This is a genomic window from Litoreibacter ascidiaceicola (genome assembly GCF_900129235.1).
Taxonomy (GTDB): domain Bacteria; phylum Pseudomonadota; class Alphaproteobacteria; order Rhodobacterales; family Rhodobacteraceae; genus Litoreibacter; species Litoreibacter ascidiaceicola.
Genome location: NZ_FQUV01000008.1, coordinates 56,960 through 113,514, shown reverse-complemented (window position 1 = coordinate 113,514; position 56,555 = coordinate 56,960). Strand labels below are relative to the sequence as shown.

At 57.4% G+C, this 56,555-nt stretch carries 57 protein-coding genes (2 of these 57 running past the window's edge); 19 read left to right on the top strand and 38 right to left on the bottom strand.

The features are described from left to right. From BUB72_RS15810 to fdhF, 10 genes are all read right to left on the bottom strand, one after another. Window positions 1–528: the beginning of a phenylacetate--CoA ligase family protein gene (locus BUB72_RS15810; protein WP_073145750.1), read on the bottom strand. Its footprint begins 627 nt before the window's first position; 528 of the gene's 1,155 nt are visible here — the first part of the coding sequence; its start codon is at window positions 526–528; its stop codon lies beyond the left edge, outside the window. Window positions 529–564: 36 nt separating this feature from the next. Further along, window positions 565–1,386: an ABC transporter ATP-binding protein gene (locus BUB72_RS15805; protein ID WP_073145747.1), complete on the bottom strand. Its 822-nt coding sequence runs from the start codon at window positions 1,384–1,386 to the stop codon at window positions 565–567. Between the two features lie 122 nt (window positions 1,387–1,508). Beyond that, entirely contained in the window at window positions 1,509–2,780 is a 1,272-nt protein-coding gene (locus tag BUB72_RS15800; RefSeq protein ID WP_073145745.1) for an ABC transporter substrate-binding protein, read from the bottom strand. A 52-nt stretch (window positions 2,781–2,832) separates the two neighbouring features. After that, complete coding sequence (locus BUB72_RS15795; RefSeq protein ID WP_073145743.1) at window positions 2,833–3,909, bottom strand: branched-chain amino acid ABC transporter permease; 1,077 nt, start codon at window positions 3,907–3,909, stop codon at window positions 2,833–2,835. Continuing rightward, window positions 3,909–4,160, bottom strand: coding sequence for a hypothetical protein (locus BUB72_RS15790; RefSeq protein WP_073145740.1), 252 nt, complete (start codon window positions 4,158–4,160; stop codon window positions 3,909–3,911). The genes BUB72_RS15795 and BUB72_RS15790 overlap by 1 nt, the downstream gene beginning before the upstream one ends. A gap of 2 nt (window positions 4,161–4,162) precedes the next feature. Then, window positions 4,163–5,149: a branched-chain amino acid ABC transporter permease gene (locus tag BUB72_RS15785; RefSeq protein ID WP_073145737.1), complete on the bottom strand. Its 987-nt coding sequence runs from the start codon at window positions 5,147–5,149 to the stop codon at window positions 4,163–4,165. A 20-nt stretch (window positions 5,150–5,169) separates the two neighbouring features. Beyond that, window positions 5,170–5,685, bottom strand: coding sequence for a hypothetical protein (locus BUB72_RS15780; protein WP_139250700.1), 516 nt, complete (start codon window positions 5,683–5,685; stop codon window positions 5,170–5,172). Continuing rightward, window positions 5,678–6,499, bottom strand: coding sequence for an ABC transporter ATP-binding protein (locus BUB72_RS15775; RefSeq protein ID WP_073145733.1), 822 nt, complete (start codon window positions 6,497–6,499; stop codon window positions 5,678–5,680). The genes BUB72_RS15780 and BUB72_RS15775 overlap by 8 nt, the downstream gene beginning before the upstream one ends. A gap of 55 nt (window positions 6,500–6,554) precedes the next feature. Then, the gene (locus BUB72_RS15770; protein WP_073145731.1) at window positions 6,555–8,516 is read right to left on the bottom strand and encodes an AMP-binding protein; all 1,962 of its coding nucleotides are present in this window, start codon (window positions 8,514–8,516) and stop codon (window positions 6,555–6,557) included. Between the two features lie 266 nt (window positions 8,517–8,782). Beyond that, window positions 8,783–11,548: a formate dehydrogenase subunit alpha gene (gene fdhF, locus BUB72_RS15765; RefSeq protein ID WP_073145728.1), complete on the bottom strand. Its 2,766-nt coding sequence runs from the start codon at window positions 11,546–11,548 to the stop codon at window positions 8,783–8,785. 16 nt (window positions 11,549–11,564) lie between these two features. On the opposite strand from fdhF, the gene BUB72_RS19200 reads away from it, so the two are divergent. Further along, a complete protein-coding gene (locus BUB72_RS19200) occupies window positions 11,565–11,687 on the top strand; it encodes a hypothetical protein (protein ID WP_281250221.1) in 123 nt (40 codons plus the stop codon). 31 nt (window positions 11,688–11,718) lie between these two features. Further along, a complete protein-coding gene (locus BUB72_RS15760; protein ID WP_073145726.1) occupies window positions 11,719–12,765 on the top strand; it encodes a saccharopine dehydrogenase in 1,047 nt (348 codons plus the stop codon). Here the strand turns inward: BUB72_RS15760 and BUB72_RS15755 are convergent. The 4 genes from BUB72_RS15755 to BUB72_RS15740 all read right to left on the bottom strand — a co-directional run bounded on the left by BUB72_RS15755 (window position 12,762) and on the right by BUB72_RS15740 (window position 15,980). Next, on the bottom strand, window positions 12,762–13,076 hold the full coding sequence (locus BUB72_RS15755; protein WP_073145724.1) for a DUF3775 domain-containing protein: 315 nt from the start codon (window positions 13,074–13,076) through the stop codon (window positions 12,762–12,764). The genes BUB72_RS15760 and BUB72_RS15755 overlap by 4 nt on opposite strands. Before the next feature lie 78 nt (window positions 13,077–13,154). After that, window positions 13,155–13,886, bottom strand: a complete 732-nt coding sequence (locus tag BUB72_RS15750) for an SDR family NAD(P)-dependent oxidoreductase (protein ID WP_073145722.1) — start codon at window positions 13,884–13,886, stop codon at window positions 13,155–13,157. A gap of 43 nt (window positions 13,887–13,929) precedes the next feature. Next, a complete protein-coding gene (locus tag BUB72_RS15745; protein WP_073145719.1) occupies window positions 13,930–14,688 on the bottom strand; it encodes a DUF1365 domain-containing protein in 759 nt (252 codons plus the stop codon). Further along, window positions 14,685–15,980: an NAD(P)/FAD-dependent oxidoreductase gene (locus BUB72_RS15740; RefSeq protein WP_073145717.1), complete on the bottom strand. Its 1,296-nt coding sequence runs from the start codon at window positions 15,978–15,980 to the stop codon at window positions 14,685–14,687. Before BUB72_RS15740 ends, BUB72_RS15745 begins: the two co-directional genes overlap by 4 nt. 221 nt (window positions 15,981–16,201) lie before the next feature. Here BUB72_RS15740 and BUB72_RS15735 point away from each other — a divergent pair, with 221 nt between their 5' ends. Continuing rightward, window positions 16,202–16,744 (top strand): sigma-70 family RNA polymerase sigma factor, encoded by a 543-nt coding sequence (locus tag BUB72_RS15735; protein WP_217653866.1) that lies wholly within the window; start codon window positions 16,202–16,204, stop codon window positions 16,742–16,744. 8 nt (window positions 16,745–16,752) lie between these two features. After that, the gene (locus tag BUB72_RS15730) at window positions 16,753–17,409 is read left to right on the top strand and encodes a ChrR family anti-sigma-E factor (protein ID WP_073145714.1); all 657 of its coding nucleotides are present in this window, start codon (window positions 16,753–16,755) and stop codon (window positions 17,407–17,409) included. Here the strand turns inward: BUB72_RS15730 and BUB72_RS15725 are convergent. The 9 genes from BUB72_RS15725 to BUB72_RS15685 form a co-directional block, all read right to left on the bottom strand. Continuing rightward, the gene (locus BUB72_RS15725; protein WP_073145712.1) at window positions 17,406–18,629 is read right to left on the bottom strand and encodes a DNA recombination protein RmuC; all 1,224 of its coding nucleotides are present in this window, start codon (window positions 18,627–18,629) and stop codon (window positions 17,406–17,408) included. The two genes, BUB72_RS15730 and BUB72_RS15725, sit on opposite strands and share 4 nt — an antisense overlap. Continuing rightward, window positions 18,626–20,467, bottom strand: coding sequence for a DNA mismatch repair endonuclease MutL (mutL, locus tag BUB72_RS15720; RefSeq protein ID WP_073145710.1), 1,842 nt, complete (start codon window positions 20,465–20,467; stop codon window positions 18,626–18,628). Before mutL ends, BUB72_RS15725 begins: the two co-directional genes overlap by 4 nt. A gap of 47 nt (window positions 20,468–20,514) precedes the next feature. Then, window positions 20,515–21,822 carry a M16 family metallopeptidase gene (locus BUB72_RS15715; protein ID WP_073145708.1) on the bottom strand — a complete coding sequence of 436 codons (1,308 nt, stop codon included), beginning with the start codon at window positions 21,820–21,822 and terminating at the stop codon, window positions 20,515–20,517. After that, window positions 21,819–23,168, bottom strand: coding sequence for a M16 family metallopeptidase (locus BUB72_RS15710; RefSeq protein WP_073145706.1), 1,350 nt, complete (start codon window positions 23,166–23,168; stop codon window positions 21,819–21,821). The genes BUB72_RS15715 and BUB72_RS15710 overlap by 4 nt, the downstream gene beginning before the upstream one ends. Window positions 23,169–23,251: 83 nt before the next feature. Next, on the bottom strand, window positions 23,252–23,770 hold the full coding sequence (locus tag BUB72_RS15705) for a DUF3035 domain-containing protein (RefSeq protein ID WP_073145704.1): 519 nt from the start codon (window positions 23,768–23,770) through the stop codon (window positions 23,252–23,254). 69 nt (window positions 23,771–23,839) lie between these two features. Next, a complete protein-coding gene (gene lspA, locus BUB72_RS15700; protein WP_073145701.1) occupies window positions 23,840–24,319 on the bottom strand; it encodes a signal peptidase II in 480 nt (159 codons plus the stop codon). 2 nt (window positions 24,320–24,321) lie between these two features. Then, window positions 24,322–25,908 carry a bifunctional phosphoribosylaminoimidazolecarboxamide formyltransferase/IMP cyclohydrolase gene (gene purH, locus BUB72_RS15695; RefSeq protein WP_073145699.1) on the bottom strand — a complete coding sequence of 529 codons (1,587 nt, stop codon included), beginning with the start codon at window positions 25,906–25,908 and terminating at the stop codon, window positions 24,322–24,324. A 29-nt stretch (window positions 25,909–25,937) separates the two neighbouring features. Next, on the bottom strand, window positions 25,938–27,686 hold the full coding sequence (locus tag BUB72_RS15690; protein WP_073145697.1) for a heparinase II/III family protein: 1,749 nt from the start codon (window positions 27,684–27,686) through the stop codon (window positions 25,938–25,940). A 65-nt stretch (window positions 27,687–27,751) separates the two neighbouring features. After that, window positions 27,752–29,044 (bottom strand): RsmB/NOP family class I SAM-dependent RNA methyltransferase, encoded by a 1,293-nt coding sequence (locus BUB72_RS15685; RefSeq protein ID WP_073145695.1) that lies wholly within the window; start codon window positions 29,042–29,044, stop codon window positions 27,752–27,754. A 60-nt stretch (window positions 29,045–29,104) separates the two neighbouring features. On the opposite strand from BUB72_RS15685, the gene BUB72_RS15680 reads away from it, so the two are divergent. Further along, the gene (locus BUB72_RS15680) at window positions 29,105–29,278 is read left to right on the top strand and encodes a DUF1674 domain-containing protein (protein WP_073145693.1); all 174 of its coding nucleotides are present in this window, start codon (window positions 29,105–29,107) and stop codon (window positions 29,276–29,278) included. A gap of 109 nt (window positions 29,279–29,387) precedes the next feature. Then, the gene (locus tag BUB72_RS15675; RefSeq protein WP_073145691.1) at window positions 29,388–30,041 is read left to right on the top strand and encodes an ankyrin repeat domain-containing protein; all 654 of its coding nucleotides are present in this window, start codon (window positions 29,388–29,390) and stop codon (window positions 30,039–30,041) included. Between the two features lie 59 nt (window positions 30,042–30,100). Here the strand turns inward: BUB72_RS15675 and dapB are convergent, their stop codons facing one another. After that, window positions 30,101–30,901, bottom strand: a complete 801-nt coding sequence (gene dapB / locus BUB72_RS15670; RefSeq protein WP_073145689.1) for a 4-hydroxy-tetrahydrodipicolinate reductase — start codon at window positions 30,899–30,901, stop codon at window positions 30,101–30,103. 79 nt (window positions 30,902–30,980) lie between these two features. On the opposite strand from dapB, the gene rbfA reads away from it, so the two are divergent. The 6 genes from rbfA (at window position 30,981) to BUB72_RS15640 (ending at window position 35,277) form a co-directional block, all read left to right on the top strand. Then, the gene (gene rbfA, locus BUB72_RS15665) at window positions 30,981–31,397 is read left to right on the top strand and encodes a 30S ribosome-binding factor RbfA (protein ID WP_073145687.1); all 417 of its coding nucleotides are present in this window, start codon (window positions 30,981–30,983) and stop codon (window positions 31,395–31,397) included. Next, entirely contained in the window at window positions 31,381–32,115 is a 735-nt protein-coding gene (locus tag BUB72_RS15660; protein WP_175549183.1) for a phosphodiester glycosidase family protein, read from the top strand. The genes rbfA and BUB72_RS15660 overlap by 17 nt, the downstream gene beginning before the upstream one ends. A 60-nt stretch (window positions 32,116–32,175) precedes the next feature. Further along, window positions 32,176–33,084, top strand: a complete 909-nt coding sequence (gene truB / locus BUB72_RS15655; protein ID WP_073145685.1) for a tRNA pseudouridine(55) synthase TruB — start codon at window positions 32,176–32,178, stop codon at window positions 33,082–33,084. A 175-nt stretch (window positions 33,085–33,259) separates the two neighbouring features. After that, a complete protein-coding gene (locus BUB72_RS15650; protein ID WP_073145683.1) occupies window positions 33,260–33,745 on the top strand; it encodes a hypothetical protein in 486 nt (161 codons plus the stop codon). A gap of 32 nt (window positions 33,746–33,777) precedes the next feature. Then, on the top strand, window positions 33,778–34,284 hold the full coding sequence (locus tag BUB72_RS15645; RefSeq protein ID WP_073145680.1) for a DUF1643 domain-containing protein: 507 nt from the start codon (window positions 33,778–33,780) through the stop codon (window positions 34,282–34,284). A 78-nt stretch (window positions 34,285–34,362) separates the two neighbouring features. Beyond that, window positions 34,363–35,277 (top strand): alpha/beta fold hydrolase, encoded by a 915-nt coding sequence (locus tag BUB72_RS15640; RefSeq protein WP_073145677.1) that lies wholly within the window; start codon window positions 34,363–34,365, stop codon window positions 35,275–35,277. 11 nt (window positions 35,278–35,288) lie between these two features. Here the strand turns inward: BUB72_RS15640 and BUB72_RS15635 are convergent, their stop codons facing one another. Then, window positions 35,289–36,539, bottom strand: coding sequence for a calcium-binding protein (locus BUB72_RS15635; RefSeq protein ID WP_073145675.1), 1,251 nt, complete (start codon window positions 36,537–36,539; stop codon window positions 35,289–35,291). Window positions 36,540–36,905: 366 nt separating this feature from the next. Here BUB72_RS15635 and rpsO point away from each other — a divergent pair, with 366 nt between their 5' ends. Next, on the top strand, window positions 36,906–37,175 hold the full coding sequence (gene rpsO / locus BUB72_RS15630) for a 30S ribosomal protein S15 (RefSeq protein WP_073145673.1): 270 nt from the start codon (window positions 36,906–36,908) through the stop codon (window positions 37,173–37,175). 153 nt (window positions 37,176–37,328) lie between these two features. Here rpsO and BUB72_RS15625 read toward each other — a convergent pair whose 3' ends face one another. After that, on the bottom strand, window positions 37,329–37,931 hold the full coding sequence (locus BUB72_RS15625; protein ID WP_073145671.1) for a class I SAM-dependent methyltransferase: 603 nt from the start codon (window positions 37,929–37,931) through the stop codon (window positions 37,329–37,331). Between the two features lie 343 nt (window positions 37,932–38,274). Between BUB72_RS15625 and pnp the strand changes: the two genes are divergently transcribed. The 3 genes from pnp (at window position 38,275) to BUB72_RS15610 (ending at window position 42,115) form a co-directional block, all read left to right on the top strand. Next, window positions 38,275–40,410 (top strand): polyribonucleotide nucleotidyltransferase, encoded by a 2,136-nt coding sequence (gene pnp / locus BUB72_RS15620; protein ID WP_073145668.1) that lies wholly within the window; start codon window positions 38,275–38,277, stop codon window positions 40,408–40,410. 133 nt (window positions 40,411–40,543) lie between these two features. Then, window positions 40,544–41,431, top strand: coding sequence for a YghX family hydrolase (gene yghX, locus BUB72_RS15615; RefSeq protein ID WP_073145666.1), 888 nt, complete (start codon window positions 40,544–40,546; stop codon window positions 41,429–41,431). 123 nt (window positions 41,432–41,554) lie between these two features. Next, entirely contained in the window at window positions 41,555–42,115 is a 561-nt protein-coding gene (locus tag BUB72_RS15610; protein WP_073145664.1) for a L,D-transpeptidase, read from the top strand. 74 nt (window positions 42,116–42,189) lie between these two features. Here BUB72_RS15610 and BUB72_RS15605 read toward each other — a convergent pair whose 3' ends face one another. Further along, window positions 42,190–42,840: a peroxiredoxin gene (locus BUB72_RS15605; RefSeq protein WP_073145662.1), complete on the bottom strand. Its 651-nt coding sequence runs from the start codon at window positions 42,838–42,840 to the stop codon at window positions 42,190–42,192. Window positions 42,841–42,920: 80 nt separating this feature from the next. Here BUB72_RS15605 and BUB72_RS15600 point away from each other — a divergent pair, with 80 nt between their 5' ends. After that, window positions 42,921–44,348, top strand: a complete 1,428-nt coding sequence (locus tag BUB72_RS15600) for an aldehyde dehydrogenase family protein (protein WP_073145660.1) — start codon at window positions 42,921–42,923, stop codon at window positions 44,346–44,348. A gap of 16 nt (window positions 44,349–44,364) precedes the next feature. On the opposite strand, the gene BUB72_RS15595 is transcribed toward BUB72_RS15600, so the two are convergent. Both BUB72_RS15595 and hppD read right to left on the bottom strand, forming a co-directional pair. Then, on the bottom strand, window positions 44,365–44,733 hold the full coding sequence (locus tag BUB72_RS15595; RefSeq protein ID WP_073145658.1) for a Rieske (2Fe-2S) protein: 369 nt from the start codon (window positions 44,731–44,733) through the stop codon (window positions 44,365–44,367). Between the two features lie 8 nt (window positions 44,734–44,741). Continuing rightward, window positions 44,742–45,851: a 4-hydroxyphenylpyruvate dioxygenase gene (gene hppD, locus BUB72_RS15590; protein ID WP_073145655.1), complete on the bottom strand. Its 1,110-nt coding sequence runs from the start codon at window positions 45,849–45,851 to the stop codon at window positions 44,742–44,744. A 135-nt stretch (window positions 45,852–45,986) separates the two neighbouring features. On the opposite strand from hppD, the gene BUB72_RS15585 reads away from it, so the two are divergent. Beyond that, the gene (locus tag BUB72_RS15585) at window positions 45,987–46,457 is read left to right on the top strand and encodes an Lrp/AsnC family transcriptional regulator (protein ID WP_073145653.1); all 471 of its coding nucleotides are present in this window, start codon (window positions 45,987–45,989) and stop codon (window positions 46,455–46,457) included. Window positions 46,458–46,567: 110 nt separating this feature from the next. Beyond that, window positions 46,568–46,921 (top strand): hydroxyisourate hydrolase, encoded by a 354-nt coding sequence (uraH, locus tag BUB72_RS15580; protein ID WP_073145651.1) that lies wholly within the window; start codon window positions 46,568–46,570, stop codon window positions 46,919–46,921. 22 nt (window positions 46,922–46,943) lie between these two features. On the opposite strand, the gene BUB72_RS15575 is transcribed toward uraH, so the two are convergent. The 9 genes from BUB72_RS15575 to BUB72_RS15535 all read right to left on the bottom strand — a co-directional run. Next, on the bottom strand, window positions 46,944–47,591 hold the full coding sequence (locus BUB72_RS15575; protein ID WP_073145648.1) for an RluA family pseudouridine synthase: 648 nt from the start codon (window positions 47,589–47,591) through the stop codon (window positions 46,944–46,946). Further along, the gene (gene rarD, locus BUB72_RS15570) at window positions 47,581–48,492 is read right to left on the bottom strand and encodes an EamA family transporter RarD (RefSeq protein ID WP_425435181.1); all 912 of its coding nucleotides are present in this window, start codon (window positions 48,490–48,492) and stop codon (window positions 47,581–47,583) included. Before rarD ends, BUB72_RS15575 begins: the two co-directional genes overlap by 11 nt. Window positions 48,493–48,511: 19 nt before the next feature. Continuing rightward, window positions 48,512–50,953: a GcvT family protein gene (locus tag BUB72_RS15565; protein WP_073145646.1), complete on the bottom strand. Its 2,442-nt coding sequence runs from the start codon at window positions 50,951–50,953 to the stop codon at window positions 48,512–48,514. 13 nt (window positions 50,954–50,966) lie between these two features. After that, on the bottom strand, window positions 50,967–53,414 hold the full coding sequence (locus BUB72_RS15560; protein ID WP_073145644.1) for a GcvT family protein: 2,448 nt from the start codon (window positions 53,412–53,414) through the stop codon (window positions 50,967–50,969). Further along, window positions 53,407–53,790: a GFA family protein gene (locus BUB72_RS15555; RefSeq protein ID WP_073145642.1), complete on the bottom strand. Its 384-nt coding sequence runs from the start codon at window positions 53,788–53,790 to the stop codon at window positions 53,407–53,409. The genes BUB72_RS15560 and BUB72_RS15555 overlap by 8 nt, the downstream gene beginning before the upstream one ends. After that, window positions 53,790–54,410: a LysE family translocator gene (locus BUB72_RS15550; protein ID WP_073145640.1), complete on the bottom strand. Its 621-nt coding sequence runs from the start codon at window positions 54,408–54,410 to the stop codon at window positions 53,790–53,792. The genes BUB72_RS15555 and BUB72_RS15550 overlap by 1 nt, the downstream gene beginning before the upstream one ends. A 1-nt stretch (window position 54,411) precedes the next feature. Beyond that, window positions 54,412–54,984 carry a helix-turn-helix domain-containing protein gene (locus tag BUB72_RS15545; protein WP_073145637.1) on the bottom strand — a complete coding sequence of 191 codons (573 nt, stop codon included), beginning with the start codon at window positions 54,982–54,984 and terminating at the stop codon, window positions 54,412–54,414. A gap of 82 nt (window positions 54,985–55,066) precedes the next feature. Further along, window positions 55,067–55,522, bottom strand: coding sequence for a GAF domain-containing protein (locus BUB72_RS15540; RefSeq protein ID WP_139250699.1), 456 nt, complete (start codon window positions 55,520–55,522; stop codon window positions 55,067–55,069). Further along, window positions 55,519–56,555, bottom strand: the 3' portion of a protein-coding gene (locus tag BUB72_RS15535) for a thiolase family protein (protein ID WP_073145633.1). The gene runs 130 nt beyond the window's last position; 1,037 of the gene's 1,167 nt are visible here — the last part of the coding sequence; its start codon lies off the right edge, out of view; the stop codon is at window positions 55,519–55,521. The genes BUB72_RS15540 and BUB72_RS15535 overlap by 4 nt, the downstream gene beginning before the upstream one ends.

Genomic DNA, 56,555 nt, shown 5'->3' with positions numbered 1-56,555 from the left:
GGTGAAGCCCAAAGCTTCCCCCATCTCGTCGGCTTTCTCCAAAATCACGTTCAGGTAATCCGGCGTCCCCGCATAGGTGGTCGCACCCACATCCTTGGCCGCACGCACCTGCAGCTCGGTCTGGCCGGTTCCAGCCGGCAAAACCCGCGCCCCCACGGCCCGCGCACCGTTTTCGAACATCATCCCCGCAGGGGTCAGATGGTAGCCAAAGCAATTCTGAACCACGTCAGACGCGCCAATCCCGCAGGCATGCAAAAACCGCCCGAAGCGCCACCAATCATGGCTCACCCCGCCCGGCTCGTAAATCGGCCCGGGCGACTGGAACACATGTGCCACGTCACCCACATGCATCCCGCCAAACGGCGGCTGTGCCTTCTGTTTCGCCGACAGATCCGACTTGCGCAACACCGGCACGCCAGCCAACTCCGCCAAACTCCCCAGCTTCACCCCAAGTGCGCCCAAAGCCGCCAGATGAGCCGCTTCGCGCGCATCCGCGCTGCGGGTCTCCAGATCGTCATAGAATCCCACGTCACGTCTCCATTTGGTTAAAAATACTCGAAAAAGCTACGACAGCCACCGCTTGCGACGCCGGTAGCTGCGCACATCGCGGAACGACTTGCGCCCTTCATCCGACATGCCAAGGTAAAACTCCTTCACATCCGGATTCTCCCGCAACTCCGCGGCAGGCCCGTCCATCACCACGCGGCCGCTCTCCAGAATATACCCGTAATGCGCAAAGCGCAGCGCCACATTGGTGTTCTGCTCGGCCAGCAAGAAGGACACGCCTTCCTTTTCATTCAGCGATTTCACAATGCCGAAAATCTCTTCCACAAGTTGCGGCGCCAATCCCATCGACGGCTCGTCCAGCAGGATCGTTTCCGGCTTGGCCATCATCGCGCGGCCAATCGCAACCATCTGCTGCTCCCCGCCAGACGTATACCCCGCCTGCGACGTCCGCCGCTCCCGCAAACGCGGGAAGTACGCATAGACCTTTTCCAGATCAGCGGCCACAGCCCCGCGCCCGTCAGATCGCGTGTAGGCCCCCGTCATCAGATTCTCTTCAACCGTTAGGTGCTCAAAACAGTGACGCCCCTCCATCACCTGAATAACCCCGCGCTTCACCATATCCGCCGGATCCAGGCCCGCGATATGGTCACCGCGATAAATGATCGAGCCCTTGGTGACCTCGCCCCGCTCCGAATGCAGCAGGTTTGACACCGCTTTCAGCGTCGTCGACTTGCCCGCCCCGTTGCCGCCCAGAAGCGCGGTAATCCCGCCTTGCGCCACTTTCAGGGACACGCCCTTCAGCACCAGAATGACGTGATTATAAATCACCTCGATGTTGTTGACCTCCAAGAGGGTCTCGGTTTTGGAACCATCCAGCATTTCAACATCCCATTAAGGTTAACACGGCCCGCGTCTTCATACGGAACGTCGTGGTTTCATCTTGGCAAAAATATTCAAACTCCCCGGCCCGCCACGACAGCGGGCCGGAGATATTTTACGACTTACTTACAGCCAGCCTCGATACCGGCTTCCGCTGCAAACGCGGCGCTGTCTTCGTCGATCAGCGGCTGGATCACGTCTTGATCGGAGCCTTCATAGCCGGTGATCAGCGACCATTTCTTCGCCGCTGCATCCCATTGCGCCACAGCGCCAAGGCCGTTGCCGCCGTGATTCTGGCAGGACACCTTGAACTCCGGACCAAAGCCCGGCAGGCCGATCTCAGCCATTTTGGCTTCAGTCATCTCCAAAGCTTCCATGCCATCGCGCATCATCGCAGGGGTCAGGTTTTTCTCGCCCGACAGTTCCTGCGCGGTCTTGGCAGCCTCGGCAGCCAGCATGGCCGCGTACATGCCACGGTTATACAGCGCTGTGCCAAGCTGGTCGCCCGCACCCGCCGCTTTGCCCGCATCGACCACGTATTTGCGCAGGTCGGCGTATAGCGGATAGTCGTCGCCCAGGTTGTGGAAGGTCAGCGCTTTGTAGCCATTGGCGCGGTCACCCGCTGGCAGCACGTCGTTCTCGGAGCCGGACCACCAGATGCCGATGAAGTTCTCCATCGGGTAGCGGATGTTGGCCGCTTCCTGAATCGCAACTTGGTTCATAACGCCCCAGCCATACATGATGACATTGTCAGGCTTTTGCTGGCGGATTTGCAGCCATTGCGACTTTTGCTCCTGACCGGGGTGATCCACCGGCACCAGCATCAGCTCGAAGCCATGCTTCTTCGACAGCTCTTCCAGCGTGCGGATCGGCTCCTTGCCATAGGCAGAGTTGTGATACACCAACGCAATCTTCTTACCCGAGATGTCGCCTTGGCTCATGATGTGGTTCACAGCATGCGACGCGCCATCCCAATAGTTCGCAGGGTAGTTGAACACGTTGGAGAAAATCTCCCCGTTCTTCGCCGAGGTCCGGCCATAGCCCATCGTGTGCAGCGGGATGCCGTCAGCGGTCACTTTCGGGATCAGCTGGTAGGTGATGCCGGTCGACAGCGGTTGATAGATCAACGCGCCTTCGCCCTTGGTCGCCTCGTAGCATTCCACGCCCTTCTCGGTGTTGTAGCCGGTCTCGCATTCGATGACCTTGGCCGGAACGCCGCCGATGCCGCCGTCGCGCTCGTTAAGCAGGGTAAAGTAGTCCTCATAGCCGTCCGCGAACGGGATGCCGTTGGCCGCGTAGGGGCCGGTGCGGTAAGACAGCGACGGGAACACAAGGTCCGCCATCACCGGGCTGGCTGCCATCACGGCTGCCACTGCAAGTGTTGTTAGTTTCATCTTTAGTATCCTCCCTTGGATTTCAAAGTAGGCGGGTCTCCCCGCCACACCGCTAATGCGGAAACGGCCAGAGCCGTAGTTTCTCTTTCGCGACCCGCCAAAGCTGCGCCAGCCCGTGCGGTTCCAGAATCAGGAACACGATGATCAGGCCACCAGACACGATAAACTGCAAGTGCGCAGCCAGATCGGTGGGCCAGCCCAGCATGCCGACAAACACGTTTTTCAGGAATACCGGCAGCAGCACCATGAACGCCGCCCCCGCGAACGACCCGAAGATCGAGCCGAGCCCGCCAATAATCACCATGAATAGCACCAGAAACGATTTATCGATCCCGAAGCTCTCGCCCACTTCCGCCGCGCCCAGATAGACGCTGAAGAACAGCGCCCCAGCGATGCCGATGAAAAAGCCCGACACGGCGAACGCTGTCAGCTTGGCCATCATCGGGTTCACCCCGATGATCTCGGCGGCGATATCCATGTCGCGGATGGCCATCCACTTCCGCCCGATCGAGCCGCGCGTCAGGTTGCGCGCGATCAACGCCGCCAGCGTCACGAAGATCAGGCAGATCATGTATTTAGCCCAAGCCTCGGTGTTCGGCCCTGTCACGATAATCCCGAACACACTGCGTTCCGGTGACGAAATCTGCCCCGAGGCCGAATAGTTGTAAAACCACGGCACCTTGTTGAACAGCCACACCAGAAAGAACTGTGCGGCCAGTGTCGCCACCGCCAGATAGAACCCTTTGATGCGCAAACTTGGCAGGCCGAAGATCGTCACGACCCCCGCCGTCACCAGTCCCGCCAGCGGCACGTGGATCAGCATCGACACTTCTGGAAACGCCGTCATCAACTTGTAGACCGCATAGGCCCCGACAGCCATGAACGCCCCGGTCCCAAGGCTCACCTGCCCGCAATATCCGGTCAGGATGTTCAGCCCGATCGCCGCCGTGGCGTAGATCAGGAACGGAACGAACACCGCGTTCGCCCAGTAGTCGTTGATGAAGAACGGGATGACCAGATAGGCCACCGCCAACACCAGATAATAGCGATACCGGTCAAATTTGATCGGGAAGGTTTGGCTATCTTCGGGATAGCTGACCTTGAAGTCACCTGCTTCACGGTAGAACATTAGGTCGCTCCCTCTTCATTTTTCCGCAGGTGTTCCGGTACGCGGTTGCGCGGTTTGGCATAGCCGGAGGCCTCGGAGTGGCGCACCAGTTGCAGGTAGGTGAACAGCCCTACCCCCGCGCCCAGAACCGCCAGAACGCCCGCGACCATAATCTGCGTGGTGTTCCCGACGTCGGCGCTTAGCGCCAGATATCCGAAGGCCCAGAAGCCCGACCACGCGATGACATTCAATATCGCAATCACCTTGCTCATGCTCAAACCCTCTCGATAATCTTCTCGCCGAACAGCCCTTGCGGGCGGAACACGAGGAACAACAAGGCCAGCACATAAGCGAACCAGTTTTCAGTCGCGCCGCCGACCATCGGGCCGATCAGGAACTCGAACAGTTTCTCGCCCACGCCGATAATCAACCCGCCGACAATCGCACCGGGGATCGAGGTGAACCCGCCCAGCATCAGCACCGGCAGCGCCTTCAAGGCAATCAATGACAGCGAGAATTGCACGCCGGACTTCGCGCCCCACATGATGCCCGCAACCAAGGCGACGAAGCCTGCGATGGACCAGACCAGCACCCAGATGAAGTTCAGCGAAATCCCGACCGACAACGCCGCTTGGTGGTCATCCGCCACGGCCCGCAAGGCGCGGCCCTGCTTGGTGTATTGAGAAAAGATGATCAGCGCCGCCACCAGGAAAATCGCCACAATCGTGGCCGAGATATCAAGGTTGTCGATAAAGAACCCGTAGCCGAACGCCTCGAACGTGGTGACGTCGATCCACTCGTTGATGCCCTGCGGCAGACCCACATCCAGCTTCTTGATGTCGGAGCCCCACATCAGATCGCCCACCCCCTCAAGGAAGTACGCAAGCCCGATGGTTGCCATGAACAGGATGATCGGCTCTTGGTTGACCAGATGCCGGAAGATATATCGCTGCACCAGCCACGCAAAGACCACCATGACCCCTGCGGTCAAGATGATCGCCAGCAAGGCAGGCACGTGCCAGCCGAAATGGTGCAACTCGGTCCCGAAGGTCGCGTTGATGATGTGGCTGAACGGCACTTGCCCGTCCATGATCCCCACCAAGGTCAGCGCCGCAAACAGCGCCATGACGCCTTGGGCATAGTTGAAGATACCCGACGCTTTGAAGATCAGAACGAAGCCCAAGGCCACCAGCGCATAAAGCACACCGGCCATCAGCCCGTTCAGGATAACTTCCATCGCAAAGAGAAACTGCTCAGGCATTGGAGCCTCCATTTAGTGGTTCACGATTCAAGGTCGGTCTCCTCAACTGAAACGGCAAACGTATCGTTCCGTGTGTTAAAAAACACATTCAAGCGCGGCTCACGCCACTCAGTCGATTGAAATCCAAAATCATAGTTCTCGCCATTCATTGGCGTATAGCGCTTCGCATCGACTAGGGCGTTCATATGCTTCAATCCGCGCACGAGGATCTTATCAGTCGACTCTCCAGCGTCCGCTCCCATGCCGCACCCGACGCTCTGGTCGCCGAGCACTCCTGATACATAAAAATAGACTTCGGCCGTCAGCACGAACACATCACTTGGTGAGTCAGGATTGGGAGGTGGAACAAACTCCAGATTTGAACTGATAGGAGCTTCGACATTCTCCATCGGCACCAAACACCGCGTCTCGAATTCTTCCCAAGCGCCGGCCTGCGCGCCGGAGGTGGCCAAAAACACCACCCCTAGCGGTCCGACAACCTGCCCGACGCAAAGCCGACGCATTGCCGACGTTATGCAGACGCCGAATTTAGTCATGCGCCACACCCAGATACGCATCAATCACCTCTTGGTTGTTGCGCACTTCATCCGGTGTCCCGTCGCCGATCTTTTTGCCGTAATCCATCACGACAACACGGTCCGACAGGTCCATAACCACGCCCATATCGTGCTCGATCAACGCGATGGTCGTTCCAAATTCATCATTAACATCAAGGATAAAGCGGCTCATGTCCTCTTTTTCCTCAACGTTCATCCCGGCCATCGGCTCGTCCAGCAAAAGCAGCTTCGGCTCCGCCGCTAACGCCCGCGCCAACTCCACCCGTTTCTTCAAACCGTAAGGCAAACGGCCAACAGGTGTTTTCCGAATGGCCTGAATTTCCAGAAAATCAATAATCTTTTCAACGACTTCCCGATTTTCAGTCTCTTCCTTCTCGGCCTTGCCCTTCCAGATCATCTGGCTCAGCATCCCCGATTTCATATGCGTCAAGCGACCCGTCATGACGTTATCCAGAACGCTCATCCCCTCGAACAAGGCAATGTTCTGAAACGTCCGCGCAATCCCCTGCCGCGCCACTTGGTAGGGCCGCATCTGGGGGCGCTTTTTGCCGTGGAACCAAACCTCGCCCTCTTGCGGATTATAGAACCCAGAGATCACGTTCAGCATCGACGATTTTCCGGCCCCGTTCGGCCCGATAATAGCGCGAATTTCGCCCTCGTTGATGTCGAAAGAGATGTCCTTGATAGCCACCACCCCGCCAAAGCGCAGAGTGATATTTTTCATTTCCATCATGGTGTTACCGATCTTGCGGCCGTCCGCAGTCGTGTAATTTCCACCTGTCAAAGCGTTCATAGGGCTACCTCACGGGATGGCGGGCGGGGCGATGATGAAATCGAGCGTCGCACCGTCATTCCGCCGCAACTTTCCGGATTTCAAATACTCGGGCATCGCGCACCTCAAGTGTCGCTTTGATCGACCCTTTACGCCCGTCTTCATAGGTCACTTCCGTCTCGGTCGATATGTTCGAGGACCCGTCATAGAGCGCTTCAAGAATATCTGCGAACTTCTCTTCGATGATCCGACGCCGGACCTTCAACGTCCGCGTCAACTCCCCGTCATCCGCATCTAACTGCTTGTGAAGAACAACAAATCTATGCACCTGACACCCCGACAACATCGGGTCTTCCGCGACGCTCGCGTTCACCTCTTCCACGTGGGACTGCATGGTCGCCAGCACCTCGGGGTGACCGGCCAGCTCCTGATAGCTGGAATAAGCAATGTTGTTGCGTTCCGCCCAGTTCCCGACGGCTGTCAGGTCAATGTTCAAAAACGCGGTGCAGTAGTCTTTGCCACTGCCGAACACAACAGCTTCCAGCACGTTGGGATAGAATTTCAGTTTATTTTCAACGTATTTAGGTGCAAACAAAGACCCGTCAGCCATTTTTCCGACGTCCTTGGCGCGGTCGATAATCCGTAGATGACCGCTCCCTTCTTCGATAAATCCGGCGTCGCCTGTCGCGACCCAACCCTCCGCGTCCTTGGTCGAAGCTGTGCTTTCGTCATTTTTGAAGTAGCGCACAAATACGCCCGGCGAGCGGTAGAATACCTCACCATTGTCGGCGATTTTCAGCTCTACGCCGGGGCTAGGGACACCCACCGTATCGGACCGCACTTCCCCGTCAGGTTGTTGCGTGATGAACACCGAGGCTTCTGTCTGGCCATAGAGCTGCTTCAGGTTGATCCCCAGCGAGCGGTAGAAGTCAAAGATCTCCGGCCCAATCGCCTCACCCGCCGTATAGCCAACGCGTACCCGCGAAAACCCGAGTGTGTTCTTCAAAGGCCCGTAAACCATCAGCTCACCAAGCTGGTACTTCAGCTTGTCCCCGAACCCGACCGGCTTTCCATCCAACAAGTCTGGGCCCACCTTCTTGGCATGTGCCATGAAATGGTGGAACAGCCACTTTTTGAAGCGACTTGCATCCTCCATCCGGATCATCACATCTGTCAGTTGGGTCTCGAAAACCCTCGGTGGTGCAAAGTAATATGTCGGCCCGATTTCGCGCAGATCGCTGTGCATCGTGGCCGGACTTTCGGGGCAGTTCACACAGAAGCCGGTCCAGAAAGCTTGCCCAATGGAGAAGATGAAATCGCCAACCCATGCCATCGGGAGATAGGCGAGAATTTCGTCCTCGGCCCGCAGGTCATCAAACTCGGAAGATGCCTTGGACGTCTCGATAATGTTCCGGTTCGACAGAACCACACCTTTCGGCTTACCCGTTGTGCCAGAGGTATAAAGCATGACGCATGTATCGTCGTAGGTCGGCTTGTCGCGACGGCGGTTAAGCTCGGCACGGTCTCCATCAGCACGGCCTTTTTCTTGCAAGACCTGATATTTCGTCAGCGCGCTGTGGTCGTATTTGCGCATGCCGCGAGGATCCAGATAAACCATGTGCTCGATGCCCGGAAGCTGATCATGCACTTCAAAAACTTTATCAACCTGTTCTTGATCTTGCGCGATCACAAACCGTGCGCCGCAGTGATCCAAAACATAGGCCAACTCCTCCGCGACCGCGTCTTGGTAAAGCGGAACAGGAATAGCGCCGACCATTTCGGCAGCCACGAAGCTCCAATAAAGGTAGGGGCGGTTCCGGCCGATAATCGCGATATGATCGCCTTCGTTTACACCAAGTGTAAGAAGGCCCAGCGCCAAGGCTTCGATCTCTTCCGCAACTTCAGCCCAAGTCCAAGTTTGCCAGATGCCGAACTCTTTTTCACGATACGCTGGCTTGTCGCCATACTTGGCAACATTGCGCGCCAGAAGACGAGGTATAGTATCCAGACCAGCCGAAGCAGTTGTTGCGTGAACCAAAATTTCCTCCCAATGCCGGAATGACCGACGGTGAAGCTAAGCGCTTCCTATTGGGGGAATACTGGTCGGCAGGCGCTGCAACGTCAAATGTTTTTTTGAACACTTGTTCAGATAGCGCTATCAACCGTCTGAATTCGGCGGACAACAACTTATATTTAAGAGATTTTGCGCCATTAGTGGCGAAAGGGCGCCCCCCTGCCTCCGCCGTAATAAGGGCCGAGGCAGGGGTGATATTCGAAAATCAGAATCAGTCGTTCTGCGGCTGTCTATTCTGCGGGAACAGGTTGATCCGCGTTCTCGACACGAACCGCCGCAAACTTGAATTCCGGAATCTTACCGTAAGGATCGACTGCGGGGTTGGTCAGAATGTTGGCCGCGGCTTCAACATAAGCAAAAGGCAGGAACACCATGTCAGGTGCGACCGCACGGTCAGACCGCGCCATGACATTGATCGACCCGCGCCGCGTTGTCAGCCGCAACATGCCACCGGGCTCCACCCCCAGCTTGCGCAACGTCGACGGGTGCAGCGAGCAGTTGGCCTCTGGCTGCAATGCGTCCAACACCGAAGCGCGACGGGTCATAGACCCTGTATGCCAGTGCTCCAGTTGTCGGCCAGTCGTCAGAATCATCGGATACTCGGCATCAGGGACCTCATCCGGCGCAATGACGTTCGCGGGGGTAAATTTCGCGCGGCCATCAGCACGCGGGAATCCATCGCCAAACACAATCGGTTGCCCGGGGTCTGTGGGGGAAAGTGACGGATAGGTCACCACGCTTTCCATCGCTAAGCGGTCCCACGTGATGTTGTCTAGCGAGCCCATGTTCTTTTTCATCTCCGCAAAGACGTCAGCCGGACCACTATAGCTCCAGTCCAAACCTAAGCGCTTGGCCAGCTCAACCTCGATCCACCAGTCCTCTTTCGCGTCACCAGGTGGCGGCAAAGCAGGGCGGCCCATTTGCACCTGACGATTGGTGTTGGTCACAGTGCCGGACTTCTCGGCAAAGGCTGAGGCAGGTAAAATCACATCGGCAAAGTTCGCGGTTTCGGTCAGGAAGATGTCTTGGACGACCAAGTGATCCAGCTTCGCTAACGCATCGCGGGCGTGTTCCACATCAGGGTCCGACATCGCCGGATTTTCACCTAGAATGTACATCGACTTGATGTCGCCCGCGTGGACCGCATCCAGGATTTCGGTCACAGTCAGGCCCTTCTCGTTCGAGAAGTCATCCGAGCCCCAAACTTCGGTGAAGGCAGAACGAACACCGTCATCCATCACGCTTTGATAGTCCGGCAAGAACATCGGCACGAGCCCCGCATCCGACGCGCCTTGCACGTTGTTCTGACCGCGCAGCGGGTGAAGACCGGAACCGGGCCGGCCCACTTGACCCGTCATCAACGCAAGGCTGATCAGGCAGCGGGAATTGTCGGTGCCGTGAATGTGTTGCGAGACCCCCATGCCCCAGAAAATCATAGCCGCTTTGGCACCAGCAAAGGTACGGGCCACATCGCGCAACATCTCAGGAGCGATACCGCAAATCTCACTCATCTTCTCAGGTGTAAATCCCGCAAGGTGGGCCTTCTCGGCCTCCCAATTCTCGGTGTAGGCGTCGATATATTGTTGGTCGTAGAGGCCTTCCTCCACGATCACATGCATGATCGCATTCAGCATCGACACATCTGCACCAGGGCGGAATTGCAGCATGTGGCTAGAATGGCGTTTCAACGCTTGTCCGCGCGGGTCCATGACGATCAGCTTGCCGCCACGCTTAGCGAACTGCTTGAAATAGGTCGCCGCAACGGGATGGTTTTCCGTCGGGTTCGCACCAATGACAATCGCAACGTCTGCGTTTTCAATCTCGTTAAACGTCGCGGTCACAGCACCGGACCCCACGTTCTCCATCAGCGCCGCGACTGACGACGCATGGCAAAGCCGCGTGCAGTGATCGACGTTGTTGTGACCAAAGCCTTGGCGGATAATTTTCTGGAACAGGTAGGCCTCTTCGTTGGTGCATTTAGCCGACCCGAAACCCGCGACCTCACGGCCCCGACCCTTCATGCCGCCCGCAGCCATATCCAGCGCCTCGTCCCACGTCGCCTCGCGGAAGAACTCCTGCCAATTGCCAGGGTCGACATTCAGCCCCTTAGCAGGTGCGTCGTCACGGCGGATCAACGGCTTGGTCAGGCGGTGGTCATGGTGAATGTAGTCGAAGCCAAAGCGGCCTTTGACACACAGGCGGCCTTCGTTGGCGGGGCCGTTGATCCCGTCCACATATTTCACCTTGCCGTCTTTGACCTTCAGCGAAATCTGGCACCCGACACCGCAGAACGGGCAAACGCTTTCCACTTCACTGTCAAAATCCTTGCTGTCACCAATTTGGTTCTCGTCCGTCACGGTTGCAGGCATCAACGCACCGGTCGGGCAGGCTTGAACGCATTCACCACAAGCCACGCAGGTGCTGTCGCCCATCGGGTCGGCGAAATCGAAGGTCGGATAGGAGTCGTGACCACGGCCCGACATGCCGATCACGTCGTTCACCTGAACCTCTCGACAGGCGCGTACGCACAGGCCGCATTGAATGCACGCATCCAAGTTCACCGACATCGCCACGTGGCTGTCATCCAGCAACGGGATGCGGCCTTCCTCCAGCTTCGGGAACCGGCTTTCCGACACGCCCTGCATCGCCGCCATGTCCCAAAGGTGGGAAGATTTATCATGCGCCTCGTCAGGCGCGGGCTGATCCGCGACCAGCATCTCCACGACCATTTTTCGCGCGGTTTCCGCGCGATTGGAGTTGCTGGTGACGACCATCCCTTCAGCTGGTTCGCGAATGCACGACGCGGCCAAAACCCGCTCGCCCTCGATCTCGACCATACACGCACGGCAGTTGCCGTCGGGGCGATATCCGGGTGCCGGTTTGTGACACAGATGCGGGATCACAAGGCCACGGCCATTGGCCACTTCCCAGATGGTTTCGCCCGCTTGGGCCTCTACCTGCTCACCGTTGAGCGTGAATTTGATCGTGTCGGTCATTGGCGTGTCTCCCTGCGTGCGCCAAGTTAAAGCATCGGGCGGGCAATTCCAGAGCATCATGCGCGACCTCAAACACCGTATTTGCGTCAGCCTGTTTCCCATGGGCGCAGGGGTGGCGCGTATTGGCGGCCTCGCGTAAGTCTTAGGGTAACACTTAAAGGGAAACTGACATGACACATCTTTGGGTTCGATCCGAAAGCCGAGACCATGAGCAACGGGTCGGCGTGACGCCTGAAGGGGTCAAAGCGCTTATGAATGCAGGGATCAAAGTCACCGTTGAGGAGAGCTCCTCACGCGCAATTGGTATCGATGGCTATAGTGCGACGGGCTGCGAAATTGCGCTCGAAGGCAGCTGGACCGACGCCCCTCGCGAAGCAATCATTTTCGGCCTCAAAGAGCTGCCCGAAGACGGCACACCTCTGCCACACCGCCACATTATGTTCGGTCACGCCTTCAAGGGGCAACCCTCGGGCCGCGTGTTGCTGGACCGCTTCAAGGCGGGCGGAGGTGCCATATATGACTTGGAATATCTTGTGGGCGAAGACGGCCGCCGCGTTGCTGCGTTCGGGTATTGGGCGGGCTACGCGGGGGCAGCAGTCAGCCTGATGTGCTGGATTGCCCAACAGAACGGAAGCATTGTGGAGCCAGTTGGGGTCTACGCATCGTCAAAAGCAATGCAAGATGACCTGAACGAACGCATGGCGGCCTTTAGTGATAAGCGACCTTCGGCCCTCATTATCGGCGCCTTGGGCCGCGTGGGAACGGGTGGTGCAGACCTTTGCACGTCCATGGGGGTACCCGTAACCAAATGGGACATGGCAGAAACCGCCAGCGGGGGGCCGTTCCCCGAGGTGTTGGACCACGACATTTTCCTGAATTGTATTCTTGCGCGCCCCGGAACGCCGGTATTTGTTCCGGCATCGGCAAAAACGACAGAGCGCAAACTCTCGGTGATTGGTGACATCGCCTGCGATCCTGACAGCGACTTTTCCCCGATCAAGGTCTATGATCGTGTCACGACGTGGGACGCGCCAGCCCTACGGGTTCACGACGACCCCGTGTTGGATGTGACAGCCATCGACAATCTGCCTTCCATGCTGCCCACCGAAGCTTCCGAAGATTTTTCCAGCCAGTTGTTACCAAGCCTCCTCACGCTCGACGCGCTGGACGCAGGCGTTTGGGGTCGCGCGAAGGCGACGTTCGACGAACATCTCTAAAGAAGCTCTTCTTCCGCATCCGACAGGTCAAAGCCCATCATTTCAGAGCCGTTTTCAAGATGGTCTGCAAGATGAGGGATTCCCAAAAGGTAATCCTCGGTAGGGCTCACCTTCTCTTGCCGCGCCGTGAGCAATGCCTCGTCCCATTCGCTCGCATCAAAGCTGCCGCGTCCGATCCATGTCAACGCGACAAGCTCGGCCTGCTCGTCCTCGTTCAATCCATCGATGAACGCGCGAAGTTCGCCCTCTGCGCGGTCGATTTCGTGTGCAAACAAGACAACTTGCGCAACCTTGTGTAGGGAAATGTCCATCGACAATGCTCCTCCGTGTTGATGATCCACTGTAGGCGGCAGCATAGCCTTCTCCAATGATATGGATCAAACAGGAACTCAGGAGAAAATGCGGTAATACAGCCAGTCCGGCAGGAATTGGCTGCCTCTGAAAACAAGACTGAACAGAGTCGGAAAGCTGCGTTTGAAACCACCGGACTTCATATGGTCGAACACGATCTGCGCGGCCTCTTCCGGCTCCATAATGAACGGCATGTTGAAGTCGTTCTTGTCGGTTAGTTGGGTCTTGATAAACCCCGGATTCACCACCTGAATATCCACGCCTGTTTCGCGCAAATCAGCATACATGCATTCGGCCAAACTCATAGTGGCCGCCTTGCTCGCTGTATACCCGATAGAGCCAGGGAGGCCTCTAAATCCGGTCAGGCTGGACGTGATGACGATATGTCCGCCGTCTCGTTGAACCATGTTCGGAACGACCTGCCCTAAGACACGCGCCAAACCGGTGAAATTGATATCGCACATGGCGTTCACCTGATCGGCGTCCCACTCTTTCGCGCCTTGCGGCCAATAAACACCCGCCAGATGCACATAGCCGTCGACCTCACCGACTTCTGTAGCCGCGCGGATCACGTCGTCATTTTCGGACACATCAACGGTTACGTAGGACGCTTTCGTGCCGATTTCGGACACCGCCTGTTTCAGCCCATCTTCGCCGCGAGCAGAGATCACCACTTCGGCGCCGGCCTCCACCAGCTTATCGGCCAAAGCACGGCCCAGCCCAGCGGAGGCACCAACCAACCAATATCGCTTCCCGTTAAAATCTCTCATCCGGCAGCTCTCGTTAATGTTGTTTCATCGGTTTCAGCGGCACTCATCTCGATACCTTTTTGGATGGCGGTTCGGGGTGTGCACGAAATTTTGCGCCCTTCCACCACAGTTTTAGGGCCTGCCAATGGATTAGACTCAAAACGCGACGCGATCCTAACGGGCGGCGTAAACACGCCCTCAATATCGACCAGTTGGTCAGCGGCGCACGCTTGCCAGTTAGAGTCGCCAGCAAGCCGTTGTTCCCGCAAGTGTAGTCGATCCAAACGCCCACCTTGTCGTCTGTGAAGTCAAAGCGGAATGTGTATTCACCTGCGACCGGCTGGAACGGCGAGACGTAGAATATCTTTCGTGCAGTCAGTCGGTCAGTCGGCAAGATAGCGCGGTGGTCATCATGGAAACAAAGGTAGCAATGCCGATCTCCATAGGTGTTCGAGACCTCGGGTATAACTGCGCACAAGCTACCCTCAGCATCAAAGCCAAGCCAGAAGCTCACCGGATTGAATACATGTCCCAAGACACGCGGCTGGGCGAGCAGTTCAATCCGGTCGACGACAGTCATCAAGCCTTCGGCCTCAAAGACCCCGCGCGCCCAAGATGCGCCCGCACCTTGCTTCGGATCGCCCCCGTGGTCGCTGTCGTGCAGAGATACCAGATTGGCGCTGTTGCGTGAAAACAAAGCCGGAGATGTTACCTCCGAGGTGGGGTCCAACAAGACGTAGTCCACGCCATATCGGAAGGCGTTTTCGATCGCCCCTTTGCGCCCGTGAAAGGTCACGCCTGCGATATGACTGATTCCGCTCACGCAGCCTCGGACGTTTCTAGTTTCGAGGCGAAGCCCTGAGCCACATCAACCGCACTAGACAGGCCGTCCTCGTGGAAGCCGTTTTTCATCCAAGCCCCGCAGAACCATGTCCGGTTTGTCCCGTTCATGGCCGAAATTTTGTCCTGTGCTTTCAAAGCGGCGACATCATAAACCGGATGATGGAATGTCTTCGTATCATAAATCAGATCCTCACAAATCTCGCGGGTCGAGTTCAGGGTTACAAAGAGCGGATCATCATGCGGGATCGGCTGAAGGGAGTTCATCCAGTAGGTCAGATCAATTCTGTCTGAAGACTTGTGCTTGTCTTCGCAATATACCCAGCTGGCCCAGACCTTGCGCCGCTTCGGCATCATTGACGGGTCGGCATGTAGCACGGCTTCGTTGGGTTGGTATTTCACCGCCCCTAAGGCTGCACGCTCTGCAAGGGACGCATCGGTCAGCATGGCCAAGCTTTGATCGGCATGGGAGGCGAATACAACTTCATCAAAACGCTCAAGCACCCCTCCGACAGGCGTAATCTCGACATGGGTTTGAGCACGCTCAACCGACTTGATGGGTGTTCCCACGCGGATGCTTACGCCTTGGTTCCTCAATCGCTCTTCCAGTTTGCAGACATATTGCGTTGAGCCCCCTTGCACGGTGCGCCATTGGTGCTGGCCCGAATATCCCAGCAGGGCGTGATTTTGCATGAAGCGTATCATCGCTTGCGCTGGAAAGGCCTCCATCCGCTCTATTGGTGTAGACCAAATCGCGCCGGTAAACGGCAACAGGTATTTGTCGCGGAACCATGAACCGGTGCCGAGCTGCCCCAAAAGCTCCGAAATGGAAATGTCAGGGTCGTTCGCAACATCCACCGCGCGGGCGTTGAAGCGAACGATATCGCGGATCATCCGAAGGAAACGTGGGTCCATGGCGTTGCGACGTTGCGCAAAGATCGCGTCAATGCTGTGCAGACCGTATTCCAACTTCCCGCCCCCGATCGAGGCACCGAAGCTCATATTGCTTTTGACCGTTTCGACCCCGAGGTCGGCAAACAGATTTACCAGATGAGGGTAGTTGGTTTCATTGAACACGATGAACCCAGTGTCCACAGGCTGGTCACCGCGCTTTCCAGCAATGATGGTACGCGCATGGCCGCCCAAGCGGGGTTCCGCCTCGAATAATGTCACCTGATGCGATTTCGACAGCATATGTGCGGCACCCATGCCGGAAATTCCCGCCCCGATTACGGCAATACGCTTCGGGGCTATAGTCATGGGTTCAAACGGCATTTTACGCTCCAGCACGGAAAAATTTCTTCTAAGGGTTTTACGTCTGCGCGGTCGATATGGATCAATGAAGGCGAAGTGATCCGAAATAGATTTCTGGCCGTAGAAGGTACATGTTGACGGCAGACACATCTTTTGACGACTCTGGGCTTGTAATGCAGCCTGTATGCAAACCGGTGCGCCGCGAGGGTGGCGTCAGAAAGGGTCGTGAGAAGATTGTGTCCATGAAGGAACAAGAAAACCTGCGATTTGTAGAATGCGTTCTGTTGATCCGCGATGCTCAGGATAAGGCGGCATTCGCAGAACTGTTCAAGCATTTCGCCCCGCGCGTGAAAGGGTTCCTGATCAAATCTGGAACTGACGCTTCGATGGCGGAGGAATGCGCTCAGGACGTCATGGCAACGCTGTGGCACAAGGCGCATCTGTTCGACCCGACGCGGGCCAGCGTGAGCACTTGGGTGTTCACTATCGCACGGAACCGGCGGATCGACATGTTGCGAAAGCAGCGGCGGCCCGAGCCGGACGAATTGACATGGGGCCCAGAACCTGAGCCGGATGCGGCCGATGTTATGGAGCTTCAACAAGAAAGTACCCGATTGGTTCAGGCATTAGCTGAACTGCCGGACAAACAGAGGGATTTGATTCAGAAAGCCTATTTTGGCGATCTGTCGCATAGCGAAATCGCTGATGAGACAGGGCTGCCACTGGGAACGATCAAGTCAAGAATTAGACTGGCGCTTGAAAAGCTGCGCCACGTAATGAAGTGAAACGGACTATGGAAAACATCAAACACCATATCAACGATGGGTTGTTGATTAGCTACGCAGCAGGCACATTATCCGAGGCATTCAGCCTCGTGGTCGCGACGCATGTGAGCATGTGCGACGCTTGTCGCGTGCGCCTTGAAGCGTTTGAAGCCGTGGGCGGTGCGATTCTATCGGACACGTCAGAGAGCGATAGTACTCGTGACGTGGATGTGGATTTGATCGCAACTTTGGCTCTTATTGACGCCGGTGAGAAAGCCCCTATTCGCATCCATCACACCAAGCCCGGGCTGTTTCCATCGGCATTGCAAAGCTATGTCGGGGGGGATCTGGATTCCGTAAAATGGCGTTCGGTCGGAATGGGCGTCCGGCAAGCAATTCTACCGACGTCGAAAGATGCCTCCGTCCGTTTGCTCCATATCCCCGCCGGGTGTGCCGTGCCTGACCATGGTCACCGTGGGACTGAATTGACTCTGGTTCTTCAAGGCGCCTTCCGCGACGAGTTTGATCGTTTCGGACCGGGTGATCTGGAAATTGCCACGGAAGAAGACGAACACACACCTGTGGCAGAAGCAGGTGTAGATTGTATCTGCCTTGCAGCTACCGACGCGCCGCTGAGATTCCGTGGCCTTGTGCAACGCATCGCGCAGCCGTTCTTGCGGATTTAATCCGGAGACTTGCCGAGTGGCACAACGTTGGTCTCCTCGGGCACCAGTTCCTCGAAATCGAAGTTGTCCAAGCGGTCCGCCCGTTTACCCGCACGCGTAGCGGCGGTCAGCACGCCCGACACATCATCGCCTGCTTGCCGCAGGTGCGTTTCCAGCTTGCCTGCCTTCTCGCCGATAATCTCGACATCGCGGTGAAGCTGGCGCAGAGCTTTGCGAATTTCGCCTGTTTGCTCGCGCATCCGCGAGTCCTTCAGGATCGAGCGCATCGTGTGCAGCGTCGCCATACATGTCGTGGGCGAGACAATCCATACCCGTGCAGCGAAGCCCTCACGGATGATGTTGGGCAAACGGGAATGAAGCTCCGCATAGACCGCCTCGGAGGGTAGGAACATCAGTGCCCCATCAGCGGTTTCACCTTCGATCTGGTAGCTCTCGGAGATTTTCTTGATATGCACCCGGACCGCCTGCCCCAAAGCAGTCAACGCGCGCGCTTGTTGCTCCTTGGTTTCGGCGGCGACAAGCGCTTCGTAGGCCTCCAACGGGAACTTCGCATCGATCACGATCGGCCCAGGAGGGTTGGGTAGCTTGATCAGGCAGTCCGCCCGCTTGCCGTTCGACAAGGTGCACTGAAACGAGTAGCTGTCAGCAGGCAAAGCCTTGGACACGATATCGTTCAGCTGGATTTCCCCGAACGCCCCGCGTGTTTGCTTGTTCGACAAGATATCCTGCAAGGACAACACATCGCCCGACAGCTTTTCGATATTGGTCTGCGCCTTGTCGATGGTCGCCAATCGTTCTTGTAACTGCGTTAGTGATTTGGTGGTTTTCTCGGAGGAGCCATGCAGCGTGTCGTTCATCCGCTCCTGCAAATCCGACAGGGACCGCGCCGACTTCATCGCGTTCTCGTGCAACCGCTCTGCCATCTTTTGCTGCACTTCAGCCAGCCGGACTTCCATGGTCTGGATCGTCATGCTCTGACTCTTCGACAGGCTCTCCAGCCCGCCTGACAACTGCGCCTGACCTGTTCCAAGGCTTTGCACGGTTTGGTTCAACTGCCCCATCTGCATCATCATCGGCTGCGCCATTTGTGCGGCCCGTCCTGCAGACCGAACTACTGTGATCAGCAAAACGATCATCAAAAGCAGAACAGCGGCACCCACGAGGCCCGCAATAACCAGCGGGTCATCCCACTGCAAAATCGTATCGCCAAACTGGATCATGTGCGTCCGAACAATCGTTCAATATCGGCCAGCTTCAGCTCCACATAGGTGGGGCGGCCGTGGTTGCATTGGCCCGAGTGAGGCGTCGCCTCCATCTCGCGCAGCAGGGCGTTCATCTCGTCCGCCCGCATCCAACGACCCGACCGGATAGAGCCGTGACAGGCGACGCGGCTTAACACCGCCTCTATCTTGTCGGTAACCAGTTGCGTGTCGCCAAGGTCGTCGAGTTCATCAAGGATATCTCTCACCATTGCTTCCGCGTTAACCTCGCCCAGAATCGCAGGGGTCTCGCGCACAGCGATTGCGCCTGCGCCAAACGGCTCAAGCGTTAGCCCAAGTTTGGACAGCGCGTCAGCATGGCTCAACAGTGTTTCGGCATCCGCACCGGACATTTCCACGATCTCGGGGATTAGTAATGCCTGCGCCGCAACACCGTTCTCGGCCATCTGCTTCTTTAGTTTCTCATAAACCAACCGCTCATGTGCGGCGTGTTGGTCGACGATCACCATACCGTTTTTGGTTTGCGCGATGATGTAGTTCTCATGCACCTGCCCGCGTGCCGCTCCCAAGGGCTGGTCCACCGGTTCTGCGGCAACAGGCTCGACCACGTCAACGCGGCTATAGACTGCCTGCGTTTCGGCAAATCCGGGTGCTTGGGCCTGATAAGACGCCCGCATGGCCCCCAGCGATGGGCGGTCCATTTGATACACGGGGCGTTCCACCCGCTCTGGCTGGAACGCGCCCAACGTCGCGCCCGCCACAGTCGTCGAGGCACGATGCCCCGCATCCGCCAGCGCGTGCTTCAGCGCTGAAACGATCAATCCCCGTGCCATTCTCGGATCGCGGAACCGGACTTCCGCCTTGGCCGGGTGGACGTTTACGTCCACTTTGGTCGGTTCCAATTCCAGAAACAACGCCACTACGGGATGTCTGTCGCGGCTCAGGAAGTCCGAATACGCGCCACGTAGCGCGCCGACCAACAGCTTGTCTCGCACGGGACGTCCATTCACGAACAGGAACTGCGAAATACTGTTACCGCGTGAATAAGTCGGTAACGCCGCGTAGCCGGTCAGGGTGATCCCCTCGCGTTCCGCATCAATGGCCAAGGCATTGTCCGCGAATTCCGCGCCAAGGATCGAGCGCAACCGCCCGCCAAGCGCATCGAACATATCGCCCGACTGCGGGTCTGCACGGAACGTCACGCGCCCTGTATCATCACGCGACAGATCGCGGATTGTGAAGCCGACGTAAGGCTCCGCCATCGCCAGCTTCTTGACCACGTCGGAGATCGCGCCCATCTCGGCGCGGTCGGTGCGCAGGAATTTCAGCCGTGCGGGTGTCGCATAAAACAGGTTGCGCAACTCGACCACTGTGCCTTTCGACAGGGCCGCAGGAGTGACCTTCCCCATCGCGCCGCCATCCACGACGATCTGCGCTGCGTCCTCGCCTGCGACGCGCGACGTGATCGTCATGCGACCGACTGCGGCCATCGACGGCAGCGCCTCGCCACGGAAGCCGAAGGTGTGGATGTTCAGCAGGTCAGTCCCGTCGATCTTCGATGTGGCGTGCCGCGACAAGGCCAGCGGCAAATCCCGCGCGGGGATCCCATGCCCGTCATCGGTCACGCGGATCAGGGTCTTGCCGCCGTCCTTGACGCAAAGCTCAATGCGGGTCGCGCCTGCGTCCAGCGCGTTCTCGATCAACTCCTTAACCGCCGAGGCGGGTCGTTCGACCACTTCGCCAGCCGCGATCCGGTTGACGGCCACTTCATCCAATTGCTTGATCTGAGGCCGTTTTGCGGGCTGACTATCGCCTATGTTGGGGGTCTGAGCGTTCATACCCCAATTTGTAGCACGCCCAATCCCGATTCGGCCATTGGGCTTGGCTAGTTCGACGCATCCAATCCGGTCGGCTTTCCGACGACGACAAAATGCAGGTTTTCAGGCTTCAGAAGTCGTTTAGAGACGCGCTTGATATCTTCTAGCGTCACCGCTTCAACCTGCGAATTACGGCTGTCGATGTAATCGATCGGCAAATCATCGAACTGCATTGAAGCAAGAATGTTGGCAATACGTGCGTTGCCGTCGAAGCGTAGCGGATAGGCACCGGTCAAATAGGTCTTGGCCGTCTCCAGCTCTTCCTCAGTCACGCCCTCGTCAGCCATCTTCGCCCATTCGTCACGGATGACCGAGATCGCTTCCGCCACGCTGTCATTCGACGAAGACACCTGACCCATCACCAAGTTCACATGCTCCCGAAGAACCAGATATGAATATACCCCATAGGTGAGCCCGCGCTTTTCACGCACCTCGTCCATGAGGCGGGAGCCGAACCCGCCGGAACCCAGAACTTGATTCATAACATAGGCTGCAAAAAAATCGGGATCAGTTCTTTCGATACCTGCATGACCGAAAATGGCGACAGATTGCGGCGTGTTATAGGGAACCACAGTCTCGCCGCCGGACAGCAGGAATGGCGCGGGACCGGGCAAATCTGGGCCAGTTTCTGGCAATGCACCCAACAGTTCATCCAGAATGACACCCAGTTCTTCAGCGGAGATATCGCCCACCGCACCAACGTAAACGCGGTCGCGGGTGAGGAGTGATTTATGCGATGCAATCAGATCATCGCGTGTCAGCATCGTGACGGATTCCGCCGTGCCTTCAAGCTTGGTTGCATATGGGTGGTCACCGTAAGCAAGCGACGCAAAGGTCTTGCCTGCGATGTCGTTTGGATCTTCTGAGTCAGAGGCGATAATCGACAGCACCTGCGCACGTACACGATCCACCGCATCTTGATCAAACCGCGGCTCGTTCAGCGCTTTGCGCAGCAATTCGAGGGAGGCGTCACGGTTTTCCGTCAGAAACTGAGCAGACACTGAAAAACTATCAGAAGACGCGTCAAAATCGTACTTGAATGCGAGTTCTTCAGCGGCCAGAGCGAATTCAGTCGAGGTCAGATCACCCGCGCCCTCGTCCAGCAGGCCGGACATCAAATAGGCGGCGCCACGCTTTCCCTCAGCGTCCAGCGACGCACCGCCTTTGAAGCGGATTTCCAGAGCGGTGAATGGTATCGAGGTTTCTTCGACCAGCCACGCTTTGATACCACCCGGAGAGGTCACCTCTTTAATGTCAATAGCGGCAGCAGGGAAGGTAATGAGGGCCAAGCAGGTGGCCAGAACAACACGGATCATTGGGAAACCTCCTCCGCTGACGGCTTGCGGAACCAACCGGTTACCGCCTTTTTACGGTCAAGCACCAAGCGTGCCGCTTGCATTATATCTTCCTCGGTGACGGCATCTAGAACGGCGGGCCATTGCTGCACGTCTTCGACCGTCAAACCGGAGGTCAGAGCCGCACCATATTCACGACCCAGAGAGGCAACATCGTCCTGTCCGTAGATCAAGGATGCCCGAATTTGCGACTTCACTCGCGCCAGATGCTCCGCGTCGACGCCATCCTCAAGGAATTTTGCGATCACTGCATCCATCTCGTCCTCGCCTTGCTGCAAACTCAGACCCGGCGCTGGAACGATGAACACTCCGAAAGTCGTGTCGTCGTAGTTCATGCCTGAATAGAACGCCGATGTGTAGACCGCTTTGTTGCTCTCGAATTGCAATGCACGACCAAGCACGGACGTCTGCCCGGGTCCACCAAGAATTTTGGCAAGCAAAGTCAGTGCAGCGGCCGTTTTCTGGTCTCCGGCATCCCGTTCCGGAGCCATATACGAGCGGATCACATAAGGCTGCGCAGCTTGCGGGTCTTCATAGACAATTCGGCGCTCGGCACGCTGCGGTGGCTCTTCGGGGCGAACGCGCGCTTCCAACCCAACGGTGGGTTCCAACGGGCCGTAGTGCTTCTTGGCCAGCGCTTCCACTTCGGCAGGGTCCACGTCGCCCGCAACAATCAGCACGGCCGCGTTCGGCGCGTAGTATTTTCGATAAAAGCCAAGTGCATCTTCGCGGCTTAGTTTGGCCGCCTCATGACGCCAGCCGATAATCGGGCGACCATAGGGGTGGTTCAAATATTGAGCTGCATTTCGTTGCTCACCGAACAAAGCACCCGGATCGCTATCTGTGCGCTGTGCCCGTTCTTCCAGGATAACTTTACGCTCGGTCTCCACATCCTCCGCGGTCAGGCGAATATTGCGCATCCGGTCCGCTTCCATACCCATCATCAGATCGAGGCGATCCGCCGCGATCCGCTGGTAGTAGGCCGTATAGTCCCAAGAGGTGAACGCGTTGTCCGACCCGCCATTCGCCTCGACCACAGCCGAGAACTCACCAGCCTCCAGCTTGTCAGTGGCCTTGAATAGGAGGTGTTCAAGAAAATGCGCGATGCCAGAAACCCCCGGTGCTTCGTCCGCAGCGCCCGCTTTGTACCAAAGCATATGCACCACGACCGGCGCACGATGATCTTCGAGCACGACTGCCTCGAGACCGTTATCCAAGGTAAATGTGGTGATCTTTTCGGCGCCAAGGGCCGGAAAGACCAGAACAACCGGAGCAATCAGACAAGCAATTAGACGGCGCATAAGCATCCCTTCAGATAATCACGTTATTAGAAAACATGGCAGGAGTTGCCGAGAATTCAACCTGAGCCACGGCCTTGTGACTGGCCTGACTATTCGTAGCCTTCGGGCGGCGCGGAATTGGTGCGCACACCAAGCCGGCGCAAGCGCTCAAGCTCGGCGTACTGATCAAGAGATTGCTTGCGGTAAGCCTTGAAGTAGACATTCACATTAAAGACGCGTTCAAGCAGGCGGCCATCGTTCTTGCGGCGGAATTCCAGATCTTCGGTTGCAAGAGCGCCCCGGATATCGGGAGAAACGCCATAGCGCGACGCGTAGTTTACCAACCCGCCATCACTGATACCACCGTTTGGATTGCCCCCGAGCGCCACCACGGCATCGGCCAGTGGCGTCACATCGGTCCGGTTGGTCCCGCCCTTCGTTGGCGCAGGCAAGGCCTTGTAGTCATCGGGAAGCGTCAAAGGCTTGTTTGGCAGGATCGCGAACTCGTCTGGCCCGCCTTCCTGATTGGATTTCACGTTGAGCAACTGGGGCTGTTTATTCCGGTCACATGCCGACAGCGCCAGTACGGCACAGACCATCCCGCCAAGGATCATCGCTTTACGTTGCATGAAAGGCCACTCCTGCTCTTCTTTTGATGGTGTTTTAACGTAATCCGACGCGGTCGTCACGAGGGTTCTTTATCCTGACTTATGCTCGCCCTTGGTGTCATCAAATGCAACCAAGGCGAAAGCGCCTGCAAATATGCCGATGTCGGCGATATTGAAGGTGTAGGGATTGCTGATACCGCAGCAGGACATGTTCAAAAAATCGGCAACGGCCCCGTAAAGTACGCGATCCAGCGCATTTGCAAGCGCACCACCGATGATTGCCCCCGCCCCCATCTGCGTGATTGTCCGGCCAAGATTGCGATTGCCCCACCACAACAGGAAGCAAGACACCACGATGGCCAGCGCGACCAGCACGTAGCGCATGATCTCTGGGCTGTCCGAGAATAGGCCGAAATTGATGCCCGTGTTCCAGCCCATGCGGAAATTCAACAGGGGTGGCAGCACGTCGACGGAAAGCCGCTCGATCAGGTTCATCTTATGGACGACAGCCCATTTGGAAAACTGGTCGATCCCGAAAACGGCCAGTGCAGAGAGAAGTATAACCCTCATGATCAGTGCCGGAAATGACGCATGCCGGTGAAGACCATCGCAAGGCCAAGCTCGTCAGCAGCTGCGATCACTTCATCATCCCGCATGGAACCGCCGGGCTGGATTAGCGCGGTCGCCCCTGCTTCGGCTGCGGTTTGCAAACCATCCGCGAAAGGAAAGAACGCGTCGGAGGCCACTGCGGACCCGATTGTGCGTGGTTCAGGCAGTTTCAACAACTCCGCCACGTCTTGCGCCTTGCGCGCCGCGATGCGGGAGCTATCCACGCGGCTCATTTGCCCTGCGCCGATACCCACGGTCGCGCCATCCTTGACGTAGACGATCGCGTTGGACTTCACATGTTTCGCCACGCGCCATGCGAACAGCATGTCGGCAAGTTCCTGCTCGGAAGGTGCGCGTTTGGTCACAACCTTCAGGTCGCCCGCCAGAATGCGGCCGTTGTCTTTGTCTTGCACCAACAATCCGCCGGACACTTGGCGCACGGTCAGCGCTGCGGCGACTGGATCAGGCAAACCGTCCGTCGTCAGCAAACGCAGGTTCTTCTTCTTGGCGAAAATCGCACGTGCATCATCATCCGCGCCGGGGGCAATCACCACCTCGGTAAAGATGCCGCTAATCGCTTCGGCAGTCGCCCCGTCAAGCGGCTGGTTCACTGCAATGATACCACCAAAGGCCGACGTCTGATCGCATTCGAAGGCCTTGTTGTAGGCTTCCGCGACAGTCGCGCCGCGGGCCACGCCACATGGGTTGGCGTGTTTGATAATGGCAACCGCAGGGCCGTCCTTGGGGTCGAACTCGGCGACCAGCTCAAACGCGGCGTCAGTATCGTTGATGTTGTTGTAGGAAAGCTCTTTGCCCTGATGCTGCTGCGCGGTCGCAACGCCGGGGCGGGCAGAACCATCCGTGTAGAACGCCGCCTGCTGATGCGGGTTTTCGCCATATCGCAGGGTTTGAGCCAGAGTGCCTGCAAAGGACTTGCGGCGCGGTGTTTCACCCAACGCGCCCGCCATCCAGCCGGACACCGCCGTGTCATAGGCCGCCGTGCGCGAATACGCGGTGAGCGCCAGACGCTGGCGGAAGGCGTAGGAGGTGGCGCCGTCTTGCGCCATCATCTCGGCCAGAACCGCTTCGTAATCCTGCACATCCGTCACGACGTTCACAAACTGGTGGTTCTTCGCGGCAGAGCGCAGCATCGCTGGTCCGCCAATGTCGATATTCTCGATGCAGGTCGCATAATCGGCGCCCTTGGCGACGGTTTCTTCGAACGGATACAGATTCACCACAAGCAGGTCGATTGCACCGATGCCATGCTCCGTCATCGAGCCGACATGACCTTCGTTATCGCGCAATGCCAGCAAACCACCATGAACAATCGGATGCAGAGTTTTCACGCGACCATCCATCATCTCGGGGAATCCGGTCACTTCGGACACGTCTTTCACATCCAGCCCCGCGTCACGGATCGCGGCGGCAGTGCCGCCCGTTGAAAGCAACTCAACACCGTGGCCCGCCAAGGCACGGGCGAAATCAATCAGGCCGGATTTATCGGATACAGAAAGCAGCGCGCGGCGCACGGGTACGAGATCGGTCATAGCAGTCCTTAAGGCTCAAGCAGCAGAGGTCATTTCAACGCCAGCTCAAGGTCCTCGTCCACGTCGCGCAAGTAAGACGGAGTGTCCTGCGCTTTAGCCAAAGACCAACTGACCTGGCTCGCATACTCCATCACGCGGGAGGATAAAACGATCTGTTTGGACGCACGTGGCTTTAATCGCCCTTTTTCCAGATAAACGCTGGGTTCAATCGTCATTTTCGCCGCGAATGACGGCCTGAACACCCAAACTTCACCACTTTTCAGTGCCAGTGAGATAGCCGTCCCTCCCATATCCAGAGAGGCATCTACCTCCGGATGTAAATGGAACCGGACCGAATACGGCACGCCCTGCAGTGAAATTTTGTCCATATGCGCTTCGAACCGGACCCGATCAGGGTCGGTCAAAGCCGCCAGAGTATCCTCACCTGTAACCCGGCGCCCATCCAGACTGACTTCCATTTTCCGGACATGGGTCAAACCATATTCCACGCAATAGCTGTTATGGCTCGCGATGATTTCGGTGGCATCGCTTCCAACATTGCGTTGCTCGGTGACTTTCGTCGGGCCGGATGTCAGAAATTCACCTTGTGGCTCTGCAATCAACTTGGCCGATGACACGCCGTCTATAGATAAGGTCGAATGAGAAGGTGTGGCGCGACCAGCCCTGCGCCATTCCGCACCGAACGGCGCACCGGACCCGCAATTCACAATCAATGCACGACGGCCAGACGTCAGCTCGAACGCCAAGGTGCTGGCATGTGCGACCCGTGACGCATTTCGTGCCGGTGGCGCGCTGACATCGGCAATCACTGTCGTGCGCCCACCTGACAGGCGCGCGTAGCCCATGGCAAGCCCATCCAATTGGGCCGCCTTAACGCCGGAGTAGGCCAAGGCATGGTCTAAACGCCCCTCCAAACCCCGACCGCCACCATGAAAACGCGCCAAGCCGCCATCAGCGTGGCGCAATGCCCGAAGCGTCGGGGCCATGCGCTTGATAGCGGCCAAATGCGCAGGTAGTGGCATCCGGCCTGCTTCTGTCAATGCGGCGGCGGCCCATGTCAGGAGAGTGAAAACCTCCAAAAGTTCTTCGGGATTTCGCGTTGGGATACCGCCTTCGGCGTCAATCTGATCGGCACATTCGCGCGCCAGCGCATTGGTTGACGGCGTCGCATACCGTTCCATCCCGCCGAGGCTAAGGGATGCGTATAACAGGCCGGTCAAAGCCTCAAAGCGCGGCAACCCGCGCGAGGCAACCGACCAACGTCGTCCTAAATAGGCTGTCTGATGCGCCAGTGATTTGTAATATCGGTCGTTGGCTTCGGGTGTCTGGCCATTCATCAAGAACAGCGCGTGGTTGATCCATCGGATCAGACGGCGCCCTGTAAGATCCGGCGACCAGCCCAAGCCGCGCCCGCGACCGAAGCGTTCGATCCACTCGTGCACCCACGCCTGCGCCAAAAGCCGCGAGTCCCGATCCCCGACCGAGGCCAGGTCGTCGAGCCAGGTGAAGCCGTTGAGCTCTGCTTCGTACATGGCATCTGGAGGCGTTATTTCCCAAAGGGACCGCCCTTCTGCCTGTACCAAATGACCACCAAACTGGAAATTTCCGGCGGCGAGCTGTTTGCCTTTGGCAAATGATCCAATCGTGCGCGGCTCAGGTTGCGAGACAAAGCCCGTCGCCTGCGCCCGCATGGCGCTCAGCCGTGCATGCACCTTGTCCATAAACGTAATGCTGCGTTCCACCCCGATGGATGGCGCGACTTTGGCCTCAATGCTCATATCACCGACTTTTCGCCTGCTTCTTTTGCCGCGATTCTACGCGGGCAAGGCGGGCCTGTCACCGATTATTCAGGTTTGCGCAGCGCAATCATGAAAAAGCCGTCCATTCCGCCACGGTCCGCCCAATAGCTGGGCGACAGTCGCAAGCCGCCGACACGGCTGCGCCATTCCGGCTCAATGCCCTTCAAGTCCGGCTCGATTTCGGTCAAACCATGCCGTGCCATCGCGGTTTTGGCCTGACGCTCGCCCTCGTCAAACAGCAAGGAGCAGGTGCAAAAGACCAAACGCCCACCGGGTTTCAACAGGCTCACTGCCGTGTCGATCATATCGGATTGCAGCGCGAACAGCTCGTTCAGTTGCGTGCCGTCCTTGGCATAGGGCAAATCAGGATGACGGCGGATGGTGCCAGTGGCCGAGCAAGGCGCGTCCAAAAGGATCGCGTCGTAAAGCACATCGTCAGGCGCGTTCAGCGCGTCTTCAATCACCAGCTTGGCGGTCAGTCCAGTGCGTTGAAGGTTTTCTTCCACCCACGCCATCCGCTCGGGCGAAATATCCAGCGCGGTCACGTCCGCACCGGTCGCCGCCAGTTGCATCGTCTTGCCACCGGGTGCGGCACACATGTCCAGCACAACCTCGCCCTTTTGGGCATTCAGCATACGTGCAGCAATGGCCGCTGCGGCATCCTGAATCCACCATGCGCCCTCTGCGAAGCCCGGAAGCTCGGTCACTTGGACCGAGCGGTCGATGCGCAAAGACCTGGTCGGCAGCAGCTCGGCACCCAACTGCTCGGCCCAATGCTCGGCCTTATCCTCGTCGCGCAGGGTAATATCCAAGGGCGCCCCAGCGAGATGGGCGGCTTCAATGGCCTGCGCCGTCGCTTCATCGAACAAATGGACTACGCGTGGGCGCAGCCATTTGGGCATGCGCGAAGGCGGAATATCCGGCCACATCTGTGGCCCTTCGGTCGCGACTTTGCGCAACACTGCGTTCGCCAGTCCCGCCATGCGCGGCGAACGGCCGGAGCGTTTCATCAAGTTCACCGCACTGTCCACGACACCGTGCGGTGCTTCGCCCTCGACACATAGCTCCACCACCGCGAGGCGCAGGATGTTCAGCGCCACTTCGGGCGGCATCTTCTCGACGAACTGCGAGATCACCACATCGGCCCGCCCCAACTCCCGTAAGGTCGTCGTCGCCAGACGCTGAGCGCGCGCGCGATCGGCGGGTTCCAACCGGTCCAACACACCACTGCCCAGCAGAACGGAAAGCTGTTCTTTTTCCTCCAGCACGCCCCGAAGCAGTTGTACCGCTGCACGGCGGGCATGAAGTCCAGAAGGTTGGGTGTGGTCTTGCGTCATACTTGTCTCCTTGCCCATGGGCCGTATATCAAGTGCAGGACCGGAACAAGGACGCGGGACATGACAGATAAACAAGACCTGCCCCCAGAGGCCCTTCGCGCATTGGAAGAGGCCGCTGCGCGCAAGAAGGCCAAAGGTGATCTGGAGCTACCCAACGAGCTGGGTGGTCGCGACGGGCCAGAGCCTGTGCGCTACGGCGATTGGGAACGTAAGGGGATTGCGGTCGATTTCTGAGGAGACCATTTTGAGTCCTAAGTAACTGTAAATGATTGCAGTCGTCGCCCTAAGCGCCCTAACCTCAAGAGCCTGATGGCACTGACGAAAAACTCGTAGCAGGACACTGATGACCTATACTCATTCCCAGCTCTATGAATTTGCCAAGAAGGGCGATTTGCCAAGATTCTTTAAGCACTTCCTTAAGCCGGATGAGGAGGGATGGATAGCTGTACACTATGCTGCGATGCATGGCGATTTACATGCCTTAGAGAGGTTAAGTGCTTGGGGTTTAGACGCACTATTTTTAGCACCTGATAGGTTAGACGCTTTCGAAATTGCATTAGATCATGGGCACTTCGCAGTTTGCGACTGGCTGCTAAGTATTGGTGCCAGCTTGGAACCTCGCCCTAATGATTACAGCGCACTAGACTACGCTGCGATGCAAGGAAATTTGGAAGCCGTCAGTTATCTTCTTTCAAAGGGGGCTCTGATTGATGGCGTCGTGGGAAATCGACCACCAATCGTCTGGGCCGCGCAGGAGCGACAGCTTGAAGTTTTTGAGGCATTGCTGAAACAAGGGGCTTCCGCTTCGAAATCAGGCGGCGATTTAGATCATATGACGGCCCTGCTCATGTCTGCGTCAGAGGGAAAAATGGAGTTTCTAGAGGCAATCTTCCGAATTGGGCCAACAATTGAGGTGAGTCATTTGATCGCGGCTGCGGAACTGGCAGAGGCATTTGGAGAGCTCAATGCGGAACGCCTAATTCGCTCAAAGGTTTGAGGCTTTCGAAAAATTCACGTCTGCCGCGAAGGCTAACTTTGTCCCGTAAAGCGGCCTCTCTAAAGCCCCAGCACGTCCAGCATATCGTATTCACCCGGACCTTTGCCCTGCCCCCAGAGTGCGGCCTTCAGCGCGCCGCGTGCGAAGACCGCGCGGTCGGTGGCGAGGTGGCGCAGCACGATGCGTTCGCCGTCGGCTGCGAAGATCACGTCGTGCTCTCCCACAACGTCTCCACCGCGGATCGCAGCAAAGCCGATGTCACCGCGTTTGCGCGCGCCGGTGATGCCGTCGCGGCCGCTGTCTTTGACGTCAGCCAGTTCAACACCGCGCCCCTCGGCGGCGGCCTCGCCCAGCATCAGGGCGGTGCCAGACGGCGCGTCGACCTTGTAGCGGTGATGGGCCTCGACGACTTCGATGTCGTAATCCTCGTCCAACGCCGCCGCGACCTTTTTGGTCAGCTGCACCAACAGGTTCACCCCAAGACTCATGTTGCCAGCGCGCACAATCGGCGCGTGGCGGGCGGCGGCTTTGATCTTGGCGAGGTCATCGTCGCTAAGTCCGGTAGTCCCAATCACATGCACCGCGCGGGCCTGTGCGGCTAGTTCGGCCATAGCAACGGTCGCAGCGGGCGTGGTGAAATCGATGATGGCTTGTGCGTCTTTGACAACCTCGATGGCATCGGACACCACGGGCACGCCCATCTTGGCCTGCCCCATCGCCAAGCCCAAATCCTGGCCGACCCAAGGGTGGCCTTCACGTTCGGTTACACCAACAAGATGCGCATGCTCCGAGACCTTTACGGTCTCGATCAGCATTTGCCCCATGCGGCCGGATGCTCCGGTAATCACGATGCCTGTCATAGTGTAACCCTCATATACTATAGCCCGAAGGGTGTAGGACCTGTTGCAAGGGACTGGCAAGGGGCTTAAGTGCGGGACCATGGCTAAGAAATCAAAATTCGCGGGCGCGGGTCCATCGCAACGTCAACTTCGTGTGGGCGAGCTTATTCGGCGTACACTGTCGGAAGTTCTGAACCGTGGGGAAATCCACGATCCGGACCTGAACCGCATGTCGATCACAGTCAGCGAAGTGCGCGTCACACCTGACCTGCGCATCGCCACGGCCTTTGTTTTACCGCTAGGTGGCAAGGACAAGGAGGAAGCATTGCAAGCGCTTGCCCGCAACAAGGGTGAAATCCGCCATGTCATTACCAAGCAAATGTCCGTAAAGCACTCGCCCGACATTCGCTTCATGCTTGATGACACGTTTGACCGCATCGAAGAAACCAACCGCCTGTTCGCCAGCGAGGCCGTTCGTCGCGATCTGGCTAAAGACGACGATGCTGGCGAAGATTAAATACGCCACTCTGGTCTGCCTCTTGGCATCCCCCGCGCTGGCCGATGGCTGTCGCGATTTAACGCATCTAGGCGACAGCTATACGGTCTGCACCGTTGATAACCCCACCACGTTGGAGCTTTGGCTGAAAGACAATAATGACCTCGTCATCGGAGAGTTCTTCAGCCTGCAAGAGCTTCTGGGCGAGCAAGGCAAGACACTGACTTTCGCCATGAACGGCGGCATGTTCCACGAGGATCGCCGTGCAGTGGGGTTGTTTATTTCCGACTACAAGGAACAGGCCCGTTTGGTGACACGCGAAGGTCCAGGCAATTTCGGACTGCTGCCGAACGGGGTATTTTGTGTCGAAGGGCAAACGGCGAAGGTGATCGAAAGCCGCGCTTACGCAGAGAACACGCCGACTTGTCGTATCGCCACGCAGTCTGGTCCAATGTTCGTGATCGACGGCAAGCTGCATCCCAAGTTCACCACCGACAGCACCTCCAAGAAGCGCCGTAACGGGGTGGGCGTCGACACGCAGGGGCGGTCGCATTTTGTTATTTCCAACGGGTTCGTGCGGTTTCACGACATGGCTACGTTGTTCCGAGATGAACTCGACAGCCCCAATGCGCTGTTTCTGGACGGCTCGGTGTCGCGCTTGTTCTCGGCAGAGCTTGGCCGTTCTGACGCGGGGCCTCTGATGGGCCCGATCATCGGACAGGCCTTGCCGTCGCAATAGACATTGACGCCCGCCGTCACCCGCAATAGCACCCGACCCTTCACTACGCAGGAGCGCACCATGGGACGCCGCAAAAAAGGCCGCGATATTTCCGGATGGGTCGTCATCGACAAACCCGCAGGGATCACCTCCACCTCGGTGGTGAACAAGGTGCGCTGGGCGTTCGACGCCAAAAAGGCGGGCCACGCAGGCACGCTGGACCCTGATGCGACTGGTGTACTGGCTGTGGCTCTGGGCGAAGCCACCAAAACGGTGCCTTTTGTAACCGACGCCATGAAAGCTTATCGCTTTACGGTGCGTTTGGGGCAATCGACCAATACCGACGACGCGGAAGGCGAGGTCTTGTCAGAAAGTGAAACAAGACCATCCGATGAAGAAATCGAAGCTGCCTTGCCTGCTTTAACAGGTGACATCATGCAGGTCCCGCCAAAGTTTTCAGCCGTTAAAATTGACGGGCAGCGCGCCTACAAGCTTGCCCGAGACGGCGAGGAAGTCGAGCTCACCGCCCGCCCTCTTTTTGTCGAAAGCCTTGTGCTTGTGGAGCGTTCGGACCCTGACCATGTCACGCTAGAAATGGTCTGCGGCAAGGGCGGCTACGTACGTTCCATTGCGCGGGACTTGGGCGAAGCGCTTGGCTGCTTCGGCCATGTTCGCGAGTTGCGCCGCACATGGTCTGGCCCGTTTGACGTTGAGGATGGCGTCACTCTGGAAGAACTCGACGCTGTTGCCAAAACCGACGCGATTATGGAGTTTCTCGGCCCGATTGAAATCGGCCTTGTAGACCTGCCAGAACTGCCCACCACCGAAAGTGGTGCTGTGAAGCTGCGCAACGGCAACCCCGGCATGGTGATCGGCACAGGTGTGCAATACGGCGACGAGGCGTGGGCCTCGCTGAACGGTCAAGCCGTCGCCGTGGGGCGCTTCAAGGCGGGTGAATTGCATCCCTCGCGGGTATTCAACACCAACTGATTGTAACAATTGCCCTGCCGCTCACGCGGATGTGGGGCATTGTTTCGGATAATTTGCCGGAACTGTAACAAAACTCACGACCCGTCCGCGCAGATTGCGCGATTTCGTGAGGTATCTGTTCACAGACGCACAAATCGCTCAGAAACACTGCAACACAGCATTTCTGGAGCATCCGATGATCACTCAAACCCATCTTTCCCGCCAAGTCTGGACCGTCCTTTTGGCAGGAGGCCTTGCCACCGTCGCGTTCGATCTGTTTGGCCAAGGCCTGTCACCCGCCTTCGGTTTCGCCAAACTCGCGCCGGTGGGCCTCGCCACCGCGACACTCAAAACCATCTTCGGGGACATACCGAAAGGTGCCGGCGACATCATGCACATCCTGACCGGTATGTTTGTCTACACCCTTGGCTACCTGCTGGTCGCCCGCCCGATCCAGCGCAAGGTCATTCCGAACCTGCATTGGGCCATTACCGCCACTGCCTACGGCATCGGCTTGTGGGTCTTCGCGTTGTATTTCGTCGCGCATCTTATCGCGGGCAACCCGCCGTTCCTGGGCTTTACCGGCATCACATGGGTCGCGTTCTGGGGTCATATCGTCTACGCGCTCGTCGCCGTCTATGTGATTGAGCGCGGACCTTTCAGCCAACAGCACGAGGCTTGAACCGAAGCCCATGGGCTGGCACAAGCTGGCCCATGATTACCCGTACACATTTGAAAGGCGATGCGGCCTCGACGGCGGTTTATTCCGATTGCGAACGATACCGCTACGCCCTGACCCGCATCTGGGACAATGGAGGCCGTAAAGTTTCCTTCGTCATGCTCAACCCGTCCACCGCGACCGAGGTCCAGAACGACCCTACAGTCGAGCGCTGCGAGCGCCGCGCGAGGGCGTTGGGCTTCGGTGCCTTTCGTGTTTGCAACATTTTCGCATGGCGTGACACCGACCCGTTCAAAATGCGCAAAGCCAAGGAACCTATCGGCGCTGCAAATGATGAGGCCATCAATGACGCGTGCCAGTGGGCGGATACAGTCGTCGCCGCGTGGGGCACGCATGGGGCACATTTGGATCGCGGCCCGACAGTCGAGGCGCTGATGCGGGCAACTGGAAGCTCGTTGTATCACCTTGGCCTGAGCAAGGCAGGGCACCCCAAGCACCCGCTCTACATCGCCTATGCCAAGCAGCCCGAGTTGTGGGATTGAATACCGTCAATTCGTAGCCAGCCCTTGATCGTGCCGCCGCTTGGCCTCCTTATGAAGTCGTTACATCTGGAGCGCGCAATGACCAAGCTAGAAACCAAATCAAAACTCCCGGGGTTTACCCGCCACGACGTTGACGTGGGTGGTGTGGTCTTGTCAGTTCACGTGGCAGGCAGCGGACCGGCGCTTTTGCTGCTCCATGGTTATCCTCAAAACCATATGTGCTGGCTCAATATCGCCCCGCATTTCGCAGAAAAGTTCACCTGCATCGTTCCCGATCTGCGTGGCTATGGCGACAGCGACGCGCCTAAAGACACAAGTGTGGATCACGCGACCTATTCCAAGCGTCAGATGGCTCAGGATATGGTTGGTGTGCTCGACCACTTTGGCCACGACCGTGCGCATGTACTTGGCCATGATCGCGGCGGGCGCGTTGCCTACCGCTTTGCGCTGGACCACCCCGAACGGCTTGATCGTCTTGGTATCATAGAGATCGTTCCCACTGGCGATTTCTGGCAGGCGTGGAATGCGGAGCTTGCGTATAAGGCCTATCACTGGACCTTTCTCGCCCAGCCTTACCCGCTTCCGGAGAACATGATAAATGCTAACCCCGAAGCATATGTCGATCACACACTAAAGAGCTGGGTCAACGCGAAGTCGCTGGATATTTTCCCTAAACCGGCGTTGGAAAGCTACCGTGCGCAGGCAAGGGACCCCGCCCGTATCCACGCGATGTGTGCGGATTATAGGGCTGGTGCGACGTTCGACAGAAAACTCGATGAGGCGGACAAAGCCCTTGGTCGGAAAATCGCAGCGCCCTTGCGCTTCCTTTGGGCAGAGGGCGGATTTCCGGGGCAAACTGGCAATCCCGAAGATCTATGGAGCAGCTGGGCCGATCAGGTCAGTTCCCAATCGTGCATCAGCGGTCACTTTGTAATGGAAGAAAACCCAGAAGCAGTGCTTGACTGCTTCTGGGCATTTTTTGAATCGAAATGAAGACGTAGGGGTTAAGCCGCAGCGGCTTCTTCAGCTGGGGTGGCAACCACAACAGGTGTAGCTTCCGCGGCTTCTTCCTCAGTAGCAACTTCTTCTTCGGCAGCAGGTTCTTCATCTGCCACCGCTGGAGCGGACCCCGGGCCGACACTGATCGTCGGGGTGACCTGAAGACTATCAACCAGTGTGATGTCCTCAACGGCGAGATCGCCAGGCGTGGTAACCTTGAGCACGACAACACCGCCAAGGGTGATATCCGCAGACCCGTCTGCATTGGAAACAATTCCAACTTCAGGCGCGTCACCCTCGGTGCCATCATAGCGAAGTTCGATGACATCTTCCTCGGAGTTGAAGTCTTTCACCGTACCTGCAGTTTCAGCGTTGATGAAGGTGCCGGTCGCAAAGGTGTCAGCACCGATCCCACCAGTGGCAACATCGCCGTTGCCAATGTAGAGGAAGTCGTCACCTTCATTGCCAAACAGCTGGTCACCTTCGTCGATTTCTTCGCCCGTTTCGAGCGAGAAGAAGGTACCGAAGACATAATCATTGCCTTGGCCACCACGCAAAATATCAGCGCCTAGGCCACCTCCTAGTTCGTCATCGCCAAGGCCACCGCCAACGATGTCGTTCCCGTCGCCACCAAAGACGAGATCATTACCAGCACCGCCGGCGAGCGTATCGTCACCTGCGTCACCCGAGATCGAGTCATTATCTGCTTCGCCTTCGATCACGTCATCGCCTGCGCCACCGCTCAGACGATCATCGCCGTTTCCGCCACCAATCGTGTCGTTGCCGTCACCACCACCGATCAGGTCGTTCCCGCCGCTACCGCGAATGGCGTCAGCACCTGCGCCACCCAAAATAACGTCATTGCCGCCAGCACCGATAATCGCATCGTCGCCGTCACCGCCGTCGATTCTGTCGTTACCGTCGCCACCGTTGATCTGATCGTCACCCGCATCGCCAAAAATCGTGTCGTCGCCAAAGCTTCCCCGCAGGTCGTCGTTTCCGTCACCGCCAAACACGGTGTCATCACCGCGCCCCGCTGCAATGGTGTCGTCACCTTCAAGGCCGGAGATCACATCATCGCCCGCATGGCCTTCCATAATGTCGATATCCATCGTGCCCGTCAGCTCGTCGTCACCATTGGTGCCAACAAGGTCGCCGGGCTCTACGGGGTCTACAGGCGCGGCATCATCACTATCAGAATCAAAAACAGTACTCAGCAAACCAACCAGCGCTAAAAGACCTATTACTCCGACCATCGTATTTACTCCCCAGGGATTTTTACAAAACAAACTTTGTTAATCATATGTTAAGGATTGGCTGACGGGCCAGTTAAATCGCCACATTTTGGACAAACTTTTGCCACACCGCTTCCATTGTTTCCGTTTGAGGAACAGAGACGCCAAGTGCGTGATTTTATGCGATGTAATCGTGCTAACCGGTACGGCATCTGCCTGACCTCGCCCGAAATATCACCTTTCAACGGTGTAAAGATTCGGGCTTCCCATTCATGCCAAAACGACCTATACGCGCCCATCCGCTAGCAACAGCGGTGCACTCCACGGGCCTTGCTGGACGACATCCCGGCCTGCGCCATTCACACTAACCTTTAAAAGGAGACCCCGATGTCGATTACTGCTGAAGAAAAAGCACGCCTGATGAAAGAATTCGCGACCAAAGAGGGCGACACCGGTTCGCCTGAAGTTCAGGTCGCTATCCTCACTTCGCGCATCACCACGCTGACCGAGCACTTCAAAACCCACAAAAAAGACAACCACGGTCGTCGTGGCCTTTTGAAGATGGTTGCTCTGCGTCGTAAGCTGCTGGATTACACCAAAGGCAAAGACGAAGCGCGCTACCAAGACCTGATCAAACGCCTCGGCATTCGTCGCTAGGCCATTTTGCACCACGCTTAATGGTCGGTTTCCTAGGAAACTTGCGTACCGCTACAGGTTGAAATCAATAGAACGCCCGCCCTACTTGGCGGGCGATTTTACATCTTGGGCACTGTATCCAGTCGAATTGGCCATAACGAAGTGCCCCGCCTGTCAGCCAGTCATAAAAACATCGTAGCGCGTTGATTTCCCCAGTATTTGATGGGAACACGCCCGTATCCCCTCGATTGGGTCGGCCTTCGCTGGCCATTTTAAAACCACTCGATTGCGTGCATTCTTAAGTGCCACACGCACAAGATCGGCGGCATCATCATCCGTTCCAACAATTTCGCGGACTTGGCGTAGCTCACGCTTCACCAGAGCAGAATTTTTGCGCGGCGGATGCATCGGGTCGATCAGAATTGCTTCGCAAGACAGGTCTGGCAGCACGTCTTTCGCATCACCTTTCAACAGTGTCATGCGGCTTACGATATCACGAAACTCGCCCCCTTCTTTGAGGGCGCGGTCCATGCCCTGCGCCAACAACGCATGCATGTGCTCCGACCGCTCGATCAAAGTGACCTGCGCCCCTAGAGACGCCAACAAGAATGCGTCGCGGCCCAAACCGGCCGTTGCATCGACAATCGCAGGCGTCTTGCCCGCGCGTAGCCCCATGGCTTTTGCCAGCGCTTGCCCGCGCCCCCCTCCGAACCGAAGGCGATGCGCGACAGCCCCGCTAACAAAATCAACGCGCAACTCTGCTGCGCCTTTTGTCATGCTCGGTTCACCGCATATTCCCGCATTCGTGTCAAAATCCCATTCCTAGGCTAGTAGCCGATTTTCTTCGGCTGTCATATGCTCCGAATGCCAATTTTGAAGATCAAACTCGTGGTAAGCCTGAGAAGCTTCGCGATGCAAATTGATATTGTTAGGCGGCATTGGCGCTCTGCCCAAGCTCCCCACTTCCCAAACGCCTCAAACCCCTATATAGCCCGCACATCTGAGACTGTGCGCCCTGACCCTAGGCGTATGCATAAAGGATAGGGGTCGGCGGCAATGGGGCCGCCATTTACACGGGAGACCCGGAACGCCGGGAGTGCTCCCATATAGGAAACGACACATGTTTAACGTGACTAAAAAATCCATCGAGTGGGGCGAAGAAACGCTGACACTCGAAACCGGCAAGATTGCCCGTCAAGCTGACGGCTGCGTGATTGCCACCTACGGCGAGACCTCCGTGATGGCCGCCGTGACTTTTGCGAAAACGCAAAAGCCGGGTCAGGACTTCTTCCCGCTGACCGTTCACTACAACGAGAAATACTACGCCGCGGGTAAAATCCCCGGCGGCTTCTTCAAGCGTGAGGCCCGCCCCACCGAAAAAGAAACACTGACATCGCGCCTGATCGACCGTCCGATCCGCCCGTTGTTCGTCCCCGGCTTCAAAAACGAAGTTCTGGTGATCTGTACTGTTTTGTCCCACGATCTGGTTAACGACCCAGATATGGTCGCAATGATCGCGGCCTCTGCTGCGCTGACCATTTCCGGCGCGCCGTTCATGGGTCCGATTGCGGCCTGCCGCGTGGGCTTTGAGGATGGCGACTACATCCTGAACCCAGAACTCGATGACATGCACAACCTGCGCTATAACCCAGAGCAGCGCTTGGACCTTGTCGTTGCAGGCACCAAAGACGCCGTGATGATGGTTGAATCGGAAGCCTACGAGCTGTCCGAGGAAGAAATGCTTGGCGCCGTGGAGTTTGCTCACGAGCAAATCCAACCTGCGATCGACTTGATCATCGACTTTGCTGGCGAATGCGCCAAAGAGCCGTTTGACTTCACACCTCCTGACTACTCCGACCTGTACAAGGCCGTTGCCAAGTCTGGTGAAAAAGCCATGCGTGCCGCTTACGCGATCACTGACAAGCAGGAGCGCACCGCTGCTGTTTCGGCTGCTAAAGAGACCGCCAAAGAAGGCCTGTCCGAAGAGCAACTGGCTGACGAGAACCTTGGTTCTGCGCTGAAAAAGCTCGAATCCACTGTCCTTCGTGGCGACGTGGTGAAGAACAAGAAGCGCATTGACGGTCGTAACCTCGACGAGATCCGCGACATTGTGAGCGAAGTTGGCTTGCTGCCACGGACCCACGGTTCCGCCCTGTTCACACGTGGCGAGACTCAAGGTCTGGTTGTGACCACGTTGGGCACCGGCGATGACGAGCAGATGATCGACAGCCTGCAAGGCATGTATAAGTCGAACTTCCTGCTGCACTATAACTTCCCTCCCTACTCGGTTGGTGAAGTTGGTCGTTTCGGCCCTCCCGGTCGTCGTGAAATCGGTCACGGTAAACTTGCATGGCGCGCCCTTCAGGCCGTACTGCCTGCCCCGACCGACTTCCCGTACACGATCCGTCTGGTCTCCGAGATCACCGAATCCAACGGCTCGTCCTCCATGGCGTCCGTTTGTGGTGGCTCCTTGTCCATGATGGACGCTGGTGTGCCATTGAAAGCACCGGTTGCCGGTGTGGCCATGGGTCTGATCCTTGAAGACGACGGCTCTTACGCGGTGCTGTCTGACATCTTGGGTGACGAAGATCACCTTGGTGACATGGACTTCAAAGTGGCTGGTACCGAGAACGGCATCACCTCGCTGCAAATGGACATCAAGGTTGCAGGCATTACGCCAGCCATCATGAAAACCGCTCTGGCGCAGGCCAAAGAGGGCCGGATGCACATTCTGGGCGAGATGAACAAAGCGCTGTCTTCGGCTGGCGACTTCTCGGTTCACGCACCACGCATTGAGACCATGCAGATCCCAACGGATAAGATCCGTGAAGTGATTGGCTCTGGCGGCAAAGTCATCCGTGAAATCGTGGAAGTATCCGGCGCAAAAGTGGACATCAATGACGAAGGCATCATCAAGATTGCGTCTCCAAACGGCGAAGCCATCAAGAAAGCCTACGACATGATCCACTCGATCGTGGCAGAGCCTGAAGAAGGTGCCGTATATACCGGTACTGTCGTGAAAATCGTCGACTTCGGCGCTTTCGTGAACTTCTTCGGCAAGCGCGACGGTCTGGTCCATGTGTCCCAAATCGAAAACCGCCGTTTGAACCACCCTTCCGACGTCCTGAAAGAAGGCCAGGAAGTGAAGGTCAAACTGCTGGGCTTTGACGACCGCGGCAAGGTTCGCCTGTCAATGAAAGTCGTCGATCAGGAAACTGGCGAAGAAGTCAAAAAAGAGGAAGCGGCAGAGGAGTAAATCCCAGCCCGATCCTGAAATCAGCAGCCCCGGTGGAAACGCCGGGGCTTTTTTTATGATTGCATGACAGATTGCCGAACGCTGCAGCGGTGCTACAATTTGAGTCCCCCGTTACCCAACAGGAGATACTCCAATGCAACGCAAGAAAGCCTCCGACTTCGACCCTCGCCTACTGGAACTCTATGACGGCTATGTCCACGGCAAGATGACCAAGCGCGCCTTCATGACAAATGCGACTAAATATGTGGCGGCCGGTGTCACCGCCGCAGTGGTTCTGGAAAGCTTGCAACCGAACTATGCCTTGGCCCAGCAAGTTGCCCCGGACGACCCCGAGATCGAAACCATGACTGTCGAATATGAAAGCCCCGAAGGTCACGGCACCATCAAGGGCCTTATGGCGAAGCCAGCCGGGGCCACCGGAAAACTCCCTGCCGTACTGGTGATCCACGAAAACCGCGGGCTGAACCCCTATATCGAAGATGTTGTGCGACGGGCGGCCAAGGCGGGATATCTGGCCTTTGGACCTGACGGGCTGACACCTCTCGGTGGCTACCCGGGCAACGACGACGACGGTCGCGCCATGCAAAAGGAACTCGACAGCACAAAGCTGATGGAAGACTTCTTCGCTGCGTTCGAGTTTCTTGCTAGCCACGAAGGATCAACTGGCAAAGTTGGCGCAGTCGGCTTTTGCTATGGTGGTGGCGTCTGCAACGCTTTGGCGGTGGCTTATCCGAACTTAGCCGCCTCAGTACCTTTCTACGGACGCCAGCCCAATGCCGAGGACGTGCCTGCGATCAAAGCGCCACTTCTGATCCATTACGGTGGGTTGGATGAGCGCATCAACGCCGGATGGCCTGCCTATGAGGCTGCGTTGAAAGAAAATGGCAAGTCGTACGAGGCACATATTTACGAGAACGCAAACCATGGCTTCCACAACGACACAACGCCCCGCTACGATGAAGCAGCTGCGAAATTGGCCTGGGACCGAACACTGGCGCATTTTGCTGCTAACCTAAGCTAAGTTCGTAAATTGATGCGGAAGGGGTAATCACGTGGCTGTTATTGCCCCTTTCGGCAATTCTCCGCTACAATGCGCGAGTAATGCCACCTCTCGGACGTTAGGGAGGATAGTAAGGGACATAGAATGATTGACCGTCGCACACTTCTCACCACATCCATTGCTGCCGCAGCAATCGGCACACCCGCGCTGGCGCAACGCAAGCCGTGGGTTATGCCGGAAGAATACAAACCTCGTATTGTCACCCTGCAAGGCGACCTGCCTGCTGGTGAGGTGCATGTCGACCCACGCGCTTTTGCGCTTTACTGGACACTGCCAGAGGGCAAGGCCATCCGCTACACATGCGGTATCGGCCGCGCAGGCCTGTACGAGTCCGGCACGTTCACCGTTGGCGCCAAGAAAGAATGGCCTGCCTGGACACCGACGCAAGATATGATCGAACGCAATCCTGCGGCTTATAAGAAGTGGGAAGATGGCCAGCCCGGCGGACCCGACAACCCGCTTGGCTCACGCGCGCTCTATCTATTTGTTCCGCGCAAGGGAGATACCTTCCTACGCATCCACGGAACGTCTGCACCCTGGACGATTGCATCCGCAATTTCCAACGGGTGTGTGAGGCTTACAAACGCCCATATCGCGCATCTGTATCAACAGGTGCCCAAGGGCGCGAAAGTCGTTTTACACTAAAAATGCCGACATTAGACACGAAGAAGGCCGACCCGTTGGGGTCGGCCTTCGCATTTTTGGTATTAACAATTGGCTTACGCGGGCGCTTTGACAGTGCGCAGATACGGCAACACCTCTGTTACTTCGCCAAATTTCGCCGCCGCGTCTTCGGCGTTAACCGAGGTCGGGACGATCACGTCCTGACCCAACTGCCAGTTGGCTGGTGTCGCGACACCCTTAGCCGCCATCTGCAGGCCGTCCAGCGCGCGTAGGATTTCAGCAAAGTTACGGCCGACTGTCATCGGATAGGTCATGGACAGCTTCAACTGCTTGTCCGGCCCCACGATAAACACCGAGCGTACGGTGGCACTGTCGGCAGGCGTACGGCCATCTGGCAGATAAGCTTCAGCGGGCAGCATGTCGAAGGCTTTCGCCATTTTCAGGTCTTCGTCGGCCACAATCGCGAACTCGGCCTTGGCTTTCGCCACCTTTTCAATGTCGCGCTTCCATTTGACGTGATCTTCAACCCCATCCACAGACACGCCCAGAACTTTCGTGCCTCGCTTGGCCCACTCGTCCGCAAGTTGGGCAACCGCACCGAATTCAGTTGTGCAAACTGGTGTGAAGTCTTTCGGGTGCGAGAAGATAACGGCCCAGTTGTCCCCGACGAAATCGTGCAGGCTGATATCGCCTTGGTCGGTCGTTACCGTGATGTTTGGAATTGTGTCGTTAATGCGCAGGCCCATGGCGGTCCCCTTCCATTTATGGTTTCTGTTCCCAATATAATACCGGCAATTGCCATACACACCCCCGAACGGAGCATCCCATGTCCAATCTCAAGAATTTCTACATTAACGGTCAATGGGTCGCACCCTCCGCGGCGAATGACTTTGATGTCATCAACCCGTCCAACGAAGAAGTCTGCGCTACGATTTCACTGGGTGGAGAAGCCGACACCAACGCAGCCGTAGCCGCCGCGCGCGCTGCTTTTGAGAGCTGGGCCTTCACGCCAAAGGCGGAGAAGCTTGCCCTGCTCCGTAAGTTGCTCGAAATCTACAAAGCACGCTCCGAGGAAATGGCTCAAGCGATGTCCATGGAAATGGGCGCCCCGATGAAGTTGTCGCGTGCGCAGCAAGTCGGTGCGGGTTCTTGGCACCTTGAAGGCTTCATCAACGCGTTCGAGACCTTTGAGTTCGATACGCCCTACACTGCCACCGAGATGACGCTGCGCGAGCCTATCGGCGTCTGTGCACTCATCACGCCGTGGAACTGGCCGATGAACCAAATTGTGCTGAAGGTTGTGCCTGCGATCGCCGCCGGCTGTACCGTGGTGCTGAAGCCGTCCGAAGTTGCACCACTGTCCGGCATTCTGTTCTCCGAATTCATGGACGAAGCGGGCTTTCCGGCCGGCGTATATAACATGGTCAATGGCGATGGGCCTGGTGTGGGTTCGCAACTGTCTGCACATCCTGATGTTGACATGGTGTCCTTCACCGGGTCCTCGCGTGCGGGTAAACTGATTTCGAAGTCAGCCGCCGACACATTGAAGCGCGTCTCGCTGGAACTTGGCGGTAAGGGTGCCAACATCATCTTTGCTGACGCCCGCGCAGATGCCGTGACAGACGGTGCCGTCCGCTGTTTCCGCAACACAGGTCAAAGCTGTAACGCCCCGACCCGTATGTTCGTTGAACGCTCTCGTTTTGACGAGGCCGTGGTCCAAGCCAAGGAGGCTGCGGAAGCCACGAAGGTTGCGCCCGCATCGGAGGATGGCGGCCATATCGGCCCGCTTGTGTCCGAGATGCAGTTCGACAAAGTGCAGGGCTTGATCGAAGTTGGGATCAAAGAGGGTGCGACGCTGCTCGCTGGGGGTCCCGGGCGTCCGGACGGGCTGAACCGTGGTTACTACGCGCGCCCGACGATCTTTACCGACGTCACGCCTGATATGACGATCTACAAAGAAGAGATCTTTGGTCCTGTCCTTTGCTTGATGCCGTTTGATAGCGAGGCTGAAGTTATCGAAATGGCGAATGACACACCCTACGGCCTGACAAACTACATCCAGACCGAGGACACCGAGAAACGCCGCCGTGTGGCACGTCGTCTGCGGTCCGGCATGGTTGAAACCAATGGCTCTGGCTTTGCCCAAGGATCCCCGTTTGGCGGATACAAGCAATCCGGCAATGGCCGCGAAGGCGGTGTGTTCGGGATCGAGGAGTTCCTTGAGGTGAAAGCTGTTTCCGGCTGGAACGACTAAGCATTTGGCTGTTGCGTTACTCGGTGGCGCAACAGCCTCCAACCACGATCATGCCGTCGCGGATTTCGAGCGGAACCGCATCAAGACCGCACTCTGCACCCTCAATGACATCGCCGGTTTCTGCCATAAAGCTGGCACCGTGCGCCGTACACATCAGTTTTGCGCCATCCGACGACAGCAGTTGGCTTCCACGATAGTCCAGCGGTAAATATTGATGCGGACACGCATTTACATATCCCTTCACGTCCGACCCGACTTTCACCAACAGGATGGGGAACTCCCCTTTCGCCGTGGTGACGGTCAAGGTCATTGCGCCCGATACGTCTGCAACTGGGCAGACAGGCGTCCCGTAGTCAGGAGCCGACGAGAAATCCGTCCAAGCCATCTGAAAGCTTAAGTTGGGTTTTCTTGCAGCACGCCGCGCTGGATTTGATCTTCTTCGATCGACTCGAACAGGGCGCGGAAGTTGCCCTCCCCGAACCCGTCATCCCCTTTGCGCTGGATGAACTCGAAGAAGATCGGCCCTATCACTGTCTTCGAAAATATCTGCAACAGGATGCGCGTCTGGCCACCACCGACGACGCCCTCGCCATCAATCAAAATGCCGCGTTTCGCCATGAGTTCGAGCGGCTCTCCATGGTCTTTGACACGCTTGCTCGACATTTCATAGTAGATTGCTGGGGGCCCCGGCATGAACTCCATTCCGGCATCGGCAACTTTGTCCGTCGACGCATAGATGTCTTCTGAAGCGACAGCAATGTGCTGAATGCCTTCACCCTTATACTGCTCCAGATACTCCGCAATTTGCGACTTATCATCGGAGGATTCGTTTATAGGTATCCGAATTTTCCCATCCGGCGACGTTAAAGCCCGCGACACGAGACCCGTTTGCTTGCCTTTGATGTCGAAGAACCTGATCTCTTTGAAATTGAAGGTCTCGGCGTAGAATTTGTACCAAGTGTCCATGTTCCCGCGGATCACGTTGTGGGTGAGGTGATCGAGGTAGTAAAAACCAAAGCCTTTCGGTTTTGGGTCTTCTTTGCCGAGCCAATCGTACTCGCCTGAATAACACGACCCTTTGTCCCCGTAGGTATCAACGAAATAGAGCAGCGAGCCGCCAATGCCGATCACGGCAGGCACATCCAACGACTTCCCATCACCGGTATATTCCGTAGCCCCCAGATCGACAGCGCGCTTTAACGCCACCTGAGCATCCACGACGCGCCACGCCATTGCAGGGGCGCACGGGCCGTGTTCAGTGACAAATTGCGCCGCCTGACTGTCTAGCTCCGCGTTCAGCAAATAGGTCACATCACCCTGCCGATAGAGCGTGATGTTCTTCGATTTGTGCTTTGCCACAGGGGTGAAACCCATCTGTCTGAAGATCACATCCAGCGCTGCAGGCTCTGGATGTGCAAATTCGACGAACTCGAACCCGTCTGTACCGGCAGGATTTTCATCGCTGATTTGCGCTTTGGGAGCGTCATGTGGGAAAGGGCCCATGCTAATATCTCTCAATTCTAGGTGTTTCCCAGACTATGCGACAACCGCCTTGCAAAGAGGTTGCAAAGACGCGTTGAAATCGATCTGATATGCACATCTTCATTCACGATTTCTCAAAAGGCGCACGAAACACGCATGGATACCTTTGATCGAGCCATTCTTGACGCATTGCAACGTGACGGGTCTTTGACCAATTCGGCGTTAGCGCAAATCGTCAATCTGTCAGCCTCACAATGCTCGCGGCGGCGGGCTTCACTGGAAGAGGTGGGGCTTATTGAGGGCTACGCGGCGCGACTAAATACGGGCAAACTGGGGTTCGGCCTTCGGGCCATGGTGCGCGTGAACTTGCGAAGTCATGGACAAAGCCGCGACGACGACTTCGCACGCTTTATCGAAAGGCAATCCGAAGTCCGCGCCGCGTTCTCGGTGTCAGGCGATGCCGACTACGTTCTGGACATTCACGTCAAAGATCTGGCGGCCTTTGCCTCGTTTATTCATGAGGTCTTGCTCCCTCACCCCCAAGTTTCCCAGGTCCGGTCTGAAATCGTCTTAAAGACCCTGAAAGACCAGATGGGTGTTGATTTGATGTCCCTGACCACCGACTAAATCGACCAACGCGTCGGTCTTCAAAAAATACGCGAAAGTGCCTTAACGCTGACGGGGTTTGCTTTCGGCCTCACCAGTTGAGACACTGATAAAAATGTTAGGAGCTTTTCATGTCCGGATACCTCACAACTCACGTCCTAGACACCGCCCGTGGCTGCCCGGCCGAGGGTATTTCAATCGACCTATACCGCATTACAGGCGAAGAGCGTGTTCACCTGAAGACGGTTGTGACCAATGATGACGGGCGGACCGATGCTCAGATCCTGCCCACCGAGGAGTTTGAGTTGGGAACCTATGAGCTGGTATTTCACGCTGGTGACTATCTAGACCGCACTGGAACGCCACCAGAGGAGCCCAGATTTCTCAATGTGATCCCGCTTCGCTTCGGCATGTCTGAAGCGCAACATTATCACGTCCCGTTACTGCTGAGCCCATTCGGCTATTCAACCTATCGCGGCAGCTAACAATCCAAGGCTTGGCTTACCGCTAAAACGGGGGCTTGGCTTTGAACTCGACCGGCTTTCCGCCTTGCGGATGGCGCAGCTTCAAGCTCTCGGCGTGAAGCATCATGCGTGGATATTCGCCTGCGTTTTCTGAATAGAACGGGTCGCCCAAAATCGGATGGCCCAACGCCTGCATATGCACCCTAAGTTGATGCGAGCGACCGGTGTGCGGATATAATCGCATTCGGGTGGTGCCATCTTTCACAGCGCCACGGCGCCATTGTGTAACGGCCTGTTTTCCCCGCTCGAAATTCACATGCTGAAGCGGCCGGTTTGGCCAATCGACAACCATTGGCAAATGGATTTCTCCTGTCTTGCCCTCAACCTCACCAGCAACAATCGCGACATAGGTCTTCTTGGTGTGGCGTCTCTCGAACTGAAGTCCCAAATGACGCTGCGCCGATTTGGTCAAAGCAAAAACCATGACGCCGGATGTGTCGCGATCAAGACGATGCACCAGCAGCGCGGTCGGAAACACTTGTTGCACACGCGCCAGTAGGCAATCCGACAAGTGCTCACCCTTGCCTGGCACCGAGAGAAGTCCGCAGGGCTTGTCGACCAGCAGTAGCTCCGCATCTTCATGGATCACGTTCAACGGGTCACTTGGAGGATTGTAGTCGCTACTTGTCACGGTTTCTCACCATCGAATACGTATACAATACCAGGGCGGCCCAGATCATCGGAAACGCAATCCCTCGCGCTGTCCCGAATGGCTCCCCGAAGACGAAAACCGCCACGAGGAAGATCATCGTCGGTGCGATATATTGAAGGATAGCAATCGTTGTCAGGCGCAGCCGCTTCGCACCATTTGCGTACAGCATCAATGGCACCGACGTCACGATACCGCAGCCAAGCAGCAACCACATATCGGTTGTGAAATGGCTGTTTCCGCTTCCACCCAAATAGGCCCAGTAGGCCAATGCGGGGATCGATAGAATAAGAACTTCCAACAGAAATCCTTGGTTTGGACCGATTGGTAGGGACTTTTTAAAGAACGCATAGAACCCCCAAGATACGGTCAGACCAAGCGCCGCAAGCGGCAGGCGTCCCGCGTCAATTGTCAAAACGACAACCGCTGCTGCCGCCAACGCGATTGCACCCCACTGCAATCGCGTCAGTCGTTCTTTTAGCAAGGCAAACCCCAGGAACACCGAGAAGATCGGGTTGATGTAATACCCAAGCGCGGCGTCCAAAGCGTGACCGGAGTTGATCGCCCAAACATAGATACCCCAATTCACCGAGATAAGCGCAGCTGTGACGCACCCCATAGCGAGCATTTTAGGCGATGTTAGAGCCTCTCTAATGTCCTTTGTGCGCCCTAATACGATCAACACCAGGCCTGCAATCGGGATGGACCAAATGACACGATGCGTCACGACTTCCGCCGCGGGAACATGCGCCAGCATCCTCATGTAAAGTGGAAGGAACCCCCATAGAAAATACGCGGACACAGCGAAGCTCAACCCGGACAGGCTGTCTTCGGACTTTGCGGGGATATCATTGAAACGGGCCATGGCTTCATTCATCACCATGGCCCATAAGTTGCAAGAGTTAGACTTTCACGCGCTCGGATTTTGGATCATAGAACGGTTTTGACGACACTTCCGCTTTGACGCGGGTGCCTGCGACATCGATCTCGTAGCTTGAGGCGAGAACATCCGCCAGCGCCTCACCGTGACAGGGGATGTAGCCCATGCCCATTGCCGCGCCTAGATGGTGACCGTAAGAGCCGGAGGTCAGGTAACTGACGATCTCTCCGTCGCGCAGAACCGGCTCTGCATGATAAAGCAGTGGTTCGGCATCGGTGAGCTTGAACTGCAAAAGTCGCATATTGAGACCCTTTTCTGCCTTGTCCAGTACAGCTTCGCGCCCGATGAAATTCGGCTTGTCCTTTTTGACTGCGAACCCCAGCCCGGCCTCCAAAACGTGGTCCTCGGAGGTAATATCGTGACTGAAATGGCGGAAGCCCTTCTCCATGCGACAGCTGTCCATCATGTGCATGCCACACAGCTTCAGGTCCATATCGCGGCCCGCCTCGTGCAGCGTTTCGAACACATGTCCGGCTTGATCAGCGCTGACATAGACCTCCCAGCCCAGCTCACCAACATAAGTGACGCGATGGACCCGCGCGAGGCCCATGCCGATCTCGATCTCTTGCGCGGTGCCGAAGGGGTTTGCGGCGTTTGAGAAATCGGCAGGTGACACCTTTTCGAGCAGCTTTCGCGCATTTGGCCCCATCACGGCCAGCACACCTTCGGCGGCTGTGACATCTGTGATCACAATGTTGAAATTCCCGGCATTCCGGCGCATCCACGTCTCGTCTGCCAGCCGTGTCGCAGCGGGGGTGACGACCAGATAGGCTGTTTCAGACAGGCGAGTAACGGTGACATCGGCCTCGATACCCGCGCGGGCGTTTAGAAATTGCGTGTAAACGATCTTGCCCACGGGGACGGAGTAGTCACCGCCGCCGACATAGTTCATGAATGCCTCGGCATCACTTCCTTCGACCCTAATCTTGCCGAAAGTGGACATATCGTACATGCCAACGTTGCTGCGCACGGCGTGGTGCTCGCGAGCGACGTTGGCGAAGAAGTTCTGCCGCTTCCACGAATATTTGTATTCGCGATCCTGCCCATCGTCCGCAAACCAGTTCGCGCGTTCCCATCCAGCTAGCTCCCCCATCACCGCACCGCGTTCCAGTAGGTGCGCATGAAACGGCGTTCGGCGGACACCCCGCGCCGTTTTCTTTTGAAGATAGGGAAAGTGGTCGGCATAGAGCAGGCCAAGCGTTTCCTTGGACCGCTCGAACAGATAGGTTTTGTTGCCTTGGAACGGCTGCATCCGGCTTATGTCGACATCGCCCAGATCGAACGGCTTTTGTCCCTCGTCCATCCACTGCGCCAACGCTGAGCCTGCGCCGCCCGCGGACTGAATCCCGATCGAGTTGAACCCGGCAGCGACCCAGAAGTTGTCCAACTCCGGCGCAAGGCCAAGGTGGTAGGCGTCATCAGGCGTGAACGACTCGGGACCGTTGAAGAACGTGTGAATTCCCGCCTCCGCCAGCATCGGTAGCCGCTCCACGGCGGCCTCCAGAATAGGCTCGAAGTGGTCGAAATCCTCGGGCAACTGGTCGAACTCGAAATCCTTGGGAATATCGAGCGTCCACGGCTTCGACACCGGCTCGAACGCACCCAGCAGCATCTTGCCTGCGTCTTCCTTGTAGTAGGCGCATTCGTCGGGAACACGCAGAACCGGCATCTGCGTCAGGCCGGGGATGGCTTCGGTGACGATGTAGAAGTGCTCGCAGGAATGAAGCGGCACGTTGACGCCCGCCATTCTGCCGATCTGATGGCCCCACATCCCGCCGCAATTAACGACATGTTCTGCCTGAATAGAGCCTGTTTGGCCATCCTTGCCTTCCCAAGTCACACCCGTAACCCGACGGCCTCCCTTGTGGATGTCTGTGACCAGATACCCCTCTTTCACCAAAGCGCCATTCTGACGCGCACCCTTGGCTAGTGCGTGCGCGATGTTGGCCGGATCGCCCTGCCCGTCCAGCGGCAGGTAGACCCCGCCAGTTACACCGTCGATATTCAGATGTTCGTAGCGCTGCTTCACCTCTTGCGGCGAAATAGGCTCTGCCTCGACGCCGAAAGACCGCGCCATAGCGGCTTGGCGGTTAATCTCCTCCAGTCGCTCGTCGGTCAGGGCAACCGTGATCGACCCACAACGCTTGAAGCCGGTCGCAACGCCCGTCTCGGCCTCCAGATCGCCGTAAAGCTCCTGACTGTATTTCGCCAGTTTCGTCATGTTCTTGGTCGCGCGCAGCTGCGCGATAAGGCCAGCCGCGTGCCATGTGGTGCCGGACGTCAGTTGCTTGCGCTCCAAAAGCACCACATCTTTCCAGCCCAGCTTGGCGAGGTGATACGCGACGGAGCAACCAATAACGCCGCCACCGATGATAACGACGCGAGCATGTGTGGGAAGGGTCATTTCAGCTATCCTCTCACGCGCGGATGCGCTTGTTTTCAGGATCCCAAAGAGGCTGATCCTCCTGCACCCTGGCGGGCCGCCGCTCACCGAAGATTTCGACCTCCAACTCCGTGCCGGGCCGCGCCAGATCGGCTCTGATCATGCCTAATGCGATGGATTTGTTGATCCGGTAGCCCCAATCGCCCGACGTGGTTTCCCCCACCACTTCGTCGCCGTGCCAGATCGTCGACATGTAGGGCGCGTCGGCGTCACCTGCGTCCACTATCAGTGTCACAAACGCCTTTTTAGAGCCTTTCTGCTTCTCCGACAGTAACGCCGCCTTGCCGGGGAAGTCCTGCGGTTTGTCAAAGCGGATGAAGCGGTCCAACCCGCCTTCCAGCAACGTGTAATCGGTGGACAAATCGCCCTTCCACGCGCGATAGCCTTTTTCCATGCGCATGGAATTCAGCGCGAACATCCCGAAAGGTTTTGCACCCGCGCCAAGCACTGCGTCGTAAAGCGTTGGCATGGTGGCGTTGTCGGCGTGGATTTCCCACCCAAGTTCCCCCGCAAACGAGACCCGCGCCAAGGCGCAGTCCTGCCCCGCGACCTTGGCCGCTTGAATGGTCAACCACGGGGCAGACAAGTCGGCCTCGGTGCCCAGCGCCTCGAACAACTCCCGCGATTTGGGGCCGGTCACGATCAGGGTCGAGTACTCGGTGCTGTGGTCAGTCAAGGTCAAGCCATCCGGCAGGTCAAGCGCCAGCAAGTCGCGGTCGTGCCACTGGGCGCTTGCCGCGGTGATCAAGGTAAAGAAATCCTCGTCGTGCCGCAGGATCGACATCTCGGTAAGAATACGACCGCGACTGTCAGGAAAATAGGCGAGGTTCATTCGGCCGATCTTAGGCAAAGCCCCGGCGATCTTGCCGCGCAGGTGTTCCGCAGCACCCTCGCCCGACAGGTTGAACCGCGAAAACCCTGGCAGATCCAGAACCCCGACACCGTCGCGGACCGCTTCGACCTCCTCTTTCACGCGAGCTACCCACGAGCCGTTGCGGTCCCATGTTTGGGTGCTCTCCTCGGAGGTATCGTCGCCCGGTTTTGCAAACCAGTTTGCGCGCTCCCAACCGTTATAGGCCCCCATCACAGCGCCCAATTCCCGCAGTTTAGGGTCTACTGTCGACAGTTTCTTGTCGCGTCCCGCGGGCCAGGTGTGGTGCGGAAAGTGCATGGCGTATTCGTGGCCATAGGTTTCCACCGCCTTGGCGTGGCAATAGTCCTGATCGGTGTAATCGGTGTAGCGGCGCGGGTCGACTGCCCACATATCCCATTCGGTTTCGCCATGGATGATCCACTCCGCAGCAACTTTGCCGGCCCCACCGCCTTGGGTAATGCCGAAGGTGAACACACAGGCTTCATAAGCGTTCTTGACGCCCGGCATGGGACCAACGAGAGGCAATCCATCTGGGGCATAGGGGATCGGGCCATTGATAACACGGTTAACGCCTTGCGAGCCAAGCAGCGGCACCCGCGCCATCGCGTCCTCGATATACCATTCCAGACGCTCCAGATCGTCGGGGTAAAGCTGGAAGCTGAAATCCTCCGGCATAGGGTCTTCCGGCGTGACCCAATGCGCCTTACAATTGCGCTCGTAAGGGCCAAGATTCAGGCCGTTCTTGTCCTGACGCAAGTAGTAGGAACTGTCGACGTCGCGCAGCAGCGGCACCTTGCGGCCGTTCTCGGCGGTCCAGGCGGCGATTTCGGGGATCTCGTCGGTCAGGAAGTACTGGTGGGACATGGTCACCATCGGCACGGTGCGCCCGCCATAGGGCTTGAACCACTCCCCCACGCGCTGCGCATAGTAACCCGCCGTGTTCACCACCTTCTCGCAGCGGATGTCGCCCTTGTCGGTGTGGACGATCCATTCGTCCCCGTCCTTCGATACACCCGTCGCGGGGCAAAACCGCTCGATCCGCGCGCCCATTTGGCGTGCGCCCTTCGCAAGCGCCTGTGTCAGCTGCGCAGGGTCGATATCGCCGTCATCAGGGTCCCAAAGGCCGCCTGCCAGATCGTGGGTTTCAATGAACGGATAGCGGTCCTTGATGTCGTTCAGGTCCATCATTTCGAGATCGAGACCCTGATAGCGCCCCATGCCCCGCGCGCGCTCGAATTCCTGCATCCGCTCGCGCGTGTGACCCAGCCGAACAGACCCTGTTACGTGGTAATTCATCGGATAATCGACCTCGTCCGCCAGCCCCTTGTAGAGCGACAGCGAGTAGCGCTGCATGTTCATGATTGCCCAAGACGTGCTGAACGACGGGCAGTTGCCCGCCGCGTGCCATGTTGACCCGGCCGTCAGCTCGTTCTTTTCCAGCAACACGCAATCGGTCCAACCTTCCTTGGCAAGGTGGTATAGGGTCGATGTGCCGACCACACCGCCGCCGATGATGACCACGCGGGCTGTTGTTGGGAAATCACTCATCTTCTTGCTCCTCTTGCCGGACGTTATCCGTGATCTCGTAGTAGTCACCCTTGTCGGAGGTGAATATGTGCCGGTTCAGGGTCAGTCCCGTCGGGCCGTCCATCGCGCCCAGGGACACGCCCGTGTCGGTATCGGCGTCGGATTTCCAGAACAGGAACGCGCCGCAGGTCGGGCAGAATCCGCGTCGGGCAGAAGGGCTGGATTGATACCATTTCACCTCTCCTTCGATGCGCAGTTGGTCATCGTCGATCTGCACCGCAGCCCAATAATGCCCCGATTGCTTGCGGCATTGAGAACAGTGGCACGCGGCAGGATCGCGGGCCGCCCCGTCGGCCTCGAAACGCACAGATCCGCAGTTACAACTTCCCCTCAGCATCACGCCCTCCCCGGTGTGGACGCGCTGCCAAGCAGCACGCCGTAGACGATGAAACACAGCGCCATGACGCGGCGCACCCAGACGTTCAGAACCGCGCCGATCGCCGCCCGGCCAAGGCCCGCGCCGATAGCAGTGAAGCCCGTGTAGCTGAGCGTCGTGATGACCAGCGCAGTGGGCATGATGACCCACATCTGCGACCAGACCGGAATGTCGGGCTGCACGAACTGGGTGAAGGCGGCGAAGTAGCCCGCGACCGACTTGATGTTGATCGTCGCGATCAGGAACGCCCGCCCGTAGATCGAGTGCGCACTGACGTGGCGCGGCTTGACCGGCTTGGCGGCGTTGAGCCAGCCGCGCACCCCAAGAAACACCAGAAACGCGGCGCCGATGAGCTTGCCCCAGAAGAACGCCTCCGGCGCTTGGGCCAGTAGCGCCGTGACGCCAGCCGCCGAAAGCAGCAGGAACAGGGTCGCTTGCGTCAGGATGCCCAGCACGCCCCATAAGGCCCGCCGGAACCCGTGGGTCATGCCGTTCTGGATGCAGTTCACCGCGTTCGGGCCGGGTGTGGTCACGAAAACCACCCAGAACAGCGCGAATATGATCCATCCCTCCCAAGACATCTCAATACACCGGCGGGGCGATGACCCAGATCACCACAGCGGGTTTCGGGTAGGGGTTCATCCAGCGGAACGGTTCGCCGCGAATGCGAAAACTGTCGCCGGCATTCAAGGTAAACGTCTGCCCCGCGATCCACAGGTCCAGCCTGCCGGAAACGACATAGCCCACTTCTTGCGTAGGGCGGGTGACAGGGTCGGCGATTTCGCTGGACGGCTCGAAGGTGGAGTGGACCACCTCGAAATCATCGGTCAAATCGGGGGAAAGAAGCTCTTCGGTAAGACCAGCTTCATGCGAGCCGATAGGGCGGCGGGACGCAGCCCTGACGATGAACCCCTGCTCTTCAGCGGCTGATGCAGCTTGGCGAAACAAGCTTGACACCGATACGTTCAATGCTTTCGCCATATGGCGCAGGTCGGTGATGGATGGCTCGGATAGGTCACGCTCCACCTGACTAAGCCACCCGACCGAGCGGCCCAGTGTTTCTGACAAGTCAGCCAGCTTCAAACCACGTGCTTTGCGCAACGCTCTCAGGTCTGCGCCCAAAGTCATTGTCTTGCTGGGTTGGGCGTGTTTCATCCGACTTTCGTGAAATTTTGATCCATTTTTTCACCAAAGTACATATCGCATGAGTCGTGCAAGACAAATTTGACCGCCACAATCAAATTTGACCAAAAACATCCTCGAGAATATGGGCAAGGTGATCCACATCTTCTTGGGTAAAGGCATCTGGCAGATCGCTATCAATGTCGAAAACTGCGATCAGCTGACCCGACTTGTTCCATACCGGTAGCACCAGTTCGGATCGGGTAGACGATGCGCAGGCAATGTGACCCGGGAAAGCGTCGACATCGGGTACCAACTGGGTTTTCTCCAAGCGGGCCGCCGCGCCGCACACTCCGCGCGCGAAGGGAATGACAAGGCAGCCGTGACCACCTTGGTACGGGCCAATCTTCAGCAATTCAGGCGCGACCACGCGATAAAATCCTGTCCAATGGAAACGCGCATCGGCGTGATGCACCTCACAGGCAACAGTCGCCATCAGCGACACCACGTCGTCTTCGCCATCTACTAACGCTGCGACCGTTTTGCGCAGCGTATTATAGTCCACCATCAAACCCGCTCGATCGCGATAGCGGTACCCTCGCCTCCACCAATGCAAATCGCCGCCACACCACGTTTGAGCCCGCGGGTTTCCAGCGCATTGAGCAAAGTCACGATGATACGTGCACCAGATGCACCAATCGGGTGGCCCAATGCACAGGCACCCCCATTGACGTTTACAATGTCGCGCTCCAACCCCATCTCGTGCATGAATGCCATCGGGACCACTGCGAAGGCTTCATTCACCTCCCAGAGGTCGACATCCGAGACATTCCAGCCGATGCGATCCAGCAGCTTGCGGGCGGCCGGCACGGGCGCGGTTGTAAACAGGCCCGGTGCCTGCGCGTGGTTTGCATGCCCAACCAAGCGTGCCCGTGGCGTTAATCCCTGCGCTTTCATGCCCGCTTCGGAAGCCATAACGAGCGCGGCCGCGCCGTCGGAGATGGACGACGAGTTGGCTGCCGTAACCGTGCCGCCATCACGGAAGGCGGGTTTGAGTTGCGGGATTTTTTCAGGACGCGCATTGGCAGGCTGCTCATCCTCCGACACGGTGAACGGCTTGCGGCCTTGAACCTCCACCGCGGCAATTTCTGCTGCGAAGGACTTGCTCTTCTGCGCAGCAAGAGCGTTGGAAAGGGAACGCAACGCATATTCGTCCTGCGCCTCGCGGGTGAATTGAAACGCCTCCGCACAATCCTCGGCAAAGGTGCCCATCAGACGGCCCTTGTCATAAGCATCCTCCAACCCGTCGAGGAACATCGAATCCTGAACGGTTTGATGACCAATCCGAGCTCCGCCTCGCATTTTGGGCAGGAGATAGGGCGCGTTTGTCATGCTCTCCATCCCGCCAGCAACCATTGTGTGAGTGTGACCAAGCGCAAGTTGGTCAAATGCCATCATCGCGGCCTGCATCCCAGAGCCGCACATCTTATTCAGTGTCGTTGCCGGAACCTCCTCGCCGAGTCCGGCCGCGAATCCCGCCTGACGTGCGGGTGCTTGACCCTGACCCGCGGGCAGCACGCATCCCATCAACAACTCATCAACAG

Excerpts from the sequence above, each read along its gene's own strand:
- BUB72_RS15600 (WP_073145660.1), top strand. The coding sequence starts at position 42,921 with ATGTCCAATCTCAAGAATTTCTACATTAACGGTCAATGGGTCGCACCC.
- BUB72_RS15725 (WP_073145712.1), bottom strand. The coding sequence starts at position 18,629 with ATGATCCAGTTTGGCGATACGATTTTGCAGTGGGATGACCCGCTGGTT.
- BUB72_RS15755 (WP_073145724.1), bottom strand. The coding sequence starts at position 13,076 with ATGGACATTTCCCTACACAAGGTTGCGCAAGTTGTCTTGTTTGCACAC.
- rarD (WP_425435181.1), bottom strand. The coding sequence starts at position 48,492 with ATGGTGATGAATGAAGCCATGGCCCGTTTCAATGATATCCCCGCAAAG.
- BUB72_RS15645 (WP_073145680.1), top strand. The coding sequence starts at position 33,778 with ATGATTACCCGTACACATTTGAAAGGCGATGCGGCCTCGACGGCGGTT.
- rpsO (WP_073145673.1), top strand. The coding sequence starts at position 36,906 with ATGTCGATTACTGCTGAAGAAAAAGCACGCCTGATGAAAGAATTCGCG.
- mutL (WP_073145710.1), bottom strand. The coding sequence starts at position 20,467 with ATGAACGCTCAGACCCCCAACATAGGCGATAGTCAGCCCGCAAAACGG.
- purH (WP_073145699.1), bottom strand. The coding sequence starts at position 25,908 with ATGACCGATCTCGTACCCGTGCGCCGCGCGCTGCTTTCTGTATCCGAT.
- BUB72_RS15675 (WP_073145691.1), top strand. The coding sequence starts at position 29,388 with ATGACCTATACTCATTCCCAGCTCTATGAATTTGCCAAGAAGGGCGAT.
- BUB72_RS15785 (WP_073145737.1), bottom strand. The coding sequence starts at position 5,149 with ATGCCTGAGCAGTTTCTCTTTGCGATGGAAGTTATCCTGAACGGGCTG.
- pnp (WP_073145668.1), top strand. The coding sequence starts at position 38,275 with ATGTTTAACGTGACTAAAAAATCCATCGAGTGGGGCGAAGAAACGCTG.
- fdhF (WP_073145728.1), bottom strand. The coding sequence starts at position 11,548 with ATGACCGACACGATCAAATTCACGCTCAACGGTGAGCAGGTAGAGGCC.
- BUB72_RS15565 (WP_073145646.1), bottom strand. The coding sequence starts at position 50,953 with ATGACCCTTCCCACACATGCTCGCGTCGTTATCATCGGTGGCGGCGTT.
- BUB72_RS15650 (WP_073145683.1), top strand. The coding sequence starts at position 33,260 with ATGATCACTCAAACCCATCTTTCCCGCCAAGTCTGGACCGTCCTTTTG.
- BUB72_RS15790 (WP_073145740.1), bottom strand. The coding sequence starts at position 4,160 with ATGAGCAAGGTGATTGCGATATTGAATGTCATCGCGTGGTCGGGCTTC.
- BUB72_RS15780 (WP_139250700.1), bottom strand. The coding sequence starts at position 5,685 with ATGACTAAATTCGGCGTCTGCATAACGTCGGCAATGCGTCGGCTTTGC.
- BUB72_RS15550 (WP_073145640.1), bottom strand. The coding sequence starts at position 54,410 with ATGTCTTGGGAGGGATGGATCATATTCGCGCTGTTCTGGGTGGTTTTC.
- BUB72_RS15750 (WP_073145722.1), bottom strand. The coding sequence starts at position 13,886 with ATGAGAGATTTTAACGGGAAGCGATATTGGTTGGTTGGTGCCTCCGCT.
- uraH (WP_073145651.1), top strand. The coding sequence starts at position 46,568 with ATGTCCGGATACCTCACAACTCACGTCCTAGACACCGCCCGTGGCTGC.
- BUB72_RS15775 (WP_073145733.1), bottom strand. The coding sequence starts at position 6,499 with ATGAACGCTTTGACAGGTGGAAATTACACGACTGCGGACGGCCGCAAG.
- BUB72_RS15800 (WP_073145745.1), bottom strand. The coding sequence starts at position 2,780 with ATGAAACTAACAACACTTGCAGTGGCAGCCGTGATGGCAGCCAGCCCG.
- yghX (WP_073145666.1), top strand. The coding sequence starts at position 40,544 with ATGCAACGCAAGAAAGCCTCCGACTTCGACCCTCGCCTACTGGAACTC.
- BUB72_RS15805 (WP_073145747.1), bottom strand. The coding sequence starts at position 1,386 with ATGCTGGATGGTTCCAAAACCGAGACCCTCTTGGAGGTCAACAACATC.
- BUB72_RS15730 (WP_073145714.1), top strand. The coding sequence starts at position 16,753 with ATGGAAAACATCAAACACCATATCAACGATGGGTTGTTGATTAGCTAC.
- BUB72_RS15585 (WP_073145653.1), top strand. The coding sequence starts at position 45,987 with ATGGATACCTTTGATCGAGCCATTCTTGACGCATTGCAACGTGACGGG.
- lspA (WP_073145701.1), bottom strand. The coding sequence starts at position 24,319 with ATGAGGGTTATACTTCTCTCTGCACTGGCCGTTTTCGGGATCGACCAG.
- BUB72_RS15760 (WP_073145726.1), top strand. The coding sequence starts at position 11,719 with ATGACACATCTTTGGGTTCGATCCGAAAGCCGAGACCATGAGCAACGG.
- truB (WP_073145685.1), top strand. The coding sequence starts at position 32,176 with ATGGGACGCCGCAAAAAAGGCCGCGATATTTCCGGATGGGTCGTCATC.
- BUB72_RS15640 (WP_073145677.1), top strand. The coding sequence starts at position 34,363 with ATGACCAAGCTAGAAACCAAATCAAAACTCCCGGGGTTTACCCGCCAC.
- BUB72_RS15705 (WP_073145704.1), bottom strand. The coding sequence starts at position 23,770 with ATGCAACGTAAAGCGATGATCCTTGGCGGGATGGTCTGTGCCGTACTG.
- BUB72_RS15635 (WP_073145675.1), bottom strand. The coding sequence starts at position 36,539 with ATGGTCGGAGTAATAGGTCTTTTAGCGCTGGTTGGTTTGCTGAGTACT.
- BUB72_RS15625 (WP_073145671.1), bottom strand. The coding sequence starts at position 37,931 with ATGACAAAAGGCGCAGCAGAGTTGCGCGTTGATTTTGTTAGCGGGGCT.
- BUB72_RS15715 (WP_073145708.1), bottom strand. The coding sequence starts at position 21,822 with ATGATCCGTGTTGTTCTGGCCACCTGCTTGGCCCTCATTACCTTCCCT.
- hppD (WP_073145655.1), bottom strand. The coding sequence starts at position 45,851 with ATGGGCCCTTTCCCACATGACGCTCCCAAAGCGCAAATCAGCGATGAA.
- BUB72_RS15545 (WP_073145637.1), bottom strand. The coding sequence starts at position 54,984 with ATGAAACACGCCCAACCCAGCAAGACAATGACTTTGGGCGCAGACCTG.
- dapB (WP_073145689.1), bottom strand. The coding sequence starts at position 30,901 with ATGACAGGCATCGTGATTACCGGAGCATCCGGCCGCATGGGGCAAATG.
- BUB72_RS15735 (WP_217653866.1), top strand. The coding sequence starts at position 16,202 with ATGAAGGAACAAGAAAACCTGCGATTTGTAGAATGCGTTCTGTTGATC.
- BUB72_RS15560 (WP_073145644.1), bottom strand. The coding sequence starts at position 53,414 with ATGAGTGATTTCCCAACAACAGCCCGCGTGGTCATCATCGGCGGCGGT.
- BUB72_RS15595 (WP_073145658.1), bottom strand. The coding sequence starts at position 44,733 with ATGGCTTGGACGGATTTCTCGTCGGCTCCTGACTACGGGACGCCTGTC.
- BUB72_RS15610 (WP_073145664.1), top strand. The coding sequence starts at position 41,555 with ATGATTGACCGTCGCACACTTCTCACCACATCCATTGCTGCCGCAGCA.
- BUB72_RS15685 (WP_073145695.1), bottom strand. The coding sequence starts at position 29,044 with ATGACGCAAGACCACACCCAACCTTCTGGACTTCATGCCCGCCGTGCA.
- BUB72_RS15680 (WP_073145693.1), top strand. The coding sequence starts at position 29,105 with ATGACAGATAAACAAGACCTGCCCCCAGAGGCCCTTCGCGCATTGGAA.
- BUB72_RS15690 (WP_073145697.1), bottom strand. The coding sequence starts at position 27,686 with ATGAGCATTGAGGCCAAAGTCGCGCCATCCATCGGGGTGGAACGCAGC.
- BUB72_RS15710 (WP_073145706.1), bottom strand. The coding sequence starts at position 23,168 with ATGCTTATGCGCCGTCTAATTGCTTGTCTGATTGCTCCGGTTGTTCTG.
- BUB72_RS15555 (WP_073145642.1), bottom strand. The coding sequence starts at position 53,790 with ATGCTGAGGGGAAGTTGTAACTGCGGATCTGTGCGTTTCGAGGCCGAC.
- rbfA (WP_073145687.1), top strand. The coding sequence starts at position 30,981 with ATGGCTAAGAAATCAAAATTCGCGGGCGCGGGTCCATCGCAACGTCAA.
- BUB72_RS15740 (WP_073145717.1), bottom strand. The coding sequence starts at position 15,980 with ATGCCGTTTGAACCCATGACTATAGCCCCGAAGCGTATTGCCGTAATC.
- BUB72_RS15795 (WP_073145743.1), bottom strand. The coding sequence starts at position 3,909 with ATGTTCTACCGTGAAGCAGGTGACTTCAAGGTCAGCTATCCCGAAGAT.
- BUB72_RS15605 (WP_073145662.1), bottom strand. The coding sequence starts at position 42,840 with ATGGGCCTGCGCATTAACGACACAATTCCAAACATCACGGTAACGACC.
- BUB72_RS15660 (WP_175549183.1), top strand. The coding sequence starts at position 31,381 with ATGCTGGCGAAGATTAAATACGCCACTCTGGTCTGCCTCTTGGCATCC.